Source organism: Desulforegulaceae bacterium (assembly GCA_034006035.1).
Classification (GTDB): Bacteria; Desulfobacterota; Desulfobacteria; order Desulfobacterales; family JACKCP01; genus JACKCP01.
Window position 1 is genome coordinate 1 of the sequence record JAVETN010000003.1, and the last position, 57,671, is coordinate 57,671.

General features: G+C 31.5%; 52 protein-coding genes (1 of these 52 running past the window's edge). 13 read left to right on the forward strand and 39 right to left on the reverse strand.

Going from position 1 to position 57,671, the window contains the following annotated elements; genetic code table 11:
• Window positions 1–13: 13 nt before the first annotated feature.
• Window positions 14–256 carry a type II toxin-antitoxin system Phd/YefM family antitoxin gene (locus RBR53_03210; protein MDY0131655.1) on the reverse strand — a complete coding sequence of 81 codons (243 nt, stop codon included), beginning with the start codon at window positions 254–256 and terminating at the stop codon, window positions 14–16.
• Window positions 257–454: 198 nt separating this feature from the next.
• On the opposite strand from RBR53_03210, the gene RBR53_03215 reads away from it, so the two are divergent.
• The 5 genes from RBR53_03215 to RBR53_03235 all read left to right on the forward strand — a co-directional run bounded on the left by RBR53_03215 (window position 455) and on the right by RBR53_03235 (window position 4,726).
• Complete coding sequence (locus RBR53_03215; protein MDY0131656.1) at window positions 455–898, forward strand: hotdog fold domain-containing protein; 444 nt, start codon at window positions 455–457, stop codon at window positions 896–898.
• A 77-nt stretch (window positions 899–975) separates the two neighbouring features.
• Window positions 976–1,410, forward strand: coding sequence for a MarR family winged helix-turn-helix transcriptional regulator (locus RBR53_03220; GenBank protein MDY0131657.1), 435 nt, complete (start codon window positions 976–978; stop codon window positions 1,408–1,410).
• A gap of 675 nt (window positions 1,411–2,085) precedes the next feature.
• Window positions 2,086–3,237 (forward strand): hypothetical protein, encoded by a 1,152-nt coding sequence (locus RBR53_03225; GenBank protein ID MDY0131658.1) that lies wholly within the window; start codon window positions 2,086–2,088, stop codon window positions 3,235–3,237.
• A gap of 99 nt (window positions 3,238–3,336) precedes the next feature.
• Window positions 3,337–3,720, forward strand: a complete 384-nt coding sequence (locus RBR53_03230) for a multidrug efflux SMR transporter (GenBank protein MDY0131659.1) — start codon at window positions 3,337–3,339, stop codon at window positions 3,718–3,720.
• A 277-nt stretch (window positions 3,721–3,997) separates the two neighbouring features.
• The gene (locus RBR53_03235; protein MDY0131660.1) at window positions 3,998–4,726 is read left to right on the forward strand and encodes a nuclear transport factor 2 family protein; all 729 of its coding nucleotides are present in this window, start codon (window positions 3,998–4,000) and stop codon (window positions 4,724–4,726) included.
• A gap of 33 nt (window positions 4,727–4,759) precedes the next feature.
• Here RBR53_03235 and RBR53_03240 read toward each other — a convergent pair whose 3' ends face one another.
• From RBR53_03240 to RBR53_03280, 9 genes are all read right to left on the reverse strand, one after another.
• Complete coding sequence (locus tag RBR53_03240) at window positions 4,760–5,206, reverse strand: transcriptional repressor (GenBank protein MDY0131661.1); 447 nt, start codon at window positions 5,204–5,206, stop codon at window positions 4,760–4,762.
• Window positions 5,207–5,526: 320 nt separating this feature from the next.
• On the reverse strand, window positions 5,527–6,795 hold the full coding sequence (locus RBR53_03245; protein MDY0131662.1) for an acetyl-CoA C-acetyltransferase: 1,269 nt from the start codon (window positions 6,793–6,795) through the stop codon (window positions 5,527–5,529).
• A 33-nt stretch (window positions 6,796–6,828) separates the two neighbouring features.
• Window positions 6,829–7,551, reverse strand: a complete 723-nt coding sequence (locus RBR53_03250; GenBank protein MDY0131663.1) for a DUF6125 family protein — start codon at window positions 7,549–7,551, stop codon at window positions 6,829–6,831.
• Between the two features lie 464 nt (window positions 7,552–8,015).
• On the reverse strand, window positions 8,016–10,157 hold the full coding sequence (locus tag RBR53_03255) for a sigma 54-interacting transcriptional regulator (protein MDY0131664.1): 2,142 nt from the start codon (window positions 10,155–10,157) through the stop codon (window positions 8,016–8,018).
• A 217-nt stretch (window positions 10,158–10,374) separates the two neighbouring features.
• Entirely contained in the window at window positions 10,375–10,692 is a 318-nt protein-coding gene (locus RBR53_03260; GenBank protein MDY0131665.1) for a hypothetical protein, read from the reverse strand.
• A 267-nt stretch (window positions 10,693–10,959) separates the two neighbouring features.
• On the reverse strand, window positions 10,960–11,319 hold the full coding sequence (locus RBR53_03265) for a stress response translation initiation inhibitor YciH (protein MDY0131666.1): 360 nt from the start codon (window positions 11,317–11,319) through the stop codon (window positions 10,960–10,962).
• Between the two features lie 2 nt (window positions 11,320–11,321).
• Window positions 11,322–12,341: a UDP-glucose 4-epimerase GalE gene (galE, locus tag RBR53_03270; protein MDY0131667.1), complete on the reverse strand. Its 1,020-nt coding sequence runs from the start codon at window positions 12,339–12,341 to the stop codon at window positions 11,322–11,324.
• 120 nt (window positions 12,342–12,461) lie between these two features.
• The gene (locus RBR53_03275; protein MDY0131668.1) at window positions 12,462–13,136 is read right to left on the reverse strand and encodes a PEP-CTERM sorting domain-containing protein; all 675 of its coding nucleotides are present in this window, start codon (window positions 13,134–13,136) and stop codon (window positions 12,462–12,464) included.
• A 92-nt stretch (window positions 13,137–13,228) separates the two neighbouring features.
• Entirely contained in the window at window positions 13,229–13,561 is a 333-nt protein-coding gene (locus tag RBR53_03280; GenBank protein ID MDY0131669.1) for a hypothetical protein, read from the reverse strand.
• Between the two features lie 503 nt (window positions 13,562–14,064).
• On the opposite strand from RBR53_03280, the gene RBR53_03285 reads away from it, so the two are divergent.
• Both RBR53_03285 and RBR53_03290 read left to right on the forward strand, forming a co-directional pair.
• On the forward strand, window positions 14,065–15,201 hold the full coding sequence (locus tag RBR53_03285) for a hypothetical protein (protein MDY0131670.1): 1,137 nt from the start codon (window positions 14,065–14,067) through the stop codon (window positions 15,199–15,201).
• A gap of 8 nt (window positions 15,202–15,209) precedes the next feature.
• The gene (locus RBR53_03290) at window positions 15,210–16,772 is read left to right on the forward strand and encodes an AAA family ATPase (GenBank protein ID MDY0131671.1); all 1,563 of its coding nucleotides are present in this window, start codon (window positions 15,210–15,212) and stop codon (window positions 16,770–16,772) included.
• On the opposite strand, the gene RBR53_03295 is transcribed toward RBR53_03290, so the two are convergent.
• The 4 genes from RBR53_03295 to RBR53_03310 all read right to left on the reverse strand — a co-directional run bounded on the left by RBR53_03295 (window position 16,754) and on the right by RBR53_03310 (window position 21,243).
• Window positions 16,754–17,404 carry a CAAX prenyl protease-related protein gene (locus tag RBR53_03295; protein ID MDY0131672.1) on the reverse strand — a complete coding sequence of 217 codons (651 nt, stop codon included), beginning with the start codon at window positions 17,402–17,404 and terminating at the stop codon, window positions 16,754–16,756. The two genes, RBR53_03290 and RBR53_03295, sit on opposite strands and share 19 nt — an antisense overlap.
• Window positions 17,405–17,408: 4 nt before the next feature.
• On the reverse strand, window positions 17,409–17,963 hold the full coding sequence (locus tag RBR53_03300; protein MDY0131673.1) for a hypothetical protein: 555 nt from the start codon (window positions 17,961–17,963) through the stop codon (window positions 17,409–17,411).
• 173 nt (window positions 17,964–18,136) lie between these two features.
• Window positions 18,137–20,323, reverse strand: a complete 2,187-nt coding sequence (locus tag RBR53_03305) for a tetratricopeptide repeat protein (protein ID MDY0131674.1) — start codon at window positions 20,321–20,323, stop codon at window positions 18,137–18,139.
• A gap of 68 nt (window positions 20,324–20,391) precedes the next feature.
• The gene (locus RBR53_03310) at window positions 20,392–21,243 is read right to left on the reverse strand and encodes a hypothetical protein (GenBank protein ID MDY0131675.1); all 852 of its coding nucleotides are present in this window, start codon (window positions 21,241–21,243) and stop codon (window positions 20,392–20,394) included.
• A gap of 93 nt (window positions 21,244–21,336) precedes the next feature.
• Between RBR53_03310 and RBR53_03315 the strand changes: the two genes are divergently transcribed.
• The 4 genes from RBR53_03315 to RBR53_03330 all read left to right on the forward strand — a co-directional run bounded on the left by RBR53_03315 (window position 21,337) and on the right by RBR53_03330 (window position 27,267).
• Window positions 21,337–23,610, forward strand: a complete 2,274-nt coding sequence (locus RBR53_03315) for a tetratricopeptide repeat protein (protein ID MDY0131676.1) — start codon at window positions 21,337–21,339, stop codon at window positions 23,608–23,610.
• Window positions 23,611–23,651: 41 nt separating this feature from the next.
• A complete protein-coding gene (locus RBR53_03320) occupies window positions 23,652–24,428 on the forward strand; it encodes an outer membrane lipoprotein-sorting protein (GenBank protein ID MDY0131677.1) in 777 nt (258 codons plus the stop codon).
• Window positions 24,429–24,443: 15 nt separating this feature from the next.
• Complete coding sequence (locus RBR53_03325) at window positions 24,444–26,327, forward strand: AMIN domain-containing protein (protein MDY0131678.1); 1,884 nt, start codon at window positions 24,444–24,446, stop codon at window positions 26,325–26,327.
• Between the two features lie 160 nt (window positions 26,328–26,487).
• Complete coding sequence (locus tag RBR53_03330; GenBank protein ID MDY0131679.1) at window positions 26,488–27,267, forward strand: PEP-CTERM sorting domain-containing protein; 780 nt, start codon at window positions 26,488–26,490, stop codon at window positions 27,265–27,267.
• Between the two features lie 83 nt (window positions 27,268–27,350).
• Here RBR53_03330 and RBR53_03335 read toward each other — a convergent pair whose 3' ends face one another.
• Genes RBR53_03335 through RBR53_03350 form a run of 4 tightly spaced genes read right to left on the reverse strand, consistent with a single transcriptional unit; the run spans window position 27,351 to window position 33,613 of the window.
• Window positions 27,351–28,472, reverse strand: a complete 1,122-nt coding sequence (locus RBR53_03335; protein ID MDY0131680.1) for an SDR family oxidoreductase — start codon at window positions 28,470–28,472, stop codon at window positions 27,351–27,353.
• Between the two features lie 13 nt (window positions 28,473–28,485).
• Window positions 28,486–30,264 (reverse strand): AMP-binding protein, encoded by a 1,779-nt coding sequence (locus RBR53_03340; GenBank protein MDY0131681.1) that lies wholly within the window; start codon window positions 30,262–30,264, stop codon window positions 28,486–28,488.
• Between the two features lie 18 nt (window positions 30,265–30,282).
• Window positions 30,283–31,356 carry a hypothetical protein gene (locus tag RBR53_03345; GenBank protein ID MDY0131682.1) on the reverse strand — a complete coding sequence of 358 codons (1,074 nt, stop codon included), beginning with the start codon at window positions 31,354–31,356 and terminating at the stop codon, window positions 30,283–30,285.
• Complete coding sequence (locus RBR53_03350; GenBank protein MDY0131683.1) at window positions 31,343–33,613, reverse strand: MMPL family transporter; 2,271 nt, start codon at window positions 33,611–33,613, stop codon at window positions 31,343–31,345. Before RBR53_03350 ends, RBR53_03345 begins: the two co-directional genes overlap by 14 nt.
• A gap of 131 nt (window positions 33,614–33,744) precedes the next feature.
• Between RBR53_03350 and RBR53_03355 the strand changes: the two genes are divergently transcribed.
• Both RBR53_03355 and RBR53_03360 read left to right on the forward strand, forming a co-directional pair.
• Window positions 33,745–34,506: a PEP-CTERM/exosortase system-associated acyltransferase gene (locus RBR53_03355; GenBank protein ID MDY0131684.1), complete on the forward strand. Its 762-nt coding sequence runs from the start codon at window positions 33,745–33,747 to the stop codon at window positions 34,504–34,506.
• Between the two features lie 172 nt (window positions 34,507–34,678).
• Window positions 34,679–35,473, forward strand: a complete 795-nt coding sequence (locus RBR53_03360; protein MDY0131685.1) for a THxN family PEP-CTERM protein — start codon at window positions 34,679–34,681, stop codon at window positions 35,471–35,473.
• 47 nt (window positions 35,474–35,520) lie between these two features.
• On the opposite strand, the gene RBR53_03365 is transcribed toward RBR53_03360, so the two are convergent.
• The 21 genes from RBR53_03365 to RBR53_03465 all read right to left on the reverse strand — a co-directional run.
• Window positions 35,521–36,732 (reverse strand): TIGR03790 family protein, encoded by a 1,212-nt coding sequence (locus RBR53_03365; GenBank protein ID MDY0131686.1) that lies wholly within the window; start codon window positions 36,730–36,732, stop codon window positions 35,521–35,523.
• A gap of 44 nt (window positions 36,733–36,776) precedes the next feature.
• On the reverse strand, window positions 36,777–38,489 hold the full coding sequence (locus tag RBR53_03370) for a bifunctional sulfate adenylyltransferase/adenylylsulfate kinase (protein MDY0131687.1): 1,713 nt from the start codon (window positions 38,487–38,489) through the stop codon (window positions 36,777–36,779).
• A gap of 167 nt (window positions 38,490–38,656) precedes the next feature.
• Window positions 38,657–39,052 carry a VanZ family protein gene (locus tag RBR53_03375; protein ID MDY0131688.1) on the reverse strand — a complete coding sequence of 132 codons (396 nt, stop codon included), beginning with the start codon at window positions 39,050–39,052 and terminating at the stop codon, window positions 38,657–38,659.
• A gap of 11 nt (window positions 39,053–39,063) precedes the next feature.
• Window positions 39,064–40,419 (reverse strand): hypothetical protein, encoded by a 1,356-nt coding sequence (locus RBR53_03380; GenBank protein ID MDY0131689.1) that lies wholly within the window; start codon window positions 40,417–40,419, stop codon window positions 39,064–39,066.
• Window positions 40,420–40,434: 15 nt separating this feature from the next.
• Complete coding sequence (gene asnB, locus RBR53_03385) at window positions 40,435–42,330, reverse strand: asparagine synthase (glutamine-hydrolyzing) (protein MDY0131690.1); 1,896 nt, start codon at window positions 42,328–42,330, stop codon at window positions 40,435–40,437.
• Window positions 42,331–42,335: 5 nt separating this feature from the next.
• Entirely contained in the window at window positions 42,336–43,496 is a 1,161-nt protein-coding gene (locus RBR53_03390) for a hypothetical protein (protein MDY0131691.1), read from the reverse strand.
• Window positions 43,493–44,578 carry a hypothetical protein gene (locus RBR53_03395; protein ID MDY0131692.1) on the reverse strand — a complete coding sequence of 362 codons (1,086 nt, stop codon included), beginning with the start codon at window positions 44,576–44,578 and terminating at the stop codon, window positions 43,493–43,495. The genes RBR53_03390 and RBR53_03395 overlap by 4 nt, the downstream gene beginning before the upstream one ends.
• Window positions 44,575–45,201 (reverse strand): GNAT family N-acetyltransferase, encoded by a 627-nt coding sequence (locus tag RBR53_03400; protein MDY0131693.1) that lies wholly within the window; start codon window positions 45,199–45,201, stop codon window positions 44,575–44,577. The genes RBR53_03395 and RBR53_03400 overlap by 4 nt, the downstream gene beginning before the upstream one ends.
• A 7-nt stretch (window positions 45,202–45,208) precedes the next feature.
• Window positions 45,209–45,739 (reverse strand): DapH/DapD/GlmU-related protein, encoded by a 531-nt coding sequence (locus RBR53_03405; protein MDY0131694.1) that lies wholly within the window; start codon window positions 45,737–45,739, stop codon window positions 45,209–45,211.
• An 18-nt stretch (window positions 45,740–45,757) separates the two neighbouring features.
• Window positions 45,758–46,894 (reverse strand): glycosyltransferase, encoded by a 1,137-nt coding sequence (locus tag RBR53_03410; GenBank protein MDY0131695.1) that lies wholly within the window; start codon window positions 46,892–46,894, stop codon window positions 45,758–45,760.
• Window positions 46,867–47,493: a hypothetical protein gene (locus RBR53_03415; protein ID MDY0131696.1), complete on the reverse strand. Its 627-nt coding sequence runs from the start codon at window positions 47,491–47,493 to the stop codon at window positions 46,867–46,869. Before RBR53_03415 ends, RBR53_03410 begins: the two co-directional genes overlap by 28 nt.
• Window positions 47,483–48,475: an ATP-grasp domain-containing protein gene (locus RBR53_03420; protein MDY0131697.1), complete on the reverse strand. Its 993-nt coding sequence runs from the start codon at window positions 48,473–48,475 to the stop codon at window positions 47,483–47,485. The genes RBR53_03415 and RBR53_03420 overlap by 11 nt, the downstream gene beginning before the upstream one ends.
• A gap of 145 nt (window positions 48,476–48,620) precedes the next feature.
• Complete coding sequence (locus RBR53_03425) at window positions 48,621–49,598, reverse strand: hypothetical protein (protein ID MDY0131698.1); 978 nt, start codon at window positions 49,596–49,598, stop codon at window positions 48,621–48,623.
• A 1-nt stretch (window position 49,599) separates the two neighbouring features.
• On the reverse strand, window positions 49,600–50,655 hold the full coding sequence (locus RBR53_03430) for a glycosyltransferase family 4 protein (protein MDY0131699.1): 1,056 nt from the start codon (window positions 50,653–50,655) through the stop codon (window positions 49,600–49,602).
• A 16-nt stretch (window positions 50,656–50,671) separates the two neighbouring features.
• Window positions 50,672–51,625, reverse strand: a complete 954-nt coding sequence (locus RBR53_03435; GenBank protein ID MDY0131700.1) for a polysaccharide deacetylase family protein — start codon at window positions 51,623–51,625, stop codon at window positions 50,672–50,674.
• Window positions 51,615–52,898, reverse strand: coding sequence for an O-antigen ligase family protein (locus RBR53_03440; GenBank protein ID MDY0131701.1), 1,284 nt, complete (start codon window positions 52,896–52,898; stop codon window positions 51,615–51,617). The genes RBR53_03435 and RBR53_03440 overlap by 11 nt, the downstream gene beginning before the upstream one ends.
• 40 nt (window positions 52,899–52,938) lie before the next feature.
• The gene (locus tag RBR53_03445; protein ID MDY0131702.1) at window positions 52,939–54,387 is read right to left on the reverse strand and encodes an oligosaccharide flippase family protein; all 1,449 of its coding nucleotides are present in this window, start codon (window positions 54,385–54,387) and stop codon (window positions 52,939–52,941) included.
• 187 nt (window positions 54,388–54,574) lie between these two features.
• Entirely contained in the window at window positions 54,575–54,904 is a 330-nt protein-coding gene (locus RBR53_03450) for a hypothetical protein (GenBank protein MDY0131703.1), read from the reverse strand.
• A 9-nt stretch (window positions 54,905–54,913) separates the two neighbouring features.
• The gene (locus RBR53_03455) at window positions 54,914–55,666 is read right to left on the reverse strand and encodes a hypothetical protein (GenBank protein ID MDY0131704.1); all 753 of its coding nucleotides are present in this window, start codon (window positions 55,664–55,666) and stop codon (window positions 54,914–54,916) included.
• Complete coding sequence (locus tag RBR53_03460; GenBank protein ID MDY0131705.1) at window positions 55,663–56,499, reverse strand: ThiF family adenylyltransferase; 837 nt, start codon at window positions 56,497–56,499, stop codon at window positions 55,663–55,665. Before RBR53_03460 ends, RBR53_03455 begins: the two co-directional genes overlap by 4 nt.
• Before the next feature lies 1 nt (window position 56,500).
• Window positions 56,501–57,671: the 3' portion of a glycosyltransferase, exosortase A system-associated gene (locus tag RBR53_03465; GenBank protein ID MDY0131706.1), read on the reverse strand. It continues 41 nt past the right edge of the window; only the last 1,171 of its 1,212 coding nucleotides appear in the window; its start codon lies beyond the right edge, outside the window; its stop codon occupies window positions 56,501–56,503.

Below are 57,671 nucleotides of genomic sequence, written 5' to 3' on the forward strand. Positions count from 1 at the left end.
ACCAATTTCCATGTCACCAGTCAAGGTCCTCAGCACATTCTTCAACAGGAGTCTTAAATCCTTTTATTATAGACTCACGCATTCCCGGAATATTAACAAGATACATTGTTTCTTTTATAGCTTTCCAGTCGCTTTCTGAAATTAGAACCGCATTTCCTCTTTTGCCGGTTATGGTTATTGGTTCATGATTTTCAGAAGTTTCATCAATTAATCTGTATAATTTTTTTCTTGCTTCTGTAACTGTCATTATTGTCATTTTACACCTCTTTTTTCTTTTAAAATACGGTTTGTCGTACGCAATGTCAAGGCAATACAAATGGAGTGTTTTGTTTTTTTAAAGAGTTGTTATTTTTTGCTTTTTCATCCGTGAAAATTTTATTTGACAAATAGTACATGTATAAACTAAATAGTAAACATGTGTACTATTTTAAATTAAAAAAATCAGGAGGAAAAAATGAATGCAACTTTAGAACTTTTCAAAACTTCAGGAAATGAAGCCTTTACAAAAATGCTTACTGAATTTGCACCTTATTTTGGTACAATAGACCCGATGTTTGTTGAGTTAAAACCTGGATATGCAGAGGTTTTGCTTCCAAATTCCAAAAAAGTTCACAATCATCTTGGAACTGTTCATGCCATTGCAATGTGCAATGCAGCAGAGCTTGCCGCAGGAACAATGACAGAGGCTTCAATACCCGAAACAAACAGATGGATTCCTGTTGAGATGACAGTAAAATACCATGCAAAGGCAAAAACAGATTTAAAAACAATTGCAGACGGCACAAAAATTGACTGGGAAAAGACAGGTGAAATTAAAGTTCCTGTAACAACCTATGATGAAAATGGAAAAATAGTATTTTCAGCTGAAATAACAATGAATGTAAGTCCAAAAAAATAATTGCCTTTTTATGTATAGTACAGGTATTGTTTATATCTGTACTATATTTAAGGGAAATTTTTTAAAGGCAGTTTAAAATGTCAAAAAAAACTATAATTGATAAAAGAATTTTTTATAAATTAACCATATCCCAGCGTCTTTTAATGAAGCACATTGACAGGGAAACAGTTGAAGAACTTGGAGTTTCTGTTAATCAGATTGCAGCTCTTTTTTATATTTCCAAAAATGACGGATGCCTTTTCAAGGATTTGAGCAGGGTGCTTTTTCAAAATAAATCCGCAACAACTACTTTAGTTGAGCGGATGATTAAAAATGAACTTATAATAAAAAAAAGTTCTGAAACAGACAAAAGAGCAATCCATATTTTTCTTACAGAAAAGGGCAGGCAGATAAGCAAAAAAGCAAAACCTCTTATTTCAAGGTATAATAAAAAAGTAACTGATGTTTTTGATGAAACTGAAATTGAAACTGTTCATAAATTTTTAGATTATATTATTGAAAATTATGAATGATTGAAGCATATAATTTTGTTTGTTTTGCTCGTTCCAAAGCTCCTGCTTTGGAATGTAGTATTTTAGTAATAAAATTAGAGTGTTAAATAGATATTGGAAATAATAAAATTGTAAAAAAGGACTTTGTGAATAAATAAAAAACGCTCCCAAGGTGACCTTGGGAGCAAGTAGTGAAAAGGTAATATGGGAGTAAGTAGTTTGATTTTACTCGTTCCAAAGCTCCTGCTTTGGAATGCAAAGAACATTAAAATTTATAAATCCTCAGCATATCCGGTAAGCTCAACATATCCGGTCCCTGAAATTTTGTTACCGTTTTTAAATCCCAAAACTTTAACAGCACCTTCAAAGTATCGGATAAAAAAATCAAGTTCCTGGTCTTTTGTTTGTGTTCCGGGGTCGGACCTGAGCAACCTACTGAAATACAAGAAAAAAGTTCTTAATAAAGATATTGTAAATCAGCTTAGGCTATACTTTTTCAGTTAAAATATAAAAATATCGCTTCAATAATTACAAAATGTTTTATCTTTGCCTTAGATAGTATATTCTTAAGTGTTTTATACATTGCTCAAGAAATATTTTATTCAATTCTTCAAGGGTAAAGGTTTTAGGAACTAGAAGCATTCAGGCAAAAGAATTTAAATGCGGTATAAATAATCATAAAGGAAGGATTGTTTTATGGATCTTATCACTATGAAAAAATTGAAAGAAACTCTTTTAACAACACGTTCTGACCATTGTGTTTCCCTTTTCATGCCAACACATCGGGCCGGACGGGAAACTCAGCAGGATCCAATCCGCTTTAAAAATTTGCTGGCGGAAATTGAAGAACGGTTAACGGCCAAAGGCCTGCGGACAACAGAGGTGCAGGAAATTCTCAAAAAACCCCAGCGTCTGATTGACGACGGCGGTTTCTGGAGGAATCAAAGCGACGGGCTGGTGCTGTTTTTCACAAAAGACGTCTTCCATCTCTTTAGGCTGCCCATCAAGTTTAGCGAGCTGACAGTTGTCACCAACCGTTTTCATATCAAACCCCTATTGCCGCTTCTGAGCAGTGACGGCACCTTCCATATCCTGGCAATGAGTCAGAACAAGCTACGCTTGCTGGAGGGGACACAGCACACGATCCATGAAATAGACCTGGGGGATATGCCTGAAACACTTGCTGCAACTTTTCTGGATGGTTTTCCGAAAAAACAACTCCAGTCTTATTCAGGCACTCAATCAGGAGGCGGAACCGGAGCGGCCATGTTCCATGGACATGATCCCAGCGACGATACAAAGAAACATATCCAGCAATGGTTTCGCACACTTGATAAAGCGGTGGTCGATCTTCTCGCAGACACACGATCTCCTCTGGTACTGGCAGGCGTGGACAGTCTTTTTCCGCTCTATAAAGAAGTCAATACCTACCAGCATCTAGTGGAAGAAGGTATCCCTGGAAATCCCGATAAGATGAAACCAGAAGAATTTCTCCCGCTGGCCTGGCCCATTGTCGAGCCATTGTTTAGCAAGGAACGGGATGCAGGTCTAGCACGGTATCAACAACTGGCAGGCACTGGCCAGACTACAACTGACGTTGCCGAGGCAGTTTTGGCGGCACATCACGGGCAGATCGCAGTGCTCTTTGTCGCCGTCGGCAAACAGGTATGGGGTCGGATCGATCCAGAAAACAATCGAGTTGACCTTAATGACACCCCGCAACATGGAGACGAGGATCTTCTGGATTCTACGGCCATTCAGACCTTGCTAAAAGGCGGAGCAGTATTTGCTGTTACACCGGAAGAAGTCCCGGGCCAGACTCTTGTCGCAGCAGTGTTGCGTCATTAAACACAGCACTGATAAAATGAAAAAAAGACATCAACATCAAACAAACCTCAGGCTAAAAACAGAGCTTTCAGATTCAGCCAGGCTCTGTTGCCGGAGGATTTGAACAGACCATCATATTTTGGAGGCTTTTACGACTCAACCATGACTATAAACTGGACACTATTGATCATAGGTGGTTTATTCGAAACAGGATTTGCGATATGCATGGGAAAAGCACAACAGTCCACAGGAAAAGAAGCCTGGCTATGGCTGGGCCTTTTTGCCGTTAGTGTAAGTATAAGTATGTTCCTGCTCTACAAAGCAATGGGGGGAGAAAAACCCATTCCCGTGGGCACAGCATACGCAGTCTGGGGTGCCATAGGTGCCATGGGAACAGTTATCGCCGGTATTTTGCTATTCAATGAGCCAGTGACTTTCTGGCGGATGCTGTTTCTCTCAACATTACTTATTTCTGTAATCGGCCTACAGATGGTGAGTAATTGAGGATAAACAGTCCCTATAAATGGACCGATGAAAATTAATCTGTAAAAAATGGTAAATTTATAATTCTACCCAGCAAATATAGACAAATACAAATCTGACCTTTCCCTGGTTTAACTAAATTGATTTTTAATTTTTTTGGTAATGGTTTATAAGCAGTCATTGAACCCGAACTGGAAGCAGAAATTTGACAGGACACCGTACACCGATTAATGAGACTGAGTTTAATCAATCATCCCACGATGCCGGTCAACATCACGCTTAAATGAAAGACTGCAAAATGAATAATAATAAGATCTACGATGATATACACAAAGCTCTTCTCAGATATTTAGATACATATTTTATAGAAAGAAACCTGGAAAAAACCTTAAAATTATTTAACTCACAAGCTTTTGGATTTGGCACGGGGGCAGATGAAAAAACCTCTTGCTCAAATGATCTTGAAAAATTCTTTTCTCGAGATATAAAACAAGCTCCAAACAAGATACAATACACAATCAAAAAACTTGATATAAATTTACCTTCAAAAGACACAGGCATTACAGCCTGCGAAATAAACATTAAAACAATTATTTTAAAACAGGAAATATCCTTTAATAATTTAAGGCTCAGCATTTTTTTTAAGAAAAATGAAAAAGAATGGTTGATAGAACACATGCATATATCCCTGCCTACTTTAGAACATGGGGAAAACGAGTCTTTTCCCATTAAAGAGTTGGAAGATAAAAACAAAGTGTTGCAAAGGCTTGTTGATGAACAAACAAAGACATTAAAAAATGCAAATGAAAAATTAGAAAAGGCAATAAAAGAAATAAAAACATTAAGAGGGATACTTCCAATTTGTTCTCATTGTAAAAAAATCAGGTCAGATGATCAAAGCTGGCATTTAATGGAAGCATATATCAGCCAACATTCAGAGGCGGAATTCAGCCATTCTATATGCCCGGACTGTGCAAAAAAGCATTATCCAGATTATGATCTTTATAAGAAAAAAAAACAAGATTAGCTCAAGACAGTTTTATCAGGATAGAAGTGAAATTTAAGATTTAGAATCCTGCCTGAGGCAGTCAGGACAAACTCCGTAAAAATCAAGCCGGTTAGATGTGATTTTAAAACCAGTTTCTTTTTCGATCTCTTTTGAAAAAAGGTTAATATTTATTTTTGCATCTTTTATTTTTCCGCATTTTTCACAAATCAAATGGGGATGGGGGTTTGGATTGTAGCCATCATACCTGCTTCCCTTGTCTGCAAAACCAATTTCCATAACTTCATTGTACTCTTTTAAAAGATTTATGGTTTTATATACAGTTGCAAGACTTGTGGCAGGATAATTTTTTTTTACTTCTTTATATATAGTATCTGCAGATGGGTGTTCTTTGCTCGCGGAAAGAATTTTTACCACTGCTATTCTTTGGTTGGTAAGCCGATTTCCCTTATTCTTTATCAGCCCAATCATTTGTTCAAATCTTGAATTTGCCTCTTTCACTTTGATACCCTAGCCTTTAAAAGATTAAATTTAATAGGTTAAATTAGCCTTGATATGGCTTTATGTCAAGTTAAACAAGATTTGAAATGATTAAACCAGTTCATGGCAATACCCCATTATTCCGGAATATTGCCATGACTTAGGAGGAGATCAAATTCTACCTTAGTACTGAATCTTGTTTTCCCTATTCAGGAAAAATTAACTTTGAAAAAGATCCAGACTTTTATTAAAAAGAAATCAGAATTAATTATTAAATTTTTTAAAGCAAAAGCAGATTTCTTTTTAATCATCACTGACTTTTTTACCCTTTGCGATAATAATTAATTTTCTATTATCATGGCCATTCCCATTCCGCCGCCAATACACATGGAAACAAGGCCTTTTTTATAATTTTTCCTTTGCATTTCATGGATAATTGTAACCATTTGTCTTGCACCAGTGCATCCGATTGGATGACCTATTGAAATTCCACTGCCATAAGGGTTTGGAAATTCAGGATCAATACCAAGTTCTTCCATACACCCAAGTGCCTGGGAAGCAAAAGCCTCGTTAAGCTCAATTACATCCATATCAGAAACTTTAAGATTACTCATTTTCATTACTTTTTTTACTGCGGGAACCGGCCCAAGCCCCATATATGCAGGATCAAGCCCGCCTGAAGCAAAATTATTTATAAATGCAAGAGGAGTAAGTCCAAGCTCTTTTGCTTTTGATTCACTCATCATAAGTACAGCTGCAGCACCGTCATTTATACCAGAGGCATTACCAGCTGTAACACTTCCGTCTTTTTTAAAGGCAGGCCTAAGCTTTGCCATTTTTTCCATATCAGTTTCCATGGGCCGTTCGTCCGTATCGGCTATTTTGTCGCCTTTTCTTGACTTTATAACCATTGGAAAAATCTCTTCTTCAAAAATTTTATCTTTGATTGCCTTCATTGCCCTGTTATGGCTTAACACTGCAAGTTTATCCTGCTTTTCCCTTGAAATAGAGTAAAGGTCAGCAATATTTTCTGCTGTTATTCCCATGTGATATCCGTTGAAGATTTCATAGAGGCCATCATAAACCATAAGGTCAAAAATTTCTCCTTTACCAGAAATCTCCATTCTATGTCCCCACCTCGCTTTGGGAAGAGCAAGAGGAGCGTTTGACATTGACTCCTGCCCTCCTGCAATAACAACATCGGCTTTCCCTGTCATTATAGAAAGTGCACCGTCTGCAATAGCCTTAAGACCTGAACCGCAAACCTTATTTACAGTATATGCACTGGTTTCATAGGAAAGACCTGCTCTTACTGTTGATTGTCTAGCAGGGTTTTGTCCCTGGGCAGCCTGTAAAACATTACCCATAATTACTTCATCTATTTTTATAGGAGTAAAAGACTCATCAAAAGATGAACTTTCATTTTTTATTTTTGTCTGAAGTTTTACAGGACAAAATTCAGATTCTTCAAGATCAGGGCGAAGCTTAACTCTTTCAAGAACATTTTTTATCACCGCACTTCCAAGATCCACTGATGTAAAAGGCTTTAAAATACCTCCAAATGTTCCAACAACTGTTCTTACTCCAGATACTATACATACTCTTTCCATTATCTTTTCCTTTTTCATTTTTTATTTTTCTTTTTATTCTTCAATATAAAATCGCCATGCACAATACCAGTCTTCAGGGTGTTTATCTGGTGGACATCCTATGCACTCGGTTTTAATTCTTTTGTCTATTTCCCTTGCAAAATAAGCATATTCCACAAGACCTGCAGACTTACAGGGATAATCATCAAGACCCCTTGCCTTCCTTTTTTCCTGAACCCAGCATTTATTCATCTGAAAAACCAGGCTTTTATCATTTTCCCATATTACAGACTGAGTGTTTACATTTGAATAAAGTCTTGCACCAAGTGCTTTTTCAAGGCCTTTGAGTCCTGAATTTTCAGGAATTTCCAAAAGCTTTTTAATTGATCTTGCCTCAAAAGGTGAAAAGTTTGACCAACAGGAATCATTGCATCTTTTTGCATCATTCATTCCATGTTCAAATTCAACATCCTGAAACCATACCCCGTCATTTACAATCCAGTTTAAAGATAAAGCTTCAATGAGACTTTCCATTTTTTCCTCTTCAAGGGATAGAAGAGGAAGGGGGATGCCTTCCATTATTTCAAAATCAAAAACCTTGCCAATTTTTTTCATCTGAATTTTAAGGCTCTTGTCAAATACCCTATAAAGAGTTTCATAGGCAATGTCATCGCCCATTTGGTGTCTTACCTCTGAAAACCATAAAAAATGATGCATAACGGTTCTGTGGATAAGATCTATAGCATACTCTGCTCTTTCTTTTTTTTTGTCTTCCATTGGATAACCTCTTATTTTCTCCAGTAAAAAGAATCTTCCATCATAACTGTCTTGTCGCACTTTTTAATTGAACCATGTTTTCCAAGACTAACAGAAAGGGTGCTTTAATAAAGAATCTTGCTCTATCAATCTGCCCAAGATCAAAAGAAAATGTATTTAAAATTTCATCACCATTTTCCATAACAAAATAAAACATCCCGCCTGCCCCTATGGTGTTCTACGTTTTTAATCACTAGATATAAAGGTTGCAGGATCTGTGCCACAAACCATGCCTTCCAAGGCAAATAAAGGCAAACATTAGATAATAAAGGGTTTTAAGCTAAAAAGCGAAGAACAAAGAAAGCAAGTTTATGTAACAATCAAGTTACATAAACTTGCTTTAAAAAAGTGTTCCAGGCTGGAATTGGCGACGACAAAGACGGTTGTAACTAAAAGGTTACAAAAAATAAGAAACAGACCCCAAACTACTCTATTCCATACTTTTTTATTTTTTCAAAAAGGGTTTTTCTATGGATACCAAGAAACTTGGCTGTTTTTATTTTCTGCCATCGGTTTTGTTCAAGAGCTTTCAAAATAACCTTCTGCTCAAAATCACCTACCATACCCTGAAGATTTTTAGAAAAATCAATTTTTTCAGACATCTCACTGTCGCCGGTCTCAAAACTTTTAAGAATTCCAGCTTCTCCAATAGCAGCATATCTACTTATCATGTTCTGAAGCTCCCGTATATTTCCGGGCCATTCATATTTATGAAAAGAATCCAAGATACGGCCTGGAATTACAAGTTCGTCTTCCTGCTTTAATGAAGAAAGAAAATGATCTACCAAAAGAGGAAGATCATCCATTCTTTCCCTAAGCGGGGGAAGTTTTATGGGAATAACATGAATTCTGTAAAAAAAATCTTCCCTCATATGCCTTTCCTTTACAAGATCCTTCAGACTTCTGTTTGTTGCAGCAACAATTCTTAAGTCAGGATTTCTGACTTTTGTTGCTCCAACAGGGATAAAACCAGAACCATCAATTACACGCAAAAGTTTAACCTGCATGTTAAGGCCGATTTCTCCAATTTCATCGAGAAAAAGAGTTCCCTTATCTGCTAAATCCAAAAACCCTTTTTTATCTGAATCAGCTCCAGTAAAAGCACCTTTTTTATAACCGAAAAATTCACTTTCAATCAGTTGCTCTGAAATTGCACCACAGTTTACCGGAACAAAATCGTTTTTGTTTCTTTTGCTCAGCCTGTGAATCTCTTCTGCAACAAGCTCTTTTCCAGTACCTGACTCTCCATAGATGATTACATGGGCATTTGATTCCGCAGCTTTTAAAATAAGCTCATAAACCTTCTGCATTTTTAAGCTTTTACCAATAATATTTCCCAGCTTATATCTTTCCCGAATCGAAGACTTTAACTTTATATTCTCATTTTTAAGATTTTCAGCGTTTTCTTTTAACAGGGCTTCGTTTTGCTTTCTTTTAGTGATGTCAATAAGAATTGTTTGAACCCTGGAATTTTTGTCAAAAGGAGTTAAAAGAGGAGATGTTACACAAGAGTACCATCTATTGTCATAAGGGCTAAAAATTTCATCTTTTACTGTCTCACCACTTAAAGATTGTGAGATCTTGCACCAGGGACAGGGAGATTCAAACCCGTGAAGGAAATTAAAACATTTTCCCGGAGCACCGGTGTTACCCCTTTTTTCAAGGGCTTTATTCATAAATTCAATTTCATAATCTTCGTTAACTATGTAAATAAGTCCGTCAAAATTTTCAACAATAACCGAAAGCTGAGATCTGTTCTCCTTTAGTTTCATTTCAGCTTCTCTTCTGTTTGTTATATCCATGAATGAAGCAATACTCTTGTCAGTGCCGGGAATCATCCCTACTCTCATATAAATATATTTCAGATCACCATCTTTATCTATCACCCTGCACTCATACTCTTCAGGAATATTTTTTTTATTTTTTCGTCTCCCGTAATGATAGCTCTGCATTTTTCCAACGTCATCTTTGTAAACAAAAGCTGACCATTCCATTTTATTTTCAAGCTCCTCCTTGGAAAAACCTGTGAGCTCACAAAATTTCTGGTTTGCATAAAGGATACACATCTCATAATTAATTATAATTGTTCCTGTTCCTGTATATTCAAAAACACATTTGTACATTTCTTCATCAGAAACAAGTTTTTTAAATTTTTCATGATTGTAAATTCCAGAGTTTATTTCAAAATAAAATTCAGAAATTTTATCTAAAAATTCAGCAGCAAATTCCTTTTCAGCAGTTTCAAGAGGGACTGGGGATTCAACAACAAAATAAAGAACAAAATCCAACCTTGAATTTTCAATTTTAAAATAATTTAAACAAGTTTTTTTTTGTAAACTAAAATAATCAACAAGGATTTTTATTTTTTCTTCTGCCTGGACATTTGAAAATTTTGGATTTTTTAAATATTTTACTTCCTGACTCTCGCTTAAAACAGCAATGTCATAAAAAGATAAATCACTGATTTCAAAAAATGAAGATAGAAATTCAACAAGGCTTTTGCTGGTTGTAGCAATATTAAAACAACTTGATAAAGGGATTAAAAAACTACTATAGAAATTTGACATTAAAACCTCTTAATATTGTTTTATCTGGTTTTCAAACTCTTCATAAAAAACAAGTTTTTTACACCAAACTCTGTTTTGTTTAAGATTAATCCGGTTTTTTTACAAAAAACAATGTATAAAAAATAAAGATGGAATAAGAACAGGATAAAAACCAAATCATTCTGTTTAAAAATAAGGTGAACAAGAATTGGGAAAACCTAAAAGAACAGCTTTAGTATCAATTACTTCTTGAATAACAAACCTCGCCCTGGCCAGAAAATATTTTAAGTTCAACTTCTTTTAAACCTTTTGGGACCGCAATTTTTTGGTTTACAAAGGGAAAGCCTGAAAACAAAACTTTAGATTTGTTTTCAGAATAAACAACAACCTTAAAATCCGAAGTCAGACTGGTTACCCTGGTAAATTTTAAATATCCTTTTTCTCCAAACCAGACTATTTTAACGCCTTTTTCATGGGTGATACAATTAAACCCTGCAAATGCCCGGGGTAAAAAAAGTAAAGAACAAAACAAAACTAAAATTATTATTTTTTTCATAATTTTTTCCTTTCTATAAGATAAATGAATTCAATAAAAATTACATTTTATAGCAAGGCTTTTAAATCAAAATCTCTTTTTTTCTTCAGTCTTTGGTAAATAAACTTGATTTTTCCAATCTATCTTGTCAATTTCCTTAAATGATACTGAAACAAAACCAGTTAAACACCCTATATTTTTAACTGATTTATAAGCTGTTTTTTATGAAAGCTGTTTTTGTATCCAAATTTCTGCCGGACACAATTTAACTATAATATAAGGTATTTTTCAACCTCCTGAAATTTTAACCTTAAAGCCCATCAATTCAAGCTCTTTTTTCAATACACCCCTGTTATCTGTCTGGATTTCAATGATCTGATTTTTTACTGTTCCCCCAGAGCCAACCTTCTGCTTTAGAACTTTTGCTATTTCCTTAAGTTCGCCTTCGTTTTTATCAAAACCCAAAACAAGGGTGACCCCTTTTCCTTTCCTTCCCTTTGTCTGCCTTAAAAGCCTTATTATGCCGTCATTGATTATATTGAGTTCATCTTCCCGCTTTTTTTTCTTTTTATTACAGCTGCATTCAGACTCGGGTTTTTGACATCTGGGACAGATTTTTCCATGCTCTGTAGAATAAACAAGACTCATAATCAATCTTTTCCATATCCATCAGGATTGTTTTTCTGCCATTTCCAGGCGTCTTCTGCCATTTCTTCTATTCCATACTTTGCTTCCCAGTTTAAAAACTCCCTGGCAAGACTTGTATCAGCATAGCACCTGGCAATATCTCCGGGCCTTCTTGACTCTATGGAAAATGGAATTTCTTTTTTGCAGGCTTTTTCAAATGCTTTTAAAACCTCAAGAACAGAAAATCCTTTTCCTGTACCTAAGTTTACAGCAAAAAGGCCCGGGTTTTCGCTTATTTTTTCTATTGCTTTCAGATGACCCGAAGCAAGGTCTTTTACATGAATATAATCCCTTACTCCTGTACCGTCTTTGGTTGGATAATCATCTCCAAACACTGAAAGTTTTTTTAATTTTCCCACAGCAACCTGGGTAATATAAGGAGTAAGATTATTGGGAACTCCCCTTGGATCTTCACCTATAAGACCGCTTTCATGGGCCCCCACAGGATTGAAATATCTTAAAAGACCTATATTCCACGATTTGTCAGATTCATAAAGATCTTCTAAAATCATTTCAACCATTCTTTTTGTTTTTCCATAAGGGTTGGAAGGTTTTAAAGGAAAGCTCTCTTTAATGGGTACTTCATGGGGATCTCCGTAAACAGTAGCAGATGAACTAAAAACAATGTTTTTAACATTAAATTCTTTCATTTTTTCTAAAAGCACAATTGTTCCTGATACATTATTTTCATAATATTTAAGGGGAAATTCTACAGATTCACCCACAGCCTTATACCCTGCAAAATGAATTATAGAATTAATATTTTCGTTTTCAAAAACTTTACTTAGAATTTTTTCGTCTCTTACATCTCCGCGAATAAAATCGAGATTTTTATTGGTAATCTGCTCAACTTTTTTAATTGACTTTTCGCTGGAATTTTCCAGATTATCCAAAATTACAACTTCATAGCCTGAATTTAAAAGTTCAACACAAGTATGGCTTCCTATATAGCCGGCTCCGCCTGTAACAAGAATTTTACCCATTAAATCACCTGACTTTTTAGATTAAAAAATATGAAACACAATTCGTAACTTATAAATAAAAAAAGGCTTTTGGTAAACTCCAAAAGCCTTAATATTTTAATTTCTTAATTTGATTTTTAATTATTTACTGAACTTTTTTCTTACAACCATTCCAAACCCTAAAAGTCCTAATCCAAACAAAACCATGGTTGAAGGCTCTGGCACAGGATCAGCAAAAAGACCAAGTTCACTAACAACAGGTGCCTTATCAAGAGTTAATTTTGCATAAAGAGGTAGTTCTTTGTCAATACGATTCCAGAAACCCAAGCCAGTATCAAAAACCAAATCTTCAAGCTGAAGAGAAAAAAGACCCCCATTTCCAAAAGCTATGGGTAAAACCTCTTCCCAGGTTATTTCCCATCCCTTACTTCCACCAATCCCCAAAAAGCCATATTTCTTAAACCCAAAAGAATTAGCTAAAAAAGACTGTGTAAGCTCTGGGCTGTCAAAATCAAGAAAAGCTTCTATAGAGCGAATTTGCCTGTCATCCCTGTTAACTTTTTTTTCGTGTGTTCCTATTACTCCAAGCTTGAATCTTTCAGACTCGCCCTCATTTAAAGTAAAAGAACTGCCTGGAAGATATTCGTCAATATTTCCATATAAAAACAAAGCATCCCTGGTAGCTGACGTATCAATACGAGAATCACCACCCATAACAAAAGTATAAGAATTTGAATTTGCAACTGAAACACATAAAAATAAAAACAAAAAACTAAATAAAAAGACTTTAAACTTTTTCATAAAATTACCTTCCATAATAAAAACACCTTTTTTAAATTAAAATTTAAACAAATCAATATATCAACCCAAAACACCAATCAAGTTCAAATCAACATCAAATTAAAAACCTAACAAACAATAGGGGATAAATATTCAAAACCATATCCATAAGAATATCCGCTTTCCGATTTAGAACAGGTTTCAGCCCGCTTTGACCACCTCAACCTTGAGTCAAGGGTTTGATGCTTCTTAAAATATTTCTCCTCACTGCCATAATCAATTATTTCAATACAATAATAACTATCCGGATTTAATTTTTTATCCGTTTTTATATGGATTCCTCCCTTGCTATAGTTATAAGCAAATCCGTAATGGTAATTATCAGGCTCCTTGTTTGAACAGACTTTGACAGGAAGCTGACAGTCATATCTTTCATCCACCCTGTTGTTATCTTCTTGCATTTTTTTACTCCTTAAATTATAAAATTTTCAGCAGTGCCTCAAGCCTGTCTGTTTTTCAGGCCTATTTTGTGTAAATTCAACCTGAACCTAAGACTCACAGGGCTTGTATTTTTAAAGATAAAAGCACTCAATTAAGGTTGAAATAATTTACTTTATATTTTAGCTTAACCAATGTCAATTTTAATGCGATTACCTGGCTAGATTAAAACTTATCTTTTTTACCCCTTCTTAAATCAAGCTATAAATTTAACTATTAAAACACTTAAAAATCTTTGCTGTTAATCTATCTTTTTCCTTGAAAAGAAAGCAAAAACACAGCTTTAATCAATCGTGATTAAAAATATCTTATTAGATTCTTTTAAATCAGAATTAAAAATGATATTTAACAATATTTCTTAAACCATGAGATACTCAGATAACAATAAAAGTTTGTCTGATGATACCAACCCTGAGACTGACAAATTAAGTGTATTCATAACAACATGAAATTTAAAGGCATTAAAATGAAATTTTTACCTCTAAAAACTGTGATTTTATGCTTTCTACTTCCGCCTCTTTTCTATGTAACAACAATTTATGGTGCAACCAGATATTTCAAATCAGGTTATGAAGAAAAAATCGAAGATATTCTTCTTTTTAATTCCAGTGAAATTTATGAAGGACAAATTACTCTTGAAAAAGCTGTTGAAAAAAACATAAGTCAATTCAAGCAAAAAGATTTTTTTTTGAAAAAAAAACTTGTAAACATTGAAATATCTGTAATCGATAAATCCGGTAAAATTATTTACCCTACACTCCACCTTCCAGGAAGCAATATTGACCAAAACTTTAAGATAAACGCTTCAAAAACTGCAAAAGAAAACTTTGAAATACTTGAAAAAGGGATTGAAACATTAGTTAAATGTAATCTTTCAGAAGGTCTTAAGTTTGCCAGTGCATTAATTTATTTTACCTTGGCTTTTTCCTTTTTTTTATTTCAATACATCAAAGCTTTTAAAAATGCAGGCGAATATGAAAAGGAAAAGCTTGAACGTATAAAAAGACTTGAAAAGGAAGAAGAAAAATATAAAACCGAATTATCAACACTTGAAACTGAAAAAAGAAGCCTTGCTGAAAAAATTAACAGTCTAAATGAAAAATACAGGGAAACAAGATCAAGTGAAGAAGAAATGCTTGATGAAATAATTTCCCTGGAAGAAAAACTAAAGTCTTTCAATGATTCACAAGACAAAAAAGAGCTGGAAATTGAAGAGCTCAAAATAAAACTTGAAGAACTTGAAAAAAAAAGAAATATAATTCACAGAAAAAAAGATTTTGATTTCCTTTCCAAAAGATTTGAAACCCTATATAAGAACGTAATAATGACAAAAAAGGCATATAATGGCTTTATCGAACTTGAAGAAGAGCTTCAAATAAAGGCTGAAGAGCTTATTCATCTTTTAAACAATGATCCTGAAAAGGTTATTATAAAAAGAAAAGTATTTTCCGGGAAAAGAAGTAAAAGCTCATCTTTTGAGGTGATATTTGGTTATAATGGTCGTATTTACTTCAGTAAAAGCAAGGGCAATAAAATAAAAGTGATTCTGATAGGCACTAAAAACACCCAAAATAAAGACATGGATTACCTCCACAATTTATAGAAAAAACTATGTACAAATCATTTTACAAATTAAACAAAAAACCCTTTGAAACAAAAACAGATCCTTCATTTTTATGGCTGGGAGAAAAACACAAAGAAGCCCTTGCCACTTTAAGATACGGAATCTTGAACAATATGGGCTTTCTCCTTTTAACAGGAGATGTGGGAACAGGGAAAACAACGCTTATAAATGCACTTACAGAAAGCCTTCCTGGAAACGTAATTTATGCATATATTTCCGACCCAAATTTTGAATCGCTTGACTTTTATAATTACATTGCTTTTTGTTTAAAAATCAAAGTCGAAATAAAATCAAAGTCTGATTTTTTAATAATATTTAAAAGGTTTCTTTTAAAGGCATCTCAGGCAAACAAAAAAATACTCCTAATAATTGATGAGGCTCAACTTTTATCCCATGAACTCATTGAACAAATAAGACTTTTATCCAATATGGACAGGGGTGAAACAGATATTTTAAATATTTTTTTCATTGGGCAGCCTGAGTTTAATGAAACTCTTCTTAAAGAAGAAAACCGTGCTGTAAGACAAAGAATTTCCCTTAACTACAATATTAAGCCTTTTAACCGGAAGGAAACAAAAAAATATATTAATTACAGGCTCAAATTCGCCGGTGTAACTCACGATATTTTCTCAAATTCTGCCATAAAAAAAATTCATTCCAGCTCAGGAGGATTTCCAAGAAGAATAAACATTATCTGCGATCATTGTCTTTTGTCAGGCTTTGTAAAGGATAAAACAATAATAACCAAAAAAATTGCAGCTGAGTGTATAAAAGAATTAAGTCTTCCAAGGGAATCTCCAACAGGCAAAACCTTTAAATTAAAATTTCAGACCTCACCTGGTTTTAAAAAATTTGTTTTTTTATCAGCTGTTTTAATCTTTTTTAGTTTAATTTTCTTTGGCTCTTTAAACATGGACTCATTAAAAGGCTTTTTTCCCAAACCAATTCTAAACACCAATATCCAAAGCAAAGTTCTGGAAAAAGACAAAGAAATAAAAGTTCTTTCAGAAATTGAAACAACCAATGATTCAAATCTTGAGAAAACAGCTCCTCTTGAAACAGAACCAATTATAATCAATGAATTAGATAATAGCTTGCCACTTAAAGAAAACATTGAGGAACCTGAAAAAGAACTTGTCAAAACCCAGGAAGACAAAGAAGAACTACTTGAACAAAAAGAGGTTTTACCCAAACTACCCCCATTTGAAGAAAAAACTTTTACTTTAAGATTCAAAAACAATACCAATTATTTTGAAGACTCAGAATTCTCAAAATTTCAAGAATGTGCCGAGGAACTTAAAAAATACCCCAATTCAAAAGCTTTAGTTTCAGGACACACTGATTCCACAGGATATAGTCAATATAATATGAAACTTTCTGAGTTTAGGGCAAATATGATAAAAGGCTATCTTATAGGAAGTGGTGTAAATCCTGAAAGAATTGAGATAAAAGCAATGGGGGATAAAAAACCTTTGGAAAAAAATTCAACACCCTGGGGAAGAAAAATGAACAGAAGAGTTGAAATTTTTATTTACCAAAATCCAAACTGACCTGTGCCAAGAACATAAACTCCGAGCAAAAAATTAGTTACAGAATGCGAAATTACAGGAGAAAATAAATTTTTAGTTCTATAGTATAAAAGGGCATAAACAACGCCTGCTATTATCCCGGGAAGCCACCTATAATGCTCAAATCCGAAAGCAACTGAGACCATTATAAACGAAAACCAGGAAAAAGAAGCCACAGGAATCTTTTTAATATCAGGATCAATCAAAAACCTAAGGGCAAAAGATCTCCAAAACAATTCCTCAATTATTGGAACAGCAAGACATCCACCAAGAAAACGAATAGATATCCACAAATAAATCTCAAATTTTTTATTACTAAGCTCAAAAGGATTTAGATAATCATCATTTCCAATTAAAGGATAGAATCCTTCAAGGCCCACCCAAACCAGAAATACAAAAACCCCTGCTCCAATCGCAACAAAATCGACTTGGAACTTTATTTCTTCTTTTATTTTTTTCCAAAAATAAAACAACACCAGGAAAACAATTAATGTTTTGGCAGGATAGATAAAAATATCATCAGCCCCTGTCAGGGGGAGAATATAAGTTAGTCCGGCAAAAACCAAAAAAGGAATAATATAGGGAAGATAATCTTTTAATATTCTTTTATCCATAAGACTATTTTTTTTCAGGTATGGTTATGTCTATATATGGAATTTTTACCGAATCGTTAACTTTTATGCTTCCATTAAGATTTTTTTCAACCATCTTTTTTATCTCATCAACACTTTCCAGCTTTCTGGATAAAACCTCATCCCGATAAAGAACACATAAGCTGTCGTCTGCAACCGAAGCGTTTATATACACTTTCCCATTGCCTTCGCCATTAAAAGATTTTTGAAGAAGTGATTTAAACACTTCAAAAAGAAGATCGTAATCAGCTTTTATCACAACCTTTCCTGCAAAATGAGCCGAGATCTCCTTATCCTTGAAATCAGGTTCTTTCACAAGGGATTGGATAAGTTTTTCAAAATTAACATTTGTTGGATTGAACTTTATCCTATTCTTGCCATAGAGAGCATCCTGAAGTTCAAGCTCTAAGGCAAAAAGCTGTAATGAAGTTTTTTCTCCTATCTCCACTTCAAATTCATCATCATCTACCAATCCCATGGTCAATATACCATTTTGCTCTTTTATCCAGATTCCGTTTTTTAATATTTTTTTTCCTGACATTAGGATCCTCCTGAATTTATACAGCTTTGGTTGCCAAATTTACACTGTCTTGCTTGCTTAAGCTAAAAATTAAAATAAAGACTATATTCATTGCCTAAAAAAAACAACAAAATACTTCTTTTGTCCCTGAAGATAAATAAAACAGGATAAACCGGAAAACTAAATCAATTTTTCTAATCCCACTGAGGAGTCAAAATATCTGTATCATCTACAAGTTTTTCAGGAAAATTCAAAATATTGACTTCGGGAGATTCTAAATATTCAATTGTTTTTGTTTTTGCTCCAAGCCCGTTTAAAATTACTTCAATTTCTTTTTTAATTTCACTTTTCACACCTAATTTAAGGGCAAGTTCAAAATTTTCTTTTGCTTTTGATAATTGCCCAAGCTTAAAGCACACAAGCCCAAGATGATATTTTAAAATTGGATTTTCAGGGGAAAGAAGTTCGGCTTTTTCAAACATCCACAGACTCTGGGAATATGCACCTTTTAAATAATAAATATAGCCAAGGGTATCACAGATAAATGCCTTTTCTGAATCAAGCTCATAAGCTTTTCTTGCATAATCAAGGGCAATATCAAGCTCTTTTTCTGAAATTGCAAGAACCCAGGCATAATTACTCATTAAAACAGAAGAATTCTGGGTAAGTTTCAATCCTTTTTCATAAATCAAAACTGCTTTTTCAAAAGAGTTTGTCTTATAGTAATAATCTCCTAGCTCAAGAATACATTCTTTAGAGCTAGGAAATTTTTTCAGACCTTCCAGAAGAATTTTTTCTGTTTCTTTTAAATTACCTAAATCTTTATATATAGAAGCAAGTTTAAGATAAGTTCCCTCAAAGGCAAAACCTTGATCAATTGCCGTTTTCAAAAAAAACTTGGCTTTTTTAGTGTTATTTAGTTTTATGGCAAAACAGGCAAAAATATAATTGGTTACAGGATTTTTATTTACCAAAGAAATATTTTTATCCAGCTCCTCTGATGCAGCCTTTTGTTTTTCTGTCTTTATAAGAAGTGAGATATACTGAAAAAAAACTTCTTCAACAAACCCGTTTTCTTCTAAAACAGTCTTATATATAGAAATTGCAGAATCATAATCTTTTAAAGCTTCTCTAGCTCTACCAAGAAAAAAACCTGAAGATAGTTCTCTTTCAATTTCAAAGGCCTGAAAAAACAAATCTGATGCCTTTTCAAAATCTTTTTTCTCAAAAAAACAAAGACCTTTTAAAATACTGTATTTGGGATTAAAAAAATCTAACTCGCCAATCTTTTCAAGATATTTCAAGGAAAGTTCAATTTCTTTAAGTTTATAATGAAGCAAAGCCATCAAATAAAGCGAGTCCTGATGATTTGGAGAAAGGGTAAGAGCTTTTGTAAGGCTATTTTCAGCCAGCTTGAACTGACCTCCTGCAAAATAAGCAGTGCCAAGAAGAAAATTTGTATTAACAAGATAAGATTTTTTTTTACATGCGTCTTTTAAATATAAAACAGCATAGGAACTTCTACCTTTACAAAGCCAGTATTTACCCATGATCAAATTGTAATCAGCTAAATCTTTGGATAAAAGACGTATTTCTTCAATCAGCGGCTCAGCTTTATCAAGTTCTTTAAGACTAATAAATGCATCTGCAAGAAAAATTTTAAATTCAAGATTATCCGGATACTCCTTTACATATTGACTAAGAACTTCAGAAACTTTTTCAAACTGATTTGTTTTAAAATAAAAACTGCAAAGATGGCTTTTAAATCCAAGGTTTGACTTATCAGAAAAAACAGCTTCCAAAATATTTTTTTCTGCCAGCTCAAAATCGCCCTTAACAAAATAATAATCTGATAAAAGCAAATTCTCTTGAGGTGTTAAAATATAGTTTTTTATAATTTTTGAAATATATTTTTCTGCCTCATCTAAGTTTTTTGTTTCAACAAGCCCCATGGAAAGTTTGATAAAAGCCTTTGCACTTCCATTTGATAATAAAACAGCTTGTTTATACATTTCACAAGCTTTTTCAGCCATACCTGAAACAAGGTAAATATCTCCTGATAAAAAATAATAATCTAAATCCCCAGCCGCAAAAGAAGAAATTTCTTTAAGGAGTTTATCTGCCTTCTTTATTTCCCCTTTTATAATGTATAGTCTTATTATATCTTTTTTTATTTCATATTGATTCGGATTTTGTTGATCTGACCGGATAAAGTATTCAAGGGCTTTATCCATATCTCCAAGCTTTAAAAAGGCTTTTCCTGCTTTATAAAGAAGGGAGGCATTGTCCGGATTCTTATGGTAGCCTCTGTTCCAACAGGCAATAGCATCATAATAAAGCTGATTTTCAAAAGCCTGATCACCTTTATCTTCAAAATACAAACTTTCATCCTTTTTACAGGAAAAAACAAATAACAAACAAAAAAACATAAAAAACAAAGAAAGTTTTTTCATCTTTCAGGCCTGCCGATTATAAAAACAAGAAACAATCCAGCTAAAACAGAAAAAAAGAAAATTTCATATTTTTTGGTTTTTATAAATTTTAAAATTCCAATAAAAAATGTAAATATCCAGGGTGGCTCTGTGTTTATAACTGGGCTTTTATCCAATTTGATATTTTCTAAAAAATCTTCTTTTTCCAGATACTTATTCTCCAAAGCCGAAGAATAGCTATAACCAAAACTTTTAGCTTCAGTTTTTAAACTATTATTATTATTGATAATTGAATCAGCTATCAAATCAGCCCAGGGACTGGAATTTAAAATACCTTTGAGTTCTTTATCTATATTTGTTTTTGAAAGATAAATCTCTTTTTTGTTATTGATTGCAGGTGATTTTAATTTTTCTTTATTTTTCTCAATAAAAAAATGCAGGCTATCCATGCTTAAAAGAACAACAGCCTTTTTTTTAATTTCTTCATACTCTTCCATGAGATTTTTAATTCTTAAATTTACTGCGATCAGCCGATCAAGATATTGTGAAGGTTCCACAGCCTCTTTTGAAAACCGAGACAATGGAATATCTATATTTACTGAACCTGCCAAAGGTATTTTCCTTGAAGACACAAGAACAGGTGTCAAACATTTTTCATTATGAAAGTTTTCATAAACAGCATAACTGCCTGAACAAAGTTCATCTTTATTTTTTTGACAATTCAGAAAAAAAAAGGCATCATTGATATCATTTTCAGCATGCCAGCAAAAGCAACTGAATTTAAATAAAATCAGTGTAAAAAATATAAAGTAAAATCCTGAACGAAGAATATAGCTATTTATACTTTTGTCCGGTTTTTCAATTGACATAAAGAATGATTCCATAATAATTAACAATACTTTCGTGTTAACATAAAAAAATTAACTTTGTCCACGCTTTTTAAAATCTCCGGAGGATATAGAATGAAGTTTTTAATGAGGGTTTTCTTGGCTTGTGCTCTAATTTCATTTAGTTTTGCCTGTACTGATAAACAAACAAAAAAAGAAAGATACCTCAATAAAGGAATTAAATATTTTAGTTCAGGAGAATATAAAAACGCAGAACTTGAACTAAAGAATGCAATAAAAATTGATAATAATTATCTTGAAGCTCTTATCAAACTGGGAGAAACTTCTTTAAAACTTGGAAACCCTCAACAGGCATTTTCCATGTTTGCCCAGGCTGAAAAAATTTCACCTGAAAACAATGAAGTTTTAATAAACCTGGCAAAAATTTACTTTCTTGGCAAAAAACCTGAAGAGGCTCTTTTACGGACAAAAAAACTCCTCAGCTCAGAACCTGACAATATAGAAGGTCTGTATCTAAAAGCAGAAATTCTATTCTCGCAAAAAAACTACCTTGAAGCCGAACAATACTTTAAAAGAGTAACAAATCTTGATGAAAATCATACTTCTTCTATCCAAGGACTTGCGAAATTAAGTATAATAAACAATGATTTAGAAGCTGCTGAAAATTATCTAATAAAAGCTGTGAATACAGCACCCAATGAAAGTGGCCCAAGATATGTACTTGCAGGCTTTTATATTTCTTCAAAAGAATTTGAAAAAGCTGAAAATCAACTTATTCAAAACTCTGAAATAAAACCAAAAGACTCTGATGTCTTCCTTTTCCTTGGAAATTTTTATCTAAGAACAAATAATACTGAAAAAGCTGAAAAAGCATACATTAAAGCTGTTGAAAATGCTCAGGATAATATACGACCCTACCTTGTTCTTGGAAGATTTTATGACATTACTCAAAAAGACGACAAAGCTATTGAAATATATAAAAAAGCTATTGCAGCTAACCCTGATAGCCCTGATGCAAAGATTACCCTGGCAAGATTTGAATACAAAAATAAAAATATTGAAAAAGCTGAAAAAATTACTTCTGAAATTCTTAAAAAAAGGCCAAACCTGCTCTCTGCAAGGATTCTTAAAGCTGAAATACTTCTTTACAAAAAAGAGTTCAGAGAGGGCCTTGATATTTTAACTCAACTTGAAAAAGAAGAGCCAAATTCAGAAAGAATACAATACTTTATCGGCATTGCCTACATTGGACTTAACAGGACTGACCAGGCGGCCCCTTTTATAGTAAAAGCAATAGAGCTTAACCCGTCATATATAAAAGCAAGACTACTTTTATCAGAAATCTATATTGAACAAAAATCCTTTGCCCTTGCAAAAAACCAAGCTGAAGAAGTTCTTAAACTCAATCCCAGAGATCTAAGAGCTTTAATGATTCTTGGAAACTCAAATCTTGCAACAGGACAAACTCAGGAAGCTCAAAAAAACTATAAAAGAATTACAGAAATAGACAATAAAAACGCCTTGGCATTTTACAACCTGGCTGTAATTAAAGCAGAAGAGCAAAACTTTGAGGAAGCAGAAAAGCTTTTAATCAAATCTGAAAGTGTTAATAAAGACTTTCTTGAGCCACTGGTTTTACTGGTTAAGATTAAAATATTCCAAAAAAAGTATAAAGAAGCAGAAAAATTATGCACCGATAAAATAAACAATTTAACAAATAACAGCCTAAAAGCTTTTGTTTTCAACTTAAAAGCCGGACTGGCCCTTGCACAAAATAAAGTTGACCAGGCAAAAAATGATTATATGGAAGCAATAAAGATTTTCCCTGACTATCTCCCTTCTTATAGTGCTCTTGCATCAATTTATCTTTCAAAGAAAAATATTGATGAAGCTAAAAATCAGTATAATAAAATACTTGAAAAAAACCCTTCATCCCCAACAACTCATATGATGCTCGGGATGATTTACGAGTCAGAAAAAGAATATAACAAGGCTGAAGAGCATTATAGAAAAGCTCTTGATGCAAACAAAGACTTTGCTCCTGCTGCAAACAATCTTGCATTTCTTCTTGCAGAGAAAAAAGGAGAATTTAACGAAGCTCTTGACTATGCATTAAGAGCAAAAAAAATAATGCCTGAAGATCCTGCTATTATGGACACCCTGGGCTATGTTTACTACAAAAAAGAACTTTACGGAAATGCTGTTGGCGAATTTTCAGACAGCCTGAAAAAAGCTGAAAACCCTGTAGTTTATTATCACCTTGCTCTTGCGTATGAAAAACAAGGCAAACCAGAACTTGCTAAAAAACAGCTTGATCTTGCTTTTAAGCTCAGTGAAACTTTTGAAGGTTCTCAAGAAGCTAAAAAACTTTATGAAACTCTGAATTAAAAAGTACCCTGTCAGTAAAACTGTATTTAAGGATAAAGAAAATGAAACATTTCAAATTTTCACTGCTTTTATTGTTTCTAATAAGTGTATTTGCAAAGCCTGTTTTTTCTGAAAAACTAAATGCAGAAGAAATAGCATACAAATCTTTTCATAGAGACCGGGGGACAAATTCTGTTTCATCTTCTCAAATGGTTTTAATTGATGAAAACGGTAGAAAAAGAACAAGAAATTTTACAGTAAAAAGATATTTGGAAAACAAATTGGAACATCAGTTGATAAGATTTTTGACTCCGGCTGATATTGAAGGTACAGGATTTCTTGCCATTGAGAAAAAAGGATATGAAACCGACCAGTTTCTATATTTACCAGCCCTTCGTAGAACAAGAAGAATTGTTTCTTCTCAAAAAGATCAGCGATTTGTCAACAGCAATTTCACATATGAAGATATGGAAAGGCACCCCTTAGAAAACTATACTTACGAGCTTCAGGGGGATGCAAAAGTAAACAATATTGACAGCTATATTCTTTTAGCTGTACCCAAACCCGGAACCCAATCCCAATACAGCAAAACAATAAGCCTGATCCACAAAGAGTCATTTACTCCGATTTTGATTAAATTTTTCAATAAAAAAGATCAACATGTAAAAACCTACAAAGTTTTAAAATTCAATAAAATTCAAGGAATCTGGACAGAACTGACTGTTTCAATGGAAGATATTACCAAAAATCAAAAAACATATATAAATACAGAAAAGATCATTTACAATACTGATCTCAATAAAGAAGAAGTTTCTCAGAAAACACTTGAATACTATTAAAAAACTTTAAAAAAAATGACAAAAACAAAATTTCCAATATTTTTTTTAATTTTTTTCTTTTGCTTTTCTGCAAATGTTTTTGCAGAAGCTTTAAGTGTTGTTCAAAATATTTCTTTTTCCAAAAAAAACAAATATGAAAAACTCACAATTTTAATAAAACATACCCCAAATCCAAATATTTTTATTCTTGAAAATCCAAAACGCCTTGTAATTGACCTTCACAATTCAAAAATACCCCAAATAATTACCAAAAAAAAGGTAAATGGAGATAAGGTAAAACAAATAAGAACCAATCAATTTAAAAAAAACACTTCAAGAATAGTTCTTGATTTAAAAAATGATGCTGATTTTGATTATAAATCAACCTTAGATACAAAAAAACATTTTTCCAAATTGAACGTTTTCATTCTTTCCAAAGGACAAAGTTTCCCTTTAGAAAACACAAATATTAAAACAAAAGACAAAGAAGTAGAAACAAAAGAACTGGAAAAAAAATCCCCAACTCCCCCCCTCAAGACAGAATCTCAAATCAGCGGATTTGATTTTCAAGAAGAAACAGAAGAAATAATTTTTGCTTTTGACAATTCAGCAGCAGAAGGTATTTTCAGCGAAGTTTCTTCTGCGGAAAAAAAGGATTTTAAAATTTCAGGAATTATAAAAACAAAGGCAACAAGAGATACAAAAAAATCAAGGGACAAAATAAAAAACAAAACAAGCTTTAGAAATAAAACTATTGTTGAAGCAAAATACAAAAAAACCCTTACCTGCTCAGTTCTTTCTGATTTTCTCTATTTTGGGGACAATGAAAACTTCAATGAATATGATTTTGATATTTATGAGCTGACATATAAGTATTTTGGTCCCAAAATATCTTTTTCCCTGGGTAAACAAATAATAAGATGGGGAAAAACAGATCAACTAAGCCCGGTTGACACTCTTAATCCTGAAGATATGAGAGAATTTGTGACTTCTGATTACGAAGACAGAAAAATTCCTTTATGGATGGCAGATTTAAAGCTTTTTTCAAACTTTGTTAATCTTGAGTTCTTGTATATCCCTTTTTTTAAAAAATCAAAACACAATAATTTTGAAACCGACTGGTCAAGGTTTCCCCACCTTAAAAAAGAAGTAAAACAAAGCAGCTTACCACCGCCAGTCAAAAACTATTTCAACAACCTTGGAATAAGCGAAAATGAGCCGGAAAATGAAAATGAATACGGAATAAGGCTTTTCAAAACAATCAAAAGCCTTGATTTTGGATTCACCTGGCATAAATTTAATGAAGATGAGCCTTTTATTTCCAACTTTCCCATTAAGAATATAAATATCAACGGAGATTTCTCTGTTGATAAAATATCTTCTTCGATTAGTCCAGCTGACCTAACAAATGAAAAAATTGTAATGGATTATAAAAAAGCCAATGCCTATGGATTTGAATTTGAAACAATAATTTCAGGATTTGGATTAAGAGGTGAGGCTTTGTGGCAAGACAAAAAAACATTTTTAAAATCAGACCTCACATCTGTAAGAAGCCCTGTCTTTACCTATGTTTTGGGGGCTGACTACCTGGCCCCGGGGAATACATATTTTAATATTCAATTCGGTCATCAGTATTTAAACGACTATGTGGAAGAAATTATTTATGCTGACAAAAATGATTATTTTTTATTTGGAGAAATCAGCAAAGACTATCCAAATTACTGGACTAAAATAGCACTTGAGTATTTTTTATATCTAAACACAAGCTCAAAATACTTTTCTCCAAAAATTGAATACAGCTATTTTAAAAACATAGAACTGTCTGCAGGGGCAAATCTTTTTTATGGAAACTACAAAACAGGATTTGGAAAACATCAAGATAACAGTCAGTTATTTCTAAATGTTAGATACTTTTTCTGATTTCCAGATTTATCAAAGCCACCGCATTCAATCAACCCTTTGTATACTAAATATTTTTTTTTACATTTTGCTCAATAAAATGTTGTAATTTTTTATTATTTTATATAGTATCGAACTTAACTATTATTTATTATCCAAACTTAAAAAAAAGGAAAAGACTATGAAACAATCATTTTTAGTATTTTTATTAACTTTATTTTTATGCGGGTCAGTTAGTGCTTATACTGTAAACTTTGACCCTGACGGAACAGGTTCAAATTTTTATAATGTTCATATCATGAATTTAGGTGGTATATCTGAGGGAAATTTATACAACAGCTTTCAATCTCATATTTTCAGCTTCCAGGATAAAACAACTGGAGCATTCACAGAGACATTTACCCAGTCACTTAATACCATCCAGGATGAATATGGTGTAGAAACAAACCTTTTTTCTAAAAACCTTTTACTAGATATCACCTTTGCAGGACAGTATGTTAGCGACAGTGAAATTTATTTCACCAGTGGAAATGTTGTGATGTATAAAGATATGGACTCCTCTAACAACTTTGAAATTGCAAATGACACTAAAATTGCAGAATTAAGTTACACAGAGAGCTTAGTAAGTGAGCTTACTGGTAGCCTGATAGGAGTAGGAAACGATCGTCTTTCAATGAAAATTGACATAGCTTTTATGTTTGAAGACATTAACCCTGACTTTTGGGGAGCAACAGAGCAAGATCTTGTAGACAAAAAATGGTTATTCAGTATGGTTGGAAGTAGAATCAACCAGACAAGTCTTTTCGACTTAGGCCCTACTACCAATGAGTATATGATAGGATGGAATGCTCCTGGATCATCAGTACAGTTTGACGCTGTTCCTGAGCCATCAACAATGATTCTTCTAGGACTTGGTCTTCTTGGCCTTGCAGGTATCGGCAGAAGAAGAATGAAAAACTAATTTAAAGTTTTTCAAATATCAAAATTAAAAGAGGGTAATTTTTTACCCTCTTTTTTTTATTTTCTTTTAACTAGCAAAAAATCCTAGTTCTTATCAAGATAACAATTTAAAACATTATCCAGATAATTCTCAGGAAAAGGCAAATCAATATTATATTCACTCAAAAGCTTAACTGTTTTTTCATTGGAAAAAGATTGCTCTCCTTCAAGATAATCTAAAAATACAGGCAAAGTCTTTATTGCATTTTTATATTCCTTTGGAACAAAAGAACGAAGCATAGGAAGTAAAGACTTAAAAACAAAAGAAGGAATAAAAATTGTTTTTGGAATTTTAATTCCTTTTTTAACAAAAGCTTTTTGAACTTTTTTTCTCAGGTCATAAATATATATTGATTTTTCAGGGCCAGAACATTCATGAAGAATTCTTCCTTTTGTAATATCAGTTGTGCTAGACCAAATTATTGCTTTTGCAACATAATCAACAGGGATTGTATCAAGCTTTGTTGAACCGGTTGAAGTTGTAATTCCTGAAGTCCTTTTTCCGCTCAAAAATTCACATAAATGATAAAAAATCTGGAAATGAATAATACTGCCGTCAGCAGAATTACCCACAACCATGCTGGGCCTATGAACTGTTATTGGTAAATCATACTTTTCACAATTTTTTCTTATATAATCTTCAGCATCTGCTTTTGCCTCCTCATAAGTATTGTGAAACTCTCTTTTATCAGTTATCCATGTTTCAGGAACAGCTCCCCTTATTCTCCCTCCAACACCAACAGTACTTATAAATTCTGATTTTTTAAAACCAACGCCCTTTTCAAGGCATTTTCTTGTAAGTTCAACCAGACTTTGTGCAGAATTGACAGAATATTTTTTGGCCTCTAAAATATCAAGATTCATTCTTACATTTCCTGCACAATGAATTATGTGAGTGCAGTTGTCAGTTAGCATCTCATAGTCTGAATCACTCAAGCCAAAATTATTTAAACGAATATCTCCCTTCAACGGAAAAAACCTTTTTAATTCATCAGGTTTATCTTTTATTTTCCAATAATTATAAACCTGTTGGGTTTTTCTTTTTAAATCAGCATCATTTTTTGCAAATATCAAAAGATAAAAATTAACTTCTTTATCTTTGATAAGCTGCTTCACAACTTCACTTCCAACAGAGCCTGTTGAACCGGTTATGAAATAATTTTTCATGGCACACCTCTGATTAGATTATTATAAAAACAGTTTGATCAATCTGAATACACTCTTTTGAAAACCCTTTTTTATCCAAAAAATCGTAAATCTTATTTATTTCAGATTCATAATTTTTTTCTATAACTTTTCTTCTTAGCTTTAAATTACTTGTCACTTCATGACTTTCTTGACTGAATTCACTAAATTTCACTATAAACCCAACTGGCTTTTTATAATCGGGTAAATGCTTTATTTTAAAAAAGATATCATCATTAATCTCTTTTAAAATTTCGTTAATGGAAAACTTGCCTTTTTCATTAAAAAAATCTTTTGAAACAGCAAGAATTGAAACAATGAATTTTTTTTGTGCTCCCGAAACAACAGCCTGCTCAATATATGAAATTTCTTTTATAATATTTTCAATTCCAGCAGGAGCAATCTTTCTTCCGGTTGAAGTTTTAAATACTTCTGATTTTCTTCCCTCAATAATCAAATATCCATCTTCATCTTTTCTGACAAAATCTCCTGTTGCAAAAAACCCTTCTTCATCAAAGGTAAATTCATCTTTATTCTTCCCATAATAGCCGGAAAAAAGACCTGGCCCTTTTATTAAAAACTCCCCATCCGGGGCTATTTTTATTATATTTTCAGAAAGAGGTTTGCCAACAGTACCAAACTTAAAATTTTTTGAGGTATTAATGGAATTTGGAATTATATTTTCGCTTATCCCATAAGCCTCAAGAACCAAAAAACCCATAGCATGGAATTTTTCAAGAAGCCACAAAGGCATAGGTGCGGAACCGCTTATCATATATTTAAGATTATCACCAAAAATTGACCTGATTTTTTTTAAAATCAAAGCATCAAGTATTTTGTAAATATAAAATGTTAAAAAAGGTGTTGTTTTTTTATTTCTTAGATCCGTTGAAATAATTTCACCTTTTTTTATTGAGTAATTAATAAGAAACCTGGCTACCTTACTTTTTTTGTCAATTTCTGATTGAATACCAAAATAAATTTTTTCAAAAACCCTTGGAACTCCAATAAAAATATGGGGATTTATTTGGGGAATCAATTTGGCAATTTTTTTGGGATCTTCTACAAAATAGTTATTAGCACCAATCTCAATTGCACAATAATTAATCATTCTCTGGAAAAGATTTGCCAAAGGAAGCCAGCAAACAAGATTTGTTTCACTATTTAAATCATCAAAAGCATTAATCACAGACCTGCAAGCAGCTAAAACCTGTTCGTGTGTATATAAAACTGCTTTTTGCTCTCCTGTTGTACCTGATGTAAAAATCATTGTAGCAGGACTTTTCAAATTTATATCAACTTCAGGAAAGGCTTTTCTTTTCAGCTGATTAAGAGAAAATATATTATTACTGGATTCAAAATCAGCTCCATCAATAAAAACAACAAATCTTAACCTATTAATAGTTTCTTTGTTTAATTTTTCCAAAAAGCTGGGATCTTGAACAATAAGTCCTTTGACAGAACAAAGGCCAACATTTTTTTCAATGCTTAAAAGATCTTCACCAGGATCAATACCAACTACAGTACCTCCGGCAATCAGTATCCCCATTTGAATATATTCCCACAAAAGAGATGTGGGAGCTATGAGAGCAATATTATCACCTAAACGCAAACCTGCATTAAACAGTTTCTCAGAAATTTCAAAGGCAGAAACATAAAATTTTGACCATGAATGCCCTTCCCATTGACCTTTTTCATTTAAAGTAAAATGAGCCGTTCTTTCTGGCGATTTTTCAACTCTTTTTTTCAGCATATCCGGAATGTTTTTATACATACTAAATCCCCTTTTTCCTTATGAAGGAAGTTCAGGATCATAATATCCCCTTGGCTTAGTTATTTTTAAATCCTTTTCATTTATTCCAAGCCAATCCATACTTTTTTTTGCATCTTTACCAAGAAAAACCATGTTTTTGATCATAAAATTAACTATAGGAGTCATTATTTTCCAGTATACTCTGCTTGCCTTTCCATCTCTTATCAATTGAGAAAACTCTGGATGATATGGATTATAGCCAAAAAACTTCAAATCTGAATACATCAAAAGCCAGTTAATAGGATAATTGCTGTAAATCGGATTGGCATGTTTTTTAGATTGGACAAGTCCCTTTTCAACAACAAACTTCATAACTTCATCCTGATTATAATCCCAGGCATGAAAAGGAGCCAGGTATCTTGGAAAATTTGTTCCTTTTGGATATTTATGGGGATTGTAAAAAAGCTCAATTTCCTCATCAGTAATAACATTGTCTTTAATTAATCCAGGAGGTGTCCAGTCTGTTTCACAAATTAATTTTCTTGAAAACTCATATGTCATTCTTTCCGGTTCAGGCTGTCCCGGTGAATATCCAGCTAATATCAAGGGTATATTTTTTTCTATGGCAAGTTTAATTGCATCTCCTTCAAACAATGGAGCATAAACATATGAAATAGTATAAACAGCGCCACGTTCCTCTTGATTTTTTAAAAGGTAACTGAAAATTTTTCTATAAAAACTTTCTGGTGGAGAATCAGAATAATGCCTGATATCAATTTTGCTTAAACATCTCTTAATATTTTCCTGAGCTATATCTGGAATGCTTATATTTGTAGTGTAGCCAAGAACTTTCAAGCCATATTCATATTTAAGTTTATAGGCTAAATAAAGACTGTCCTTGCCTCCGCTTATAGGAACCAGGCAATCATATTCACCCTTTCCTTTGCACTCTGAAAGTGCTTTTTCCAGGTCTTTTTTCCATTCCTGCCTTAATTGTTCATTTACTGCATAGTCTGACTTTTTATCTCCCCTGCAAAAACTGCAGATACCTGTACTGTCAATATTTGCTTCAGGAACTTTTTCAGGCAGTAGACAAATTTTACAAGACTTCATCAGCAATCTCCCTATTTTTTATTTTATATGTAAACAAAATCAAAGACGGTAAAAAAAGCAAATCCCCAATAACAGCAGTAACCATTATTATTGAGCATAAAAGACCAAAATATATGGATGGAACAAAGGAGCTGAGAACAAGGGTTCCAAATCCAATGGTTAAAATAAAAGATGAAGTGATTATTGCTTTTCCTTTATCCATAATTGTAAGATCAACAGCTTGTGAGGCAGTGGCTGATACTTTAGAATACTTGGAATAAGTAGTTAAAAAATGAATTGTGTCATCAACTGCTATCCCCAGTGCAACCGCAGCTATAAGAGCTGTAGCTGCATTTAAGGGTATCCCAAAAAAACCCATGATCCCAAAGTTGATTATAATTGGTAAAAGATTAGGTATTATACTCAGGAAGCCAAGTTTAAAAGACTTCATTATTACAAACATAATGCTGATAATAATAAAACCCGCAATAAAAAGACTCCAAATCTGACTTCTTACCAGACTGTCTATCATAATAACATCATTGAAAACCCGTCCTGTTATTCGAACACTAAAACCATCAAAACCTGACTGCTCAATGTAAGCATTTATTTTTTGGATTATTATCTTTTGTTCTTTTGTTGAATCTTCAGAGATTCTAACAGAAATTCGTGCATGGTCAAAATCGTTATTAATATATTCTTTTATATCATCAGAATCATAAATTAAGAGATATTGAGAAACCATCTCTCTTGATTCAGGAATTATTAAAAAATCATCATTTTCATTGTGAAATGACTTGTTCATATCTTTTAAAAAATCAACAAAGGAAAGAGTTTTATCCACTCCTTTTATTTTGTCCATATAAGTCTGAATCTTTTCAATAACTTTTAAGGCCTCAGGCTCCTTAAAAGCATCTTCTTTTTTTCCTTGAATTGATATGTCAAAAGTTGAAAGGCCGGCAAGATTTTCCTTGATAAATTGGTTGGATTTCTGAATATCGCTATTCTTTTTAAAATATTCTATAACATTTGTTTCTGTGCTTATATCTAAAGTAAAATAAACAGAACCAGCAATAACTGAAAATCCAATAAAATTAATGAGCATAAAATGAGATCTTACAGTTTTAGAAATTAAACCTAATAATTTATCTAGATTTAATATAGATTTTCTTTCAACAGCTTTTTCAAATGGTACTAAAAGAAGCATTGAAGGAAGAAAAGTAAATGCAAAAACAAACTCAAAAACCATACCTATGGTAGCAGCTTTGGCAAAGTCTTTTATTGGTGGAATTTCACTTACATATAAAGATGCAAAACCAATAGCTGTTGTAAAGCTTGTCAAAAAACACGGCAAAAATAATTTTTTTAAAATAACAATGATATTTGCTCTTTTTTCACTTTTTGTTTCAAAAGAATAATTACCCAAATAAGAAAATATATGTACAGTGTCGCACAGAGCAAGTGCCATAACAAGAGGAGGAATTATTGTTGTTACATTATTGATGCTTATACCCAGATAATAAAAAACACCCATTGTGCAAATCATACACAAAGAAATGCTTGAAAAAGACAAAAAAACAAGCCATAAGTTCCTGAAAATTAAAAAAATTGCTATGGTAATAAAAAGGTAGGTTACTGGGATAAAATTTTTAAGATCCTTTTGCATCAAATGGCTTAAATAATAATTTGTGATTGTCCAGCCACCAATAAATACTTCTCCAGTTTCAGCTTTATATTCGGCTAATTTACTTCGACATTTATTTATTGTTTTTTTTCGATATTCACTATCCCCGGTATTTTCATAAACATAAACTATAATGGCTCCTGTTTTCCCATCTTTTGATATAAAATTTTTTTCAAACAAAGGATTGGATAAGGCTTCATCTTTCAAATTCTTTAATTCATCTTTGTCTTCCGGTATGGTTTCCAAAAATTTTTTAACAATAAAAAACTCATTTTCGCCAAGAGTATGATCAATGTTGGAAAGACTTTTTACCTCCCTTACCTCTTTTAAGCTTTCCAAATCTTTGGTTATTAATTTAATTGTTTTTAAATTCTTTGAAGTAAAAATATCTTTCTTTTTAAAAGCAATTATAAAGAACTCATCATTTTCAAAAAGTTTTTTAAAAGAATCATAAAACTTTATATCCGGATTTTGTTTATCATGAAAATAATCTACATTATCTTCAACTTTAACCTTTCCAAGCTTGATCAAAAAAGGAAGGGTTAAGATCAAAGATAAAATGATAACTACGTACCTGTTAATAAAGATTTTCATCTATAAACCTTCTGATTTTATTATCCTAAAAATAAAGAAACTGACCATAATTTGAGTTGACATTAAACATTTTAAGATTAATAATAAAACATTCTTTCTTTTAATTCAAACTCAAAACAGAGTAAATATTAATGATAAAAAATAGCCAACAATACGGTAACTTCCGCTTTGGTATCGTTGATGACGAAAATATCAAAAAAGATACTTTCAAAATGCGTTATGAAGTTTATGTTGAAGAATTCGGATTTGAAAAAAAAGATGACCACCAAGACGGGCTTGAAACTGATGAATTCGAAAATGAAGCAATTCATATTGCATGCCTTAACAAATCCGACTCTGTTGTCGGAACCATAAGATTGGTTCTAAACTCACCAAAAGGATTTCCCATTGAAGCTATTCCAAACTTAACTTTTGTTAGAAAAAAACCTGACAAGGATAAAATAGCTGAAGTTTCCCGGTTAACAGTTTCAAAAGATCTTAGAAGACGCAAAGAAGATGGTGCCTATGGCATAGAATCCTACCTGACCAAAAAAGAAGGCGGTATTTTACCAGACGATGGAAAAATCCCAAAAGAAATGTTAGGAAGAAAAAATCCTATAATTATTTTAGGTCTGTGTCAGATTATGTATCATGAAAGCAAAAGAAACGGCATCACTCACTGGTATATGATAACAGAAGATAAACTCTTTTTTGCCTTAAGAAAATACGGTTTTATTTTTCATCCTATAGGTGAAAAGATTTTTTATCACGGATGGAGAACTCCCTACTTAGGCATAGTAGACGAAATTGAAAAAGAACTTTACCGGATTGATCCCAATATGTTTGAAGTAATGATGAATGGCTTGGAACCAGAATTTTACCCTGATTTTTACAAAAAAATTAAGGGCTTATAAACAAACAAGTTCTAAAAAAACAATTCTTTTCATATTTGTATCTAAATAAATTTATATTTTATTTAAAATAGAAATAATATTTTAATAAAATTTAAGATATATGTTGTTTAAATCAAAAGTTTTTAATATAATCATTGCCATATAATTTAACAAAAAATTGAAAGGAAATGCTATGAAAAGATTTTTATTAATCATCACTGTCACATCGTTATTTTTATTGTTTTCTATTTTATCAACTTCTGCTGCACCAATAAACAATTGGAACTTTAATATCCAATATGGTTTTTCAGCCTATAACAGTGGAGTAGAAGGACTTAACCCTAATCCTGAATACAATAACCTTCCAACAAAATTGAAGTGGGGAACTAAAGGATGGATCACAGGTACCTATTCTTCCCACAGCTCTATCTCTGTTAATCCTGGCTCAATTAACTCAACAATAGGATTGGGAGAGGAAAAAAGTGGAATAGTTTTAACACATGAAAATAATCCAATATCCACAAGGATTTTCCACACTACAAACTATTTAGAAACAGCAACTCTTTCTTCAAAACTTACAATAACTCCTGAAGGATTAACAGGACAAAGCTGGGATAAATATTTTGATATTCAATTTTTTGAAACACCAAATAACAGTAACCACCCAAGCGATATCTTCATGGTTTCAGGTTTCGATTCTCTTATACAAACCTTTGAAATTGAAGGCTATACTTATGAAGCAATCTTTGGTGTTGAAGACTTTGACCCATTGACTCAATATCAAAAAAGCCTATTAGGACTTGATACTTCATTGGATTATTTTGGTTTTGTAACTCCAGAGAATCAGTCTACATCAAAAGACAGCTGGTTTTCTATAGACCTTATATCAGGCCCAGGAAATCCTGTTCCTGAACCATCAACTTTAGTTCTTTTTGGTCTTGGGCTACTTGGTTTTGCTGGAATAATCAGAAAAAAAATTAAACACTAATTTTAATATCCTTAATATCCCCAGTATTCTTCTATACTGGGGATAAATCATTTCTTCAAATTTATCCTGTACAAAGGATCTCCAACTAAAACCATTTTCCATGAAATATAAGGCAGACTCACCAAATAAGACTCTCCAAGGGACAAACCACTGGTTAGAAGATAAGCAAAAAACACTTCCGGTACAGGAAAAGACTGAACATACGGTTCTCCAACAGGTCCTATTGTAGCGGCAATTCCATTTTCTATCATTTTTTTGCACCAAACATTTGAGTTTGGATTTTTAAGGGTTGAGCACTCACTGCTTGCAATATGGTATCCTACAGAACCTCTTTCCCAGGAAAAGGAATCAATATAGTTTGCAAGGCTGTACCATCCACAATAAATTGCTGTTTCAGGACATTCGCCTTCCTTAAAAAGTTCTTGTTCATCATTTAAAACAGTCTCCATAATTTTATTCTTTTTTATAAATTTATGAGCCTCATGGATAGATTTATCATAAAAACCATATCCTTCAACTTTTTTATCGCCGGGATATTCCCATCTTGCATCAAAATAGGCTTTTCCCTTTAACCCTTTTTTCTCTGCGAAAATGGAATCATCAACAATCCGTTTACATGACTTTGAATCAGGACCGTCAATTCTTGAAACCATTAAAACTTCTTCTTTTTTCACAAACAACTCTTTATTAGTAAATTTGATAAAATATGGATTGGGAATCCACATTTTTAAGTCATAATCATCTTTTTTAACCAAAAAAAGCTCAGAATCAAATGAGGCTGCTCTGTCGAGTCTTCTCTTATAGTTTTGAATTTCCCGATTTATTTTACTAAGTTCATTCTTTATTTCTATGTTGCTTTTATTTTTTTTCAATAACTGCTCAATATATCGTTTTTTACCATTAAATTTTTCCAATTGTTCTTGCTCTTCTTTTTTCAGCTCAGGGGGTGAAATTTTTAATGGAAGCCCGTAAACACTAACAATACATCTTATATTTTTATTTTTTTCTAAAAATCTTCTTATGGGGGGGATAACTTTTGTTTCATAATCTTTTCTTGTGCAGGTTTCTCTATCTGTAATCCAAAGAGTTAAAAGATTTTTTTGGGGAATATTTCTTTTTTCCATATAATATTTTGCAATACCTTCACTTTTTGCAGCATTTTTATTTGCCAAAACAAGAACCTCTTCAGGCAAAAGTGCAAAAGCAAAAGAAATGCTCCCAAAATAAAACAAAATAAAATATTTTAAAATTCTTATCATTTTTTCTCCGCTGTTAATAAAGACTTGCTTAAGTTTTTAAAAAACTACAAATATCCAAGTCGTATAAGTTCCTGAATAACCATTTGAGCACATTCTTCAGGCGAATTTGCTGTAGTATCTATAATTACTTCAGGATTTTCAGGTATTTCATAGGGATCATCAACTCCTGTAAAATCTTTGATAAAACCTTTTTTAGCCTTTTCATACATTCCTTTTCTGTCTCTTTCTTCACAGACATTAAGAGGAGTTGATACAAATACTTCAATAAATCCACCGCTTGGCTCAATAAGTTCTCTTATTTTTTCCCTGGTTTCTGAATATGGAGCAATGGGAGCACAAATTGCAATCCCTCTGTTCTTTGTTATTTCATTTGCAACAAAACCAATTCTTTCAACATTTATATTTCTGTGTTCCTTTGAAAAATTAAGCTCATTTGAAAGATTTCTTCTTACTATATCACCATCTAAAAGAGTTACTGGTCTTTTGCCGATTTCCAGAAACTTAGAATAAAGAACTTTTGCAATTGTTGATTTTCCTGCACTTGGAAGTCCTGTACAAAAAATTGTAAACCCCTGCCTTGAAGGTGGAGGATAGTTTTTTTCTATCTCTTCAAGTACTTCAGGAAAACTTGCCCAGGAGGGAATGTTTTTTCCAAGCTTTATTCTTTTTCTTATTTCTTCCCCTGAAATAGATAAAGACTGATTGGATTCTGGTATTTGGTCAATAAACTGATATTCTTCCTCAAAATATACATATCTCATTTCAGGCACAGGAATTATATTTATTCCTATTTCTTTTGAAAGTTCATAAGTTTGTTTTTTAATCAGCTCATTATCATAAAAATATCCAGATCTATCCTTAAATATAGGGTTTGAATGGCCATGTCCCACAATCAAATCAGAACATCCGTAATTTTTTGAAATTATGGAATGAAAAAGAGCATCTTTGTATCCTGCAAATCTTAAATAAAGAGGCAAAATATTTAATCTTGAACTGTTAACAGGAAATTTATCAATTATTTTTTGGGTTGCTCGTATTCTTGTGTATCTATCAAAATCTTCGGGTTTAGTTTCTCCTGCTATTTGATGGATGAGAAGCTTTTTTTTATTTTCTTTTATTATATTCATACATAATTCAAACTGAAGTCTGTGAAGAGGATGCCTTGTTTGAAATCCTGCAATATTTTTCCATCCAGATTTTATAAATTTCTGTCTTAGCTCTGATGGTGAAAATCTTAACAATTTAAAATCGTAATGAACAGGAAGCTCTATCAGCCTAAGAGTTCCTCCAAGATAATATTCTTTTGTTTTAGTTTTGAGGTATTTTATTCCGGGATGCTGGCTGTTTTCAGTATTAAACAGCTTAATTGCTTCTTTTGATTTATCTGGTTTCCAAATATCTTCTATTTCAATTATTGCAAGCTGAAATCCTTCTTCATCTGTTAAGGCAGCCTGTTTTTGATTTTTTACAGCTTCATAAGTTTTTTGGTCTATATCCAAACATATGGGAAGAGGCCAAAAAAGACCTGTGGAAGTTTCCATTTTTTCTAAAACAAGATCATAGTCTTTTTTGTTCATAAATCCATTGAGAGGGGAAAGACCGCCGTTGGCTATCAGTTCAAAATCAAGCATAGAACGCTTGCTGAGTGCAACCTGGACAAGCTGCCCTGCTTTTTCTTTCCGTTTTATTTTTTCATCTTCATCAGGAGTAAGGTTTAGAAGTTTTCCCTTGTATGGAGGATTAATCTTGTTTGACATTTTACAAGCCTTTATATTTTATTCTAAAATAAAGTTGGGATTGAAATATAATTTTATTATAAGCCTGACTTTCACCGGTTTCAAAAATTTAAACTTAAGTTAACTATTTATAAAAAATACCAAGCTTCAGCTTTACACTTTTTGTTCTTTAGGTTCTTGAGTAAATATCAGCTCTTTGTTTTAAAAAAATTTTTTCTCCTGATAAAACGGAAAAGAATTATCCCCAAAAAAGCTCCTGTAACATCAAGCAAAACATCTGTAAGCCCGCCGTATCTTCCAGGAATAAAAGTTTGGTGGATTTCATCAAAAATTCCATAAATTGAAGTAATGGAAAAGCTGAAAAAAATATTTTTCCTAAAAGAAAAACCTAAACTTTGAAAAGAATACAGCCATAAAATACATAAAAAAGCATAAAGAGGGATGTGGAGCATATTTTGAATATTGGGATCAAGCTTCATTAAAAATTCTGGTGAAGCAGAACTGCCGTCTAAGGGAATAGATGATTCTATAAAAATCAGAATCATAAATAAAATCGGAAACTTAATTTTTTTTAATATTGACATTGTATTTTTCATTATTTAAAAGCACTGACCTTTGAAACCACATATCTGTATTTTCCTGAAGCTTCAACAGGAATTTTATCTGTTTTTATAACCTTAACATTGATATTTGTTCCCATTCTTTTTTTAAAACCTTGAATAATTTTATTTTCTCCATCAGCCGGGAACAAATTTTTATCAATTTTTATCAATACTTCTAGATCGTGAACAGTATCCTGAATAATTTTAAACTGCCCTACCCCTTCAAGATCCCTTACAACATAGATTAAAGAAAGTGCATGCTGCCATCTGCCGTCGGGAGTTACAATAAAATCTGTTGTCCGGCCCTGAATATTTTTTATTGTTGTCCAGGTTCTTCCGCATGGACAGTTTTTATCTCCATACTTTGCAACATCACCTGTTCTGTATCTTATAAAAGGCATTCCCCAAGCATCAAGATGGGTAACAACAACTTCACCTTCATCGCCTTCTTTCACCTCTTTGCCGTCTTTAACAAGCTCAAAAATATAATTGGAATCTATAAGATGATAATTGCCTTGTTTACACTGATGACAAATAAATCCAGCTTCCCTGCTTCCATAGGAATCAACAACAGGAATATTTCCAAAACCTGTGCTTATAATTTCTCTTTGATGATCAAACAAAACTTCTGCAGTTGTAAAAACTGCTTTAACTCCATAATCATCAAGTTTATATCCTGATTTTTCAGCCATCTGGCAAAAAAGAGCTATTGTACTTGGATAGCCAAACACAGAATCAGGCCTGAATTTTTTTATTTTTTTGATAATACCTGGAATTTCTTTTTCAGAAAGTTCAAAAGCACTTATCAAAAGTTCGTTTGTAAGATAATCTCTTAATTCCTTGAGTTTATCCTGCTTTGAAATCTCAAGGGGAGAACCCCAAAGATAAAGCTCTTTATCACCAATATCAACGCCCCACCAATTGTGAGTAAGCATTCTTGCTGCCTTATCAAAGGATTGCCTTCTCTTATCAAAATAAAAAATAAGAGGGCTTCCTGTTGAACCGCCGGTATTGTACCTGACAAGACCTCCAGGGCAATTATTCCATTTTAAATCTTCAAGATTATTTCTTATATCCTCTTTGGTAAGAAACGGAATTTTTTTAAAATCATCAATTTTTTCCATAAGTTCCGGCTTGAAACCAGCATCTTTAAATCTTTTTGTATAAAAAGGAATATTTTTATTTGAATGAATTAAAAGAGCCTTGAGTTTTTCAAACTTTAAGTTTTCAAGCTCTTTTTTTGGCAAATACTGTTCTTTTTCAAGAACCTTTAAGTAATCAAAAGTTTTTCTACCAAAAATTTTTTCATGTGCAGGATAAATTATTTTTTTTACAAGATTACTATGCATTTTTTTCCTTTATTTTTAAAATCCAAACTCTTTTTTCCAGAGTGCAAACATAAAAACATTCCAGATCTGACTGCTGTAATCGTTTATTCCTCTTAAATTATTATCGTAGATTTTTCTTAGAAAATCCATATCCAAAAAATCTTCAATACCATTATTTTGACTAAACAAAGCAGCTTCAACAACAGGTTTTAAATCAGTTTTAATCCATTTTGATAAAGGAACAGAAAAGCCTTGTTTTTTTCTGTACAAAACTTCAGAAGGAAGTCTGTTTTCATTCATTTTTTTAAATATATATTTTGATTCCTTACCATTTAATTTTAATCTTAAAGGAATAGTGGCAGCAAATTCCATAAAAACATGGTCAAGAATTGGAGATCTCACCTCAAGAGAGTGAGCCATGCTCATCCTGTCAACCTTTACAAGAACATCTTCTGTCATATAAGTTTTAATATCAACATATTGAGCTTTGGAAACTGCATCCATGTCTTTGGAACACTTATTAAGATAACCTAACAAAACATTTTCCGATGAAAAACCTTTGACCTTTTCTTTCATCTTAGAGCTGTAAAGGTTATCTTTTGTTTTTGAGTCAAAGTAAAAAGACATATCCCTGCAATATGAGTTTTCAAAACTATCAGAAATATTTGTTAAAAAAGTTTTAAGTCTTAAGGGACGCGGAAGAGAGTCAATTCTTGGATATATTGAAGCAAAACAAGGTAAAAAGGACTTCTTTAAAAAATCAGGAATTTTTTTTCTGATTTTATCTTCCAAATTTACCATTGAGTATCTTTTTGTGTAACCTGCGAAATTTTCATCTCCTCCATCTCCTGATAATGCAACTATTACATTTTTCCTTGTAGCTTTTGAAACATACCATGTGGGAATTGAAGATGAATCTGCAAAAGGCTCATCCAGATGCCAAACCATTTTATTAATAATATCAAGAGCATCTGCGCTGACTATTGATTCATGATGATCTGTTCCATATTGTTTTGCAACCAATGAAGCAAAAGAAAGCTCATTAAACTCTTTTTCCATAAATCCTATGGAAGAAGTTTTTACAGGTTTGTCCATAAACCCTGCCATTGAAGCAACAACAGCACTTGAGTCAACTCCTCCACTTAAAAAAGCACCTAATGGAACATCACTTATAAGCCTTATTTTAACAGCCTCATCAAAAAGCTCAGTAAGTTTTTCTATCAAGTCTGTTTCAGAAAGATTAAAAGAGCTGGTTTGAAAATTTATGTCCCAATAATTTTTTATTTTTAATTCTCCGGCAAGATTGAATACTCCAATCTGACCGGGTTCAAGTTTTTTTATATTTTTTATTATGCTTAAAGGAGAAGGTACATAACCATATGAGAAATAAGCATCAAGAGCTTTATAATCAATTTTTTTTGGTATATCGTTAATTTCAAGAAGAGATTTAAGCTCAGATGCAAAAACAAGCCTTTTATTGTCAAAATAATAATACAAAGGCTTTTTACCAACTCTGTCCCTTGTAATTATTAGCTTTTGTTCTTTTTTATCCCAAAGCCCTATGGCAAACATTCCCCTTAATTTTTTAACAAAATCTTCCCCATACTCAAGATATGAATAAATAATTGTTTCTGTATCGCTTTTAGTAAGAAAAGTATGACCCTTTTTTTCCAGCTTTTTTCTAAGCTCTAAATAATTATAAATTTCACCATTAACAACCAGGCTTATTTGTCCGCTTTTATCTTGCATAGGTTGGTCACCGGTTTCAAGATCTATAATTTTAAGCCTTCTGTGACCTAAGCCGATATTTTTATCAATTAAAATTCCGCCAGCGTCAGGGCCCCGATGAACCATTACAGAATTCATTTTTTCGATCTGAGTTTTTTGAACAGGATTATTGTCTAAATTATAAATTCCGCAGATTCCGCACATAAGAATTAACCCTTCAGCTTTTCGTAAATCAACGCTTTGTAAAATGAAGAAATACTTTTTAAATCTTTCAAGGATAAAATGTCATCTTTAAAGAAAAAAAGTCCTTTTAAAGCAAACACTATTTTTTCAATTTTTAAACTTTTATCTGAATAATCAAGAGGGCTGAGCCTGTTTGAAATAATATTTAATAAGTACTTAATTAAACCAGCTTTATTTGATGAAACTTCAGATGAAATTTTTAAATCAGCAGAAATATTAACTCCCATACTTTTAAGAATATAAGCAGGTTCATCATAGCCTAGAGAAAATACCTTTGCTGTTGTTCCTCCCATTCTGTTGTTTATCTCAAGAAACCAGTTTTTATTTTTAACTTCATCATACAAAAATTCAAAATGAAAAGGTCCATAAACATCCATTGACTGAACAAATTTTTTACATTTTTCTTTTAAACTTTTATCAATCTTGTATTTTTGAATTGTTAAACTAACTCCTTCAAATTTATTTTTTACAATAAATCCTTCCAACCCAAAAACATTTCCCAGCTTATCCATTGAACCATGAACAACAAGATTGGGAACATCCATAAAAGGCTGGGCAAGAAGATGTGAATTTAATTTTTCCAGTCCTTTAATGTAATTTTCCATTTCGTCTTGATTTTTTATAATCAGAACTTTAAATCCCGGCTTAACAGAATCTAATTCAGAAGGCCTTAAGCATAAAGGATAGTTTGACTCAGGAATAGTTGAATAGCTCTTTTTATCTTTAGTAATATAGAATGTAGGTAATAAATTTAAACCTGATTTTCTGGCAGTTTCTAATTGTTTTGTCTTTGAAAGAATATTATCCATATTTTCACTAAAAAGAACTTCAAAAAAACCATCACCCAAAGTTTCAGATTTATAGAGCCATCCAGAAATTTTTTCGCTGGTAGATATTAGAAAATATTTTCTCTGTTCATTTAATGATTCCTTTATTAGCTCAATCCCTTTATCAGAAAAAACTAAATCCTGAGGAATTTTGTAAATATTTTCAATAAATTTGGATTTAGGAACAGGCTCTTTTTTATCAGCAATCCATAAAAAAAGAGTATCAATTTTATTGCAATAGCAACTTTTTAAAAAAGCCAAGGCCTGGGGAGAAAATTTTGAAATAAGCACTGTTTTCATTTAACAAGCTTCTTTTTATTTAATTTTAAATACAATTTAAAGTCATCGAAAAGCAATCCTGATATTTTGGTTTTAGATGAAAAAAACTCTTTAAATTTGCACCTGGAAGGTAAAAATAAATTTTTAATACAATGATTTAAGTATCCCTGAGTATCAATCCAGACAATTTTTTTTATGTCTTTGTTTCTATTTTCTATTATTTTTTTTACTTTTTTAAAATCTCCGCGTTTATAATAATAGTCAAGAAGAGTTATATTAACTCCAAGCTTTGTTGAAATACTGTGCTGACCCCAATGTCTTGGGTTAAGCTCAATTACATAAAGCTTATCATCCTTTTTGCTTCTTATTACTTCCAGCTCAAAAATGCCTTCAACCCCAATTTCTTCAACAATCTTTTGTAATTTTGAATAAAGAAAAAGATTATCAACAGTTGTGCACATCACACCTGTGCCAAAGCCTTCAGGATACTGGATTAATTTTTGAGTTAAAAACCCCCAGAGCACTTTTCCATTTTCATCAGAATAACCACAAAAAGAATAATTTTCGTCATTTTTCTGTTCAATTATTTCTTGAACAATAATTTTGGAGTTAAAAGTTTCAAGCTTATTGTACCAATGTTTAAGCTCCAGAATATTTTTTATAAATACAGCCTTCCGGTTTTCCATAAAAGCTGACATTTCAGCTGTTTTCCATTCACCAGGAAAGCAGGGTTTAAGTATCAGGGGAAAAAAAAGATCTTTTTTTAAAATAAATTTTTTATCTAAAAGCCATGTTGTGGGAGTTAAAATATTTTTAGAAGATAAATCTTTATAAAAAAGATATTTATCAAGTGCTATTGAAAGAGTCTTTTTTGATGTGATAAATTTATGACCAAGCTCTGACAATTTATCATAGTTTTCTAGAATGAATATATTATCCTGATCTGTGGTGGGAACAAAAAACACATTATCAAAATCAGCTTCTTTATCAGAAATATATTTTTTAAAATCTTCAAAAAAAACTGAATTTAATTGAGCTTTTTTCAAATCTGATAAAACACCAATTGATGTTGGATTAATTTTAGATATAAAAAAAACAGTCATTCTTTTAATTTTCTTTTATATGGTTTGTGAAACTTCAGCCCAAGAATATTAATAAACAAATAACTATTGTCTTGAGTCCACCCGCTGTTAATATAAGCTTTTATTGAAGATTTATTCCAGGGATATATCAATGCCCAAATTTTTTTATAATCTTGTTCTTTTAAAGAAAAAACCAAATTCCAGATTAGAATTTTCAGGATATCATGTCCTCTGTATTTCTTCTCTACATAACTATTAAAAGAAAAAGCATTTTCAGGTTCAAGATTAATATAAGTAAAAAAGTCATCAAAATAAACTTTTTTAACACCACCCCAAGTCCAACCCACAATATTTTCATCTATCATTCCTACAGAAAAAAAATATCCTTGAGAAAGCCTTGTATTTATATCTTTAATATTAAACGGAGGGGAAAAGTCCATTTTTGAAAAAGCATTTTCAAATTTAGAAATTAGATCATTATCTAATTCATTAATTATATAACTCTTTAGAACCTTTCCATTTTTTAAGACATACTCTTTTACAAATTTTACGCTGGAATTTTCAATATCAAAAGCAACTATTTTCATTGTTTTTTTAGAAAAAAAATATCTTTTTTTATACCATTCCAGGCTTGATATTTGCATACAAAAGCTAATTTTCTATAATCCTTGCAGGAACACCAACATATTTTCCAACTTTTTTGCAATCTTTTACAACATAAGACATAGCACCAATAACAATATCTTTTTCTAAAACAACACCAGCACCTATAACAGCAGCAGTTCCAATAAAAACCCTATCTTTAATAATTGTTTTTTTTATAAAAACCCCCTTATGTGTACTATAAATTGTCATTACATTTGGAGAAATAAAAACACTCTCTCCAATCTCAACTTCTTTTGCAATTGTTACCCCATATCTGATAACGGTATTTTTACCAATGTAATTATCTCCAGAAGATCTTACATAACTATCGATTACAACATTAGATTCAATTATTGTTCCTTTTTTTAAAAAAACATAATTTCCTATTTGTACATTATCCCCAATTATAACTCCATCCTCAATTATACAATAACTGCCAATAGAGATATTTTTTCCAATTAAATTATAAGGACCTCTTTTAAAATTCTTATTCCACGGGGTCCATAACTTTTTTGTTAAGAAGTCTTTTTTATACAAAAACTGTAAAATATCGATTTAAAAAAATTCATGATATAATTCTTCGTACTTTTTAGTTATTTTTTTTAATGAATATTTCTTTATAATGATATTTCGGCTTTTATTTCCCATAGAAATCAACTTTTTCTCGTCCTGAATTAAATCACTAACCATTATCAGAGCATCATTTTTTTTGAATGTGTCAAACAATAAGCCATTAACCGAGTGATTTACCAAAACAGAATTACCACCAACGTTGGAAGCTACAATAGGTAAACCAACAGACATAGCTTCTAAAACAGAACAACTTGTGCCTTCAAATAATGAGGTGTTTATATAAACATCAAAACCTGGTAAAATTTTATTTATATCATGTCTCACACCTAAAAAAAGTACTCTATCTAGAACATCGAGTTCAGATGCTTTTCTAGACAAATTTTTTACAGCAGGACTATCTTTTCTTGCTCCAACATGAACAAAAAAAACATTTTGGTTCAAATCTCGTAGTTCTTTTAAAAGATCTATTATGAAATCAATTCTTTTAACTGGTCGGGGGACAGCCACTGTGCCAATGATAACATGGTTTAAAGGAAAACCGTTTCGTTTTTTTGCATCAAGCTTATCTTCTGGTAAAAAGAAGCTTTCGTCAACACCGTTTTCTATAACTACTAGATTTGAAACGTTAAATTTTTTACAAAAAAAATCTTTCAAGTTTTCTGAAACACATACTAATTTATCTATTCTTGGGTATAAAAATATACTTAAACACTTTCTTCTAAAAGAAAAATTTGAAAACCCGACATCCATTCCATGCTCACAGTGTATAAAATGAATGTCCTTTAAACTAATAACCCTGGCTATGAAAACAGATGGCAAAACACTCCAATTATGAGAATGTACTATGTTTATTTTATTATTTTGTAAAAATCTTAATAGCCTGATTATTGTTATAAAGCGAGAGTTACTGCTTAAACACTTAAAATGAACTTCAGATGAAAGAAGGTTAACAGCATCTTTTCTGAAACTTTTAAGAGCACAAACAAAAACTTCAAATTTATCTTTATCAACCGAGTTGGCAAGCCTTATTACAACTTGATCTAAACCTGCTATTCCTAATGAATCAACAATATGAACAATTTTAATTTTTTTCATAATTTTTCTATTTTCAGTAAACATTCTTTCTCAAAAAGCCTAATTATATAATGATAACCAAAAATAAAGCCTAAATAGGCCTTTCCAACATTTTTAAAACCATATTTTTTTGAAGAACTTGCAATGGCATTATTTGTTGACAAGGAATACCCGTAAGCATATTTATATCCTTTATTAAAGAAATCACTATAAGCCATATTTCTCATTTTTGGAAAAACACCTAACCCCCTACAGGTCTTATCAACAAAACCATTGTATGATATAATTGAATCTTCTGATACACTTACTTTTGCCCTCAAATCAGGTGAGTACAAGGAGTTAATTCCTATCCAGTAAAATCCAACAATTACATTTTCATTGGTAACGGCAATGTAGCACTTATGTCCTTCAGATATTCTTTTTATGATGTCTTCTCTTGTAAACAAAAAATTCCATTCGGTACAAACTTTATCATGAAATTCAAGTAGTTTATCAATCAGAGCTAGCTCAAATTCTTTTAAAAAAATATTTGAAAGTACTCTATTATCCTTCGAGTAATTTTTTAAATAAAACTTCCTTACCACTATTTTTTGTACAGAAAAAAGCAATGATAAGTACCATTTTATAATTCTTTTAAGTTTCATTGCACCCCTCTAGATTAAAATATTTTTTTAAAATTATTCTAATAACAGGAATTCTTTTTTCCTGATTTTGAACTTCATAATGTATTAACAATCCTGGCGTAGTATTTATTTCATTAATTACACACCTTCCTCTTTGATAATTTTCAATATCACTTGTAATCAAATCTACTCCCGCAAGTTTAACTCCAGCTAGCTCAACAGCTTTTTTGGCCATTTCAACAAAATTTTGATCAATTTTATCGGTTACATCATAATAACTTCCCCCCTGATACCAGTGACAAATAGGTTGAAAGTTTACTTTAATACCTTTTTGTGGGATTGAATTTAAATTATAACCTTGTTTTCTGATAAAATTTTTTAAAGACTTAGTTATTTTTATTTTGTATAAGATTGGTCTTGTATCAGGATCAAAGGGTTTCAAATCTCCTATTTCAAGCCTTTTTTGATTTTCCTTATCTATAAGCTGCTTAATTGAACTTTGCCCATCACAAATAACAAATGAAGGAATTCGTTCACAGGCACTTAAAAATTCACCACAGCAAAAAAGCAATCTAAAATTATCACCGTCAATAAATTCTTCAACGATCATTTCATTTCCAAAAATTTTAACATAACTAACTGCTATAAAAATGGAAAAACTGTTTTCTAACTTGACAAAAACACCCGAAGAATCTCCTGTATCTCTAGCAGGTTTTATTACTATAGGCTTTTTTATTTCTCTAAAAAAACTAACAGCGCCAAAAAAATCCCCAGACTTTAAAATTTTATACCTTGGTACTGGGATACCGGCTTTTTTAAAAAGGTCATAACAATATTTTTTATTGCCTGCTAAATGCAAAGAGCCCTTACCATCTAAATCTGTACCACTTTTCCAAACATTAAATTTTGTTTTTCTATTTGAAATCTGAGAAACATTATCCATAATCAATTGAAATTTTAATCCAAGATATTCAGCTTCACATTTGTAATAACTGGTTTCCAAATCTATTTTGTTACTCTCTTTATTGAAAAATTTGTCATAAATTTTAAACAAAATTACTAAAAAACAAGAAACGAAAAAATACATATTCTTTTTTATCGCATTTAACATCTTAAAAAAACTCCTAACTAAAGTCTTAATTATTTATTTATAGTAGCTGCTCTGCCATTCTTTTTACGGTTGGAAATAAAGGCATTTTAAAAAAACTCTCAAAATCTTGATTATTTAACAATTCACTCATATTTATCTTTTCAAAAGTACTAACGTTATATTTAAATTTATTTAAACTTAAAAAATCACACAACTTTTTAAATCTTGATATAATTATTTTTCTTGGCTTACAATTTGCGTATTGAATATCCATAGAATTAATAAAGCTAAAAGAATGCATAATTATAGTAATATTTTTAATTTTAGTGTCATTTGCCCAGAGTAATACTTTTTTCATTTCATCAAAACCTGCAGCATTAATATCAAGAGGCCTGGTTCTAATTGAGTTTTTATAAATCAAGGGTAAAAAATTAGTTATAGGAAATTCATAAATATTGTTAAAATTAACGACATCATTTGTAAATAAATTAAAAAAATCTTTTCTATTCGAACAAAAAGTAAAACTATATGAGCTGTCATACAGAAAGCTATTTTCTTTCAGTGCCTTTAACGTATCTAAATTAAAGCCATAATTTCCTGCTCTGAAAGCAACAGGATTATTTACTCCAAATTCTTTTAAAAGCTCTTTACCTTCCTTTATCAATTCCACTTGGGTATCTAAATCATAATCATACATATTATCTGAGTAAATAAGCTTTTGAGGTTCATCAAGTTTAAAATTAAGATAGTTTGGATGAAGATGGAGCTGAACATCATGTCCTCTTTTCAAGATATACTGACAGACTTCATAATTATCTTCTTTTCCAAAATAATAATGATTTAAAACTTCCACAAAAAAAGTAATCTTTAAACCATAGGAGTCTGCAATATCCATTATAAGAGGAATACCATAATGCTCACCAGCTATTTTTCCGTAAATTCTTTTTTCTTTTCCAACAGGTTTTAGTAAAGGATTGGAAAATGCACCTCCTATACTTGTTTCTGTATCAACTGTTATATATATATTGGTTTTCATTTTACAATATCGGCAAAATTATAGTTTTTATATTAGGCCAGGTATAATTTTTCAGCTCTTTAAAACCATTGGCTGATAAATAAGTACCAAGACCTGGGTCATTAATCACTTTTAATATATTTGATGTTAAAGCTAGATAATCATCAGCGTTACAAAGCAGGCCTGAATAGTTGTTTTTTACCATAAAAGGAATTCCTCCTGAGTTGCTTGAAACCACAGGAAGCCCTGATGCAAAAGCTTCAAGAATAGAACCGGGAAGATTGTCAATCTTTGAAGAATTAACAAAGATATCATATTTGCTATAAATAAAGGGTAGTTTTTTATGTTCTACTTCACCATAAAAACAAACTTTATCTTGAATACCCAATTTATTTACGAGATTTTTAAGTTCTTTTTTAAGACTTCCCCCTCCAGCAATACCAAGCTCAGCTTCTGGAAATGATTTTTGCAGTTCATAAAAAGATTTAATAATAGTATCAATTCCGTATATTTCTTCAAGAGAACGGGTAACAATAAGCTTTGGATTAAATTTATTTCTTTTCAAGAAGGTAAATTGATCTAAATCAGCAATATTTGGAACAATAGTTGTTTTTATTCCAAGTTCTTCCAAAAATATATTTTTCAAAAACTCTGAAGGAACAATAATATAATCTGCTTTTTTGATAATAAATCTGCAAAAAAACCGGTATTTTTTAAAAAATGATTTTGCTCCTCCTCCTCTTGCACTTAGAATTATTTTCTTTTTATAAATTTTTATTAAAATAATTGATGGTAGTGTGATCCAGAAAAAAAAGTTATAAAAACCAGTAAGAAAAAAAACAGTATCTGTTTTTTTAAGTTTTTTCTGCAATTTAAAAAGAAAAATTAAAACTCGTAAAAACGTTCTTACCACAGGAATTGACTCAAAAAGTCTGAATGGACCAGAAAGAGTTATATTAGTTTCAGCTTTATCAACAATAAAACCCTCTTTTTTTAAGTTTACACAAAGCTTTTCAGCCTGAACTGCCATTCCACCATAAGGAGGAGGAAAAGGAGAAACCACCAATATTTTTTTCATTATATTATCTAAAATCCTATCTTCTTTTGGATAAAAAAGGATCTAAAATTCCTGAAATTTCCAACAAATAAAATAAAGTGGGAAAATAATTTCTTAACCCCATATAATCAGAAATATTTTTTCTTTTCATGGAGTATAAATTAAAAGATTCCGTATTTGTTCCATATTCAGTTGTAACAGCATAATCATAGCCTGCTTTTTTTACAATAAACTCAATTTCTTTATTCCAGGCCCCTCTAGGATAGCAAAATCCATTAACTGGAGTTTTAACTTTTTCCTCTAATAATTTTTTAGACAAATTAACTTCTTTTTCAACTTCAGATTCACTCAAATCTGTTAAAGGTATATGGCTTAATGTATGAGAACCTATGGAAAAGTTATGTTTACTAAGGTCTTCAATTTCTTTCCAATTCATCAGCAGCCTTTTTCCAGCATAGGCTCCAAAAGCATCCTTAAGAGTATTCAAAAAATTATCCCTGTCCTTTTCAGACATTAAATTTATTTTTTGAACAAGGAGTCTGCAAAATTTACCATCTGATTGATTTTTGCTGGAAACATCCTCAAACTGTGAATATAGTTTTTTTTGTCCTTCAAAAAAAATTATAAAGTTTTTGGTATGTTTTTTTACTAAATGAAAAAGATAATCCCACCAATAAGGCTCATTGTTTTCTATTTGATTAACTGGAATAAAAAAAGTTGCAGGTACCTTATATTTTTTTAAAATCGGCATAGCAAGATCATAATTATCTTTATATCCATCATCAAAAGTAATTGCTACTCTGGTGTTTGAATACTTACCTTTTCTTATTTCATCTGCTGAGATTTTCAAATCAGCAAAATCATAAAAAAAAGAAATGCTTTTTATAAGAGATTTAAAACTTGATAAATCAATTGCCATTGGGGGGATAAAATAATTTTCATTTTTTTCAACAATTCTATGAAATGTTAAAATACTCAATTTATTTTTCATTTGCTAAATCCATAATTGAATTATCAAGACATCGTTTCAAAAAAACAGGAAACAATAAAAGCCAATAAAATTCTTCTATATAAGTATGTGTCAAAAAAATAGTTGTAACAAGAAACATTACCAGAGAAAGTCTTAAAGCAAAAACCTCTAGTGCGTATTTCTCTTGCAAAACTTCATTATCTTCTATTCTCTTTGAAACTGAAGACAAAACTCTAAAAGCATTTAAAGTCAGCAAGATTAACAAAACAAACCCCTGAACACCTAGTTCAGCTAGACACCTGAAAAAAGTATTGTGAGTGTCTCTTCCTTCCATCTCTGGATTATAGCTACCAATTAAAAACTTAAATTTTCCTTCACCTATGCCAAAAGGGTAATCTCTAAACATTTCCACAGCAGCAATCCAGGCATTGACTCTTCCTGCTGATGATGATCCCATTTCTTCTGTTCTAGTCTCTATGGTATCCATTCTTTTCCAAAATTTATCATCAGTAACACTTATAAAGCCTATTAAGCCTACAATTAATAAAATGATAATTTTTTTTCTGTATTTCTTTTGTGAAATTATTATTGAAAAAAAACAACCAACTGCTATTGCTAAAAATGAACCCCTAGATCTTATCAACACAAGGGTGTTAGCTATTAAAGCCGCCCCTCCAAAACATAAAACTTTTTCTTTGATATTGCCCTTCAAAAACTTTACAGCAACCCATGGAGCAATCATTAAAAAATGTGCTGCTAAAAAATTTCCTTCGCTAAAATCAGAACCGCCCCTTCCAGCATGTAAACGCCCATCAAAATACCTAAAAGACCCGTAAACTGATATTTCAAAGGCACAATAAAAAGCACTAAAAACATAAATCCATGTCATTGTATTGTAATATTTAAAATCAGTAACAATATGCGATACTAAAAATATAACAAAAAAAACTTTTAACATTTTTGTTGAGTTACTATCTGATGGCAAATTTAAACCAATAATATCTGAAAGCAAAATTGTTAAAACAAACATAAAAAAAATTATTTCCTGGCTTTCAAACCACTTGTTAAATCTCAGTTTGGAAAAATGAATCAAAAAACCCATAAAAATAGAAATAGATAAAAGAAATGCATATCTTGATAAAAAAGAAGGAATATAACTACTCCACCAATAACTAAGGGGATTTACATTGTAAAAAAGAATATAACCATAAGCACCAAATATAGGCCCTGATGCAATTGAAAGAACAAGGGAAGATAAAAGTATAAAAATATATAAAATAGTTTTTAAAGGCATTTTTTATTCTCACTAACAAAATAAAAACTAGATTAGTTTCCTAATTTTTACTAAAAAACATTCTTTTTACTTGTCTAATTTCTTCCATAGTGAAAAATTTAAACACAAAAAGAACAACAAGGTACAATATTAAAAGAAATGTTTTTATTATAATAGAAACAACCAAAGATTCATCAATACTGTTTGCAATTAGGAAAAAAGAAACAGCAGTAAAAAATAAAATAAAAAATTTAAAATATTCAAACTTTATATAATATAATTTTTGAGCAAAGAAATAAGTCAACAATGAAAGCGTAAAAAAAGTTATAAGAGTTGAAATTCCAGCCCCTATTACCCCGTAATTTTTGATGAAAAATATATTGGCTATGATATTTACCCCTGCAACTATCAATTGTATCAAAGCAATATATTTTGTCTGATACCTGTAAAGAATTCCAAAGGAAACAAAACTTGATATGCCAAAGAATATATAACTTAAAACAATTAAAGGAACAACTTCACTTCCACCCTGAAAAGAATCTGATGCTATAATAAATATTATTTCTCTTATATATACACTTATAACCAACCCTACTGAAACAACAAAAAAGTTATAATAAGTAAAAACTTTTGAAAAAATTTCTTTGCCATTTTCTTTTTTTGCTATTTCATATCGCTGAGTATCCCATATTCTAAAAATAGGCTGTGAAATAAGAACAGAGATCATCATTCCAAATTTATATCCCAAAGAATAAAGTCCCAGTTCATTTAGTTCACAATATTTCTGAATAAAAAACCGATCTGAAAAATGAATAACAAACATTGAAAGTGAAGCAGGAATCAGGGGAAGAGCATACTTGACCATTTCTAAAAGTTTTTTAATGCTGAATCTTAAGCGTACTCCTTTTAAAGTAACCGGTACAACAATAACAGCATTTATACTTTTAGTGATCAGCATGCTAAGTAAAATTCCATAAACCTTCATTCCCATAAAAACAACAAACAAAATATTGAGACTCAAGCTAAGAACTAATGTCATTGTAGATAAAAAAGAATACAAAACAGATTTTTTCTGGACAATTAAATATGTCTCTGAAATTAAATATATATTTTGTATTGCAAAACATATAAAAACCATTTGAAAAGAAAGTAAATACTCATCAGTACCTGTGACTAAAAAAGAAATGTTTTTGCTGAATAACTGAAGAACACATAAAAGAAATATACTTAAAATTGCGGAAAATATTAAAGCTGTTGTAAACACAGCTTCTTTATCTTCCTTAGAATCATAGTTATGGTAATACCTTATTAAGGCACCACCAAGCCTCATACCAACTATCATTCCTACAATTTCAAGGGTAAGATCAAGTAATTCCAAAACACCATAATCAGCTGGAGTCAAGAATCTTGTATAAACAGGGATCATAAGAAATCCGATCCCTTTTTTCAAAAAATTAGCACTGCCATATATTGCACTATGCTTGATTAACTCTTTAAACTCTTTTAGCAAATTAAATCCAGTTTAGTTTAATTGATAATTTAACAGATTAACGATACTGAGACTTTATTACAAAAGGAAAACCAACATCTGCCATTGCACCAACTCCGCCTATAGAAACAAAAACTTTTCGTTTCAAACCTTTTTCAATAAAATTAGCTGCCGCACGGGCCGCTGTACCTTCTCCGGGTCCTCAAGGTCAGTAAACAATAAGACATTTTTTGTTCTTTAACGGCAGTTTATTTGGATTTATTTTTGCTATCTGTCCTTCAGTAAAATGGAATGCTCCGGGAATCAAATCTTTGTTATGATAGGAAACCAAAATAAATAAAGCCTGATTTGAATTATAAAGATTTAGAGCTGTATTGGCTGGAATTCTGGGAACCTCAGGGTAATACTTAGGGACTGCCTTTAAATACCCATGCTTAATAAGTTTTAAATTAATAGGATGAACATTCTTTGAAAAAACATTCGAAGAAAACCCAACAAATAAAACTAAAAATAAGAATATAATCTTTATTCTTTTCATATTCACTCCTTATATATTATCCCGCCTTGGAAAGGTTATCTTTTCTCTTTTTAAATACCTGTATAAATAATAGTAAATAAAAGCCTTAAGTATTGAAAAAGTTCTATATCTTTTTTTAAATAAAACCCCTTTGTAAATATTTGTTAAATCTTTAAACTCAATATTTAAATTATAAATTTTATTTATTTTTTTTATAAATTCTTGAGGGTTTATAATTAGATCCTCAAAAACAAACTTATGATCAAAAAGCCCATTGTTTTCCAAATATTTCATATAACTCTTGTGATAATTAGAGTTCATTTGTCCATGCTCTTTAAAACTCATAGGAATTTTACGGCTAAGAATCAACCCTGAATAACTTTGAAAAGGATCCCTATCAATAAATATAAAATCAGCATTATTGACTTCACTAAATTGATCCCAAAAATGTATAGTGTATGAAAGTCGTGGATCTTTCCACAACCAAGGACCATTGGCATTGCATTTATCAATAAACTTTTGAAATATATCAGGATTAAGAGTTTTTTTGAGCTGGGAGATTTTTTCAATTGAAGGAGGTGGAATGTCATTACAATCTCTTCTGCCAAATCCTGATGCCTTCAAAATTTCAATATTTAAATCTACCAGTTCTGAGTTTTCATAAGTATCAAAATTAAGTTTTTTAGTTTCTTCCCCAAGCCAGTAACCTTGAGTGGCAATCAGTCCAGTAAGAACAGAACTTCCACTTGAACCAGTTGTAAAAACAACAATATTTTTTTTCATAATGAAGCCTTAGATTTAATATATTCAAAAATTTTTCTATAAATATCCTTGTTGAGAAATGAAGTGGAGTTTTTTATTTGCATTTTATTGTCATAAAGTTCAAAATTTAAATATTTTGGATATTTAACAGCTTTTCCTTTTCCAATTATAAGCTTTATTGCTTCACTTACAATTAAGCAACCAACCATATTTGTTACAAAGTTTAGTGATCCAGAGGTTTGGTGAACAAATTTATTATCAAACTCAATGAGTTCATCTTCAGTCATTTCTGTAATAGGTTTAACATTTTTATACTTAAACTTTCTCCAGATTTTTTCTAAAAAGCTTTCACATTCAGAATATCTATAATCAAAGGATTGAACCCTTCCCCCACTAATATTTGCATATCCATTGACTAAAGGAATTTTTCTTTTTTGAGCTGCAAGATAAAAAAGTTTACATGAAGGATAGTCTGCACTTTGTATCATAATATCTGCACCTTCTGAAAACTTGTCGATATTTGAATTTGTAACTCTATCAGTAATTTTTATTTCTATTTCAGCATAAGGGTTAATTTCTTTTATTCTTTCTGCTGTAATATCAACTTTATATTTTCCAAGTGTTTTTGATGTTGCAAATAACTGCCTGTTCAGGTTTGTTACTTCATATTTATCCATATCAAGAAGCCTGAATTTTTTAACTCCCCATCTGGCAAAAAGTTCAGCTGTTATTGCACCAACACCGCCAAGACCAGAAATTGCAAAAGTTGTATTTCGAATTTTATTCATTGAAAAATCATCTATAAATAACGATGTCCGATTCAGCATTCCTTTGATATATTCCTGTTCTTCCAATTTACAGCCCTTTTTTTGATTTATTATAGATGTCTTTATAAACAAAAGTAGTTTTTGACCATTTATGATTAGAATTTACCCATTTCAAACCAAACTCCTGCAATTGGTTAATTTTAGTTTCACTGTCCAATAAATCTGACAGCTTCTTTTTTAAATCAGGCAAATTTCCAGCCTTAAAAAGGAGACCGTTTTTTCCGTTAATAATCAACTCTTTGTGTCCTCCCACATCACTTGCAACAAGAGCTTTTTTCATAGCCATTGCTTCAAGAGGTTTCAAGGGAGTAACAAGCTCTGTAAGCCTCATGGAATATCTTGGATAACAAAGAATATTTATAATTGAATATACTTCTGCAATTTTTGAATGATCTATTCTGCCCGGCATTAAGACTTTTTCATTAATTCCCAATTGATTAACAAGCTCTTCAAGCTCTTTTTTCATTTCACCTCCACCTACTAAAAGAAGAAATGCATCGGATTGAGTTTTAGATATTGATGCAAAAGCCTTTACAAGCAAATCAAGTCCTTCATACCTATAAAAAGAACCTACAAATCCAATTATTTTTTTATTTGAAAGATTCCATTCTTTTTTTAACCCGGAATCCGAAACAGCAGGTTTTAAATGTGCTGGATCAATGCCGTTAAAAACCGGGGTTATTTTATTTTTATCAATGCCTCTATTAACTAAGTCCTGCTTTATTCCTTCACAAAGAACTGCTATATGAGATGCTTTTTTGCACAAAAATGTTTCAAGGTTTCTAGTGATCTTATATTTAAAGGAATTTTCTGTATATGTGCCATGATCCACAGCTGCATCTTCCCAGAAAGCTCTGATTTCAGATACAAAAGGAAGGTTAAATTTCTTTGCTGCAAAATATGCGGGAAATCCATTTAAAACAGGGGAATGTGCTTGAATAATATCTGGTTTTTCAATTTTTATAATTTCTTTAATTCGCTTATAAAGCCGGCCCATCAAAAAAAGTTCATAAAAAAAAGGAATTCTGGGTTTTGCAAAACCTGTTCTATAGTATTTTATACCGTCAATTATTTCTTGTCTTGTTTTTATTGGATCTTCCAGATTTTCTTCATGTTTTGGAGAAGTCAAAACAATTGGAGCAAATCCGTTTTTTTGCTGAGCGAGAAATATATTCTGACTTCTGAATGTATAGCCACTG

Bases quoted from the DNA above. Each gene is read 5' to 3' on its own strand.
- RBR53_03210 (MDY0131655.1), bottom strand. From the start codon at position 256: ATGACAATAATGACAGTTACAGAAGCAAGAAAAAAATTATACAGATTA.
- RBR53_03215 (MDY0131656.1), top strand. From the start codon at position 455: ATGAATGCAACTTTAGAACTTTTCAAAACTTCAGGAAATGAAGCCTTT.
- RBR53_03220 (MDY0131657.1), top strand. From the start codon at position 976: ATGTCAAAAAAAACTATAATTGATAAAAGAATTTTTTATAAATTAACC.
- RBR53_03225 (MDY0131658.1), top strand. From the start codon at position 2,086: ATGGATCTTATCACTATGAAAAAATTGAAAGAAACTCTTTTAACAACA.
- RBR53_03235 (MDY0131660.1), top strand. From the start codon at position 3,998: ATGAATAATAATAAGATCTACGATGATATACACAAAGCTCTTCTCAGA.
- RBR53_03245 (MDY0131662.1), bottom strand. From the start codon at position 6,795: ATGGAAAGAGTATGTATAGTATCTGGAGTAAGAACAGTTGTTGGAACA.
- RBR53_03250 (MDY0131663.1), bottom strand. From the start codon at position 7,551: ATGGAAGACAAAAAAAAAGAAAGAGCAGAGTATGCTATAGATCTTATC.
- RBR53_03255 (MDY0131664.1), bottom strand. From the start codon at position 10,157: ATGTCAAATTTCTATAGTAGTTTTTTAATCCCTTTATCAAGTTGTTTT.
- RBR53_03260 (MDY0131665.1), bottom strand. From the start codon at position 10,692: ATGAAAAAAATAATAATTTTAGTTTTGTTTTGTTCTTTACTTTTTTTA.
- RBR53_03265 (MDY0131666.1), bottom strand. From the start codon at position 11,319: ATGAGTCTTGTTTATTCTACAGAGCATGGAAAAATCTGTCCCAGATGT.
- galE (MDY0131667.1), bottom strand. From the start codon at position 12,341: ATGGGTAAAATTCTTGTTACAGGCGGAGCCGGCTATATAGGAAGCCAT.
- RBR53_03275 (MDY0131668.1), bottom strand. From the start codon at position 13,136: ATGGAAGGTAATTTTATGAAAAAGTTTAAAGTCTTTTTATTTAGTTTT.
- RBR53_03280 (MDY0131669.1), bottom strand. From the start codon at position 13,561: ATGCAAGAAGATAACAACAGGGTGGATGAAAGATATGACTGTCAGCTT.
- RBR53_03285 (MDY0131670.1), top strand. From the start codon at position 14,065: ATGAAATTTTTACCTCTAAAAACTGTGATTTTATGCTTTCTACTTCCG.
- RBR53_03290 (MDY0131671.1), top strand. From the start codon at position 15,210: ATGTACAAATCATTTTACAAATTAAACAAAAAACCCTTTGAAACAAAA.
- RBR53_03295 (MDY0131672.1), bottom strand. From the start codon at position 17,404: ATGGATAAAAGAATATTAAAAGATTATCTTCCCTATATTATTCCTTTT.
- RBR53_03300 (MDY0131673.1), bottom strand. From the start codon at position 17,963: ATGTCAGGAAAAAAAATATTAAAAAACGGAATCTGGATAAAAGAGCAA.
- RBR53_03310 (MDY0131675.1), bottom strand. From the start codon at position 21,243: ATGTCAATTGAAAAACCGGACAAAAGTATAAATAGCTATATTCTTCGT.
- RBR53_03315 (MDY0131676.1), top strand. From the start codon at position 21,337: ATGAAGTTTTTAATGAGGGTTTTCTTGGCTTGTGCTCTAATTTCATTT.
- RBR53_03320 (MDY0131677.1), top strand. From the start codon at position 23,652: ATGAAACATTTCAAATTTTCACTGCTTTTATTGTTTCTAATAAGTGTA.
- RBR53_03325 (MDY0131678.1), top strand. From the start codon at position 24,444: ATGACAAAAACAAAATTTCCAATATTTTTTTTAATTTTTTTCTTTTGC.
- RBR53_03330 (MDY0131679.1), top strand. From the start codon at position 26,488: ATGAAACAATCATTTTTAGTATTTTTATTAACTTTATTTTTATGCGGG.
- RBR53_03335 (MDY0131680.1), bottom strand. From the start codon at position 28,472: ATGAAAAATTATTTCATAACCGGTTCAACAGGCTCTGTTGGAAGTGAA.
- RBR53_03340 (MDY0131681.1), bottom strand. From the start codon at position 30,264: ATGTATAAAAACATTCCGGATATGCTGAAAAAAAGAGTTGAAAAATCG.
- RBR53_03345 (MDY0131682.1), bottom strand. From the start codon at position 31,356: ATGAAGTCTTGTAAAATTTGTCTACTGCCTGAAAAAGTTCCTGAAGCA.
- RBR53_03350 (MDY0131683.1), bottom strand. From the start codon at position 33,613: ATGAAAATCTTTATTAACAGGTACGTAGTTATCATTTTATCTTTGATC.
- RBR53_03355 (MDY0131684.1), top strand. From the start codon at position 33,745: ATGATAAAAAATAGCCAACAATACGGTAACTTCCGCTTTGGTATCGTT.
- RBR53_03360 (MDY0131685.1), top strand. From the start codon at position 34,679: ATGAAAAGATTTTTATTAATCATCACTGTCACATCGTTATTTTTATTG.
- RBR53_03365 (MDY0131686.1), bottom strand. From the start codon at position 36,732: ATGATAAGAATTTTAAAATATTTTATTTTGTTTTATTTTGGGAGCATT.
- RBR53_03370 (MDY0131687.1), bottom strand. From the start codon at position 38,489: ATGTCAAACAAGATTAATCCTCCATACAAGGGAAAACTTCTAAACCTT.
- RBR53_03375 (MDY0131688.1), bottom strand. From the start codon at position 39,052: ATGTCAATATTAAAAAAAATTAAGTTTCCGATTTTATTTATGATTCTG.
- RBR53_03380 (MDY0131689.1), bottom strand. From the start codon at position 40,419: ATGCATAGTAATCTTGTAAAAAAAATAATTTATCCTGCACATGAAAAA.
- asnB (MDY0131690.1), bottom strand. From the start codon at position 42,330: ATGTGCGGAATCTGCGGAATTTATAATTTAGACAATAATCCTGTTCAA.
- RBR53_03390 (MDY0131691.1), bottom strand. From the start codon at position 43,496: ATGAAAACAGTGCTTATTTCAAAATTTTCTCCCCAGGCCTTGGCTTTT.
- RBR53_03395 (MDY0131692.1), bottom strand. From the start codon at position 44,578: ATGACTGTTTTTTTTATATCTAAAATTAATCCAACATCAATTGGTGTT.
- RBR53_03400 (MDY0131693.1), bottom strand. From the start codon at position 45,201: ATGCAAATATCAAGCCTGGAATGGTATAAAAAAAGATATTTTTTTTCT.
- RBR53_03410 (MDY0131695.1), bottom strand. From the start codon at position 46,894: ATGTTTACTGAAAATAGAAAAATTATGAAAAAAATTAAAATTGTTCAT.
- RBR53_03415 (MDY0131696.1), bottom strand. From the start codon at position 47,493: ATGAAACTTAAAAGAATTATAAAATGGTACTTATCATTGCTTTTTTCT.
- RBR53_03425 (MDY0131698.1), bottom strand. From the start codon at position 49,598: ATGAAAACCAATATATATATAACAGTTGATACAGAAACAAGTATAGGA.
- RBR53_03430 (MDY0131699.1), bottom strand. From the start codon at position 50,655: ATGAAAAAAATATTGGTGGTTTCTCCTTTTCCTCCTCCTTATGGTGGA.
- RBR53_03435 (MDY0131700.1), bottom strand. From the start codon at position 51,625: ATGAAAAATAAATTGAGTATTTTAACATTTCATAGAATTGTTGAAAAA.
- RBR53_03440 (MDY0131701.1), bottom strand. From the start codon at position 52,898: ATGCCTTTAAAAACTATTTTATATATTTTTATACTTTTATCTTCCCTT.
- RBR53_03450 (MDY0131703.1), bottom strand. From the start codon at position 54,904: ATGAAAAGAATAAAGATTATATTCTTATTTTTAGTTTTATTTGTTGGG.
- RBR53_03455 (MDY0131704.1), bottom strand. From the start codon at position 55,666: ATGAAAAAAAATATTGTTGTTTTTACAACTGGTTCAAGTGGAAGTTCT.